The sequence below is a fragment of the Alicyclobacillus herbarius DSM 13609 genome (genome assembly GCF_000430585.1).
Lineage (GTDB): Bacteria > Bacillota > Bacilli > Alicyclobacillales > Alicyclobacillaceae > Alicyclobacillus_G > Alicyclobacillus_G herbarius.
The window spans coordinates 57,672-115,342 of the sequence record NZ_AUMH01000012.1 but is presented as its reverse complement, the minus strand read 5'-3'; the positions used below and the strand labels follow the sequence as shown (position 1 = coordinate 115,342).

Genomic DNA, 57,671 nt, shown 5'->3' with positions numbered 1-57,671 from the left:
CCTAGGCCGTGAATCGTCTCACCCGGCTTTGGGTGCCGCTCGACCTTGTTCACCACATCCATGTTGATACTGCCGATGACGGCCAATGTGCGCACAGGATCCCGCCCCTCCATCCGTTTCCCCTTTCGACGTTTTCCGATTTCCGAATACGCACTTGTAGTATACCAAATCTTCACATTCAGGGCGGCCACACTAACTGGCGTGATCGACCGCGAATGACCGAGATGCGGCAGCGGCTCTCCGCCTGCGCCAGGAGTCCCGGGTTACCGGCTGTGCTGTGTCACGTGAGGATACGGCCGCTTGCCCATCGTCGCCTCCCACAGGATGTGATTCAATTGTTGTTCCGGAGCCTCGTCCTCGTGCGACCAATCCATCCTCGCGGATTCGGCAGCGCCGGGGGAATGAGCCGAATTGGTTTTATCGATAGGGTATTGAGGTTCCTTCACATTGTAGGGTTGGAAGTTCGGTTTGTTCGTGAACGCGCCGACCATCGGCATTGCCGCCGCGTCATACTGAGTCAGTGGCTTCATGCCGAGAATCAGCTCCATCGTGCGGAGCATGGACGCGGTGTCGTAAAACGTACTGTCTACGCGACCGGTCTGCGTATACGGACTGATGACCAACGCCTCGGTGCGGTGTGCGTCGACATGGTCAAGACCGTTTTGGGCATCGTCCTCAACCACAAAAATGGCGGTGTCCTTCCAATAACGGGAGTGACTTACCGCATCCACCAGCTTACCCAAGGCATAATCGTTCTGAGCGACGTACGCCTGCGGGGTTAGGGCGCCTGGCGTCGTGCCTTTGGTATGGTCGTTGGGCAGCCGCAAAATCTCAAGCTGAGGCAGGTTCCCGTTCTTGCAGTACTGCTGAAACTCCCGGTTCCACTCGTCAAATCGGGTTAAGTCCGAGATATCGAGGTTCCAACCGGGGTAGTGCGGGTCGTAGTTGTCGCCCACGGACGGATCGTCCGGGGCCCACAGCCCTGTGTTCGGGAGGTACGACTCAAATTCCCCGTAGTCGCGGAAGGACACATGAGCGCGCAAAGCGTCGTCCCACAGAAACCCGTCTTCGGGATACGTGGCGGAATTCGTGCCCTCAAAGTCGTAGCCGCGCCCGCGTCCAGAGTAGTTTGCCATCCAATTTTTCTCCACATAGTCATCCGAGTCGGCCGCTGTCGACCAGTTATGTCCCTGTGCGCTAACCTCGGCATCCGCATAGAAATTGTCCAGGGTCACAAACTGATTGGCTAAAGCGTGCAGGTTAGGAGTAATCGTGCGCCCAAACATCGTCAGACTGGGGTCACCGTTGCCTTTCCCCAAGTCGCCGAAAACCTGGTCATACGTACGATTCTCTTTAATCACGTAGATCACGTGTTTGATAGGGGAGTGTTGGTTTTGGTAGCGCGGCACCGGCACCTCGGAGTTGTCCTGGAAGGGGAGGTGCCACCAGGGGCTAGACTCGGGCCCGCGGTTGTTTTGACGCACCTCTGCGGTGTAGTGTTTCAGCTGTCCCGCATCCGGAACATCCACAAACTGCAAGGTGCCCATCATCATATTGCCAATGTATTGTCCGTCCTTGTTTGGACCGGCACCGAGACCCTTGGCGTTCATCACAAAGAGATGCCTGTTATCCGAACTGACGAACACTCCGGTCGGATACCAAGCGGTGGGTATCAGCCCTTGTACGGCATTCGCTTCTGGGTAGCCGCGTTGGTCGAGCGCCACCACTGCCACGTCGTTATTTCCAGCGTTGGCCACATACAGGGTCCGACCGTCCGCAGACACCGCGAGGCTGTCCGGCTCGCTCCCAGGCAACGCGCCTCGATAGGGAGCCAGGGATAAGGTTTTTGTCACGCTTTGCGTTGCTGAGTCGATGATGGAAATTTGGTCGCTGTCCCCGTCTGCCACATAAACGCAGCCCGTCTTCGCATTGACCGCCAACGCGTTCGGATGAAGTCCAACCTTGAGCGTCTTCACGGTCTGCATGGTCTCTGCATTCAGCACACTAACCGTGTCCTCGCCCCAATTGCTGGCATACAGGGTGCGACCATCCGCGCTCAGTGCAACTGTATAAGGGTTTTTTCCGACCTGTGTCACCTTATCCACCGTGCGCTGGGCCAGATTGATGCGCGCCACCGAGTTGTTTAGGTTATTGGCAACGTACAGGTAGCGCCCGTCCAGGGAAACACACAGTCCCCCCGGATACATGGGGGCGTCCGTCGTCCCTTGGACGGCAATCGGGTTTTGCTCGGTCAATTGCCCGGCGCCCAAGCTATAGACGCGAATCTTATCGTTCCCACCCGCCGAAACGTACAGATGCTGACCGTCTGGGCTAAACGCGACACCCAGATACAACGCCTCCGGTGCATTGTAAGGAATGGTTTGCACCACTTGCTGCGAGCGCGTGTCCACGACTTGCAGCGACTGGACGCCATCTCCGTCGTTGCTCACCACCAAGTAGCGTCCATCTGGGCTTAGGGCGCCACCCATCGGAAAGTTCCCCAAGGTTACCGATTGCCCTGCGGGAGTCAATTTCCAATCGTACGGCGTCACCCCGGTGCCGTCCCCTTGTGGACCGGGAAACCAACGAATCGCCGCGTAGGCCGACGAACCTGTCAGGACCAAAGCGGCTGCAGCCGCCCCCGCAATCCACCTGCGTCGCATGTTCTGGCCGGATGTTTTGCCCATCTTGGGAATCCCCTTTCGTGAAAATTCCCCTTTCCCCTAACCAGAACCATGCCAGGTGGATGTAAATTCCACGTGAAGCACACGTCAAACTTGTTTGCCGGTTTCGTAAAGTTAATTCGATCCGGCCCGCCAACGACGCACCAGCGTGCGCACTGCGATATGAATAAAGAGGATCACCACCATCAGGATGAACGCCGCACTATAGGCCAGGGCGTGCGCTTGCGGATAGGGCTGTTCGATATACGTCCAGACCACATAGGTCAAATACCCAACTTGACTGTGCGTGAGGTGAAAATCTGGATTGTAGGACGACCACCCAGCCGTATAGAGCAGGGGCGCCGTTTCCCCTAACGCAACGGCGATGGAAGTCAACAGCCCGGTCGCGATGCCACCTGCGGCGGGACGCCAAATCACCCGCGACACAGCCTGAAACCGTGTCATGCCGAGTGCCCATGCGCCTTCCCGTAATGCCCAAGGAACCTGGCGCAAGGTCGATTCGGTCGTGTTGACGATGTACGGGAGCATAATCATGAACAGGGCGATGCCCGCCGCCAGCGCCGAAAAGCCAAACCCACAACGCAGGACGAGCAGCAAATAGACAAAATAGCCGACGACGATGGACGGAACCCCCGACAGCACCTCGGTCCAAAAGCGCACCACCCGTGCCCAGCGAGCCGGGGCAAACTCGGACAGGTAGACTCCGCCCAGCACCCCAATGGGGGCCGCGATAACCACCGCAATCAACACCAGCCAAAGTGTTCCCAGCAGAGCGTTCTGCAAACCTCCAGCAATCCCGTGCGTGACGGTGGTCAGCATGTCCCAACGGAACGATGTGATGCCCTTGACGAGCACCGTGGCCACCAAATCGAGTAGAGCGAAAACAACCAGCCCCGCGCAGGCCCAGGCCAGGCCCCAGCCCAACCATGAACCGGCGCGACGGCGCAGGCGCCGCCGCACCTGCGCTTGTCTTCGTTCCTCCGATTGGGTCGAGCTTGTCATCAATACGCTGGTCTCTGGTGACTTCACCGACATCACACCCTCACCCCCTGCACTTGCGATGCACGACCAACCCGCCTGACCAACATCCGCGCCCCCAAATTCGTCGCCACCGTCAGCAGCAAGAGCACAAGCGCCAGTTCGGCCAATGCGTGCACCGCCATGTGTGAGGCGTCGGTCAACGCGCTGTCGAGCTGGTTGGCGATGACAGCGGCCATCGTAGAAATTGGACTGTATAGGTTTTGCGGCAACTGATTCAAGGCACTCCCGCCCACCATCAAAACCGCCATCGTTTCGCCCATAGCTCGTCCCCAACCGAGGGCAACTGCACCAATTAGCCCTTCCCGGATGAACGGGAGACAGATGTACCAGAGCACCTCCCAACTTGTGAGCCCCAATCCAATACCGCCCTCACGGTAAAGAACCGGAACCTGCTGCAGCAGGTCTCGGACGGAAGCCGTGATGATTGGCACGACCATCAGCCCGAGTACGAGGCCACTGCTCAAGAGCCCGAGGCCGGTTCCGGCTGAACCACCAAAGAATGGCACCCATCCGAGTATATGCACCAAGGCCGGACCCAACTGGCGACTCACCCAGGGCGCCAACACCACAATGCCCCAGAGCCCAAAGACAACGGAAGGAATGCCAGCCAACAGTTCCACCAGCAAGGAAAGCAGGGTCCGGAGTGGTCCGCGCACCTGGTAGGCCAACACGGCTGCCGTCATGACGGAAACCGGGACTGCGACCACGAGGGCAATGACAGAGGAAGCCAAGGTGCCGACCACAAAGACCAAGGCTCCGTAACTCGCCCCTGCCGGCGCCTCAACTCCGCCGTGCGTGGTCATCGCGCCGTATAAGTTGCCTAAGTTCCAGGTGATGTTCGTGAGGAAGCGCCAGCCCATAAATCGGATGCTTGGAATCGACTCTACCGCCACCACGGCGAGAATGGCGCCCAGGACGATAAGCGGCATCGTCGAGCATGCCGCGGCCACCGCGCGGAAGCCGGCATCCATCCAACGCAGCCCACGTTTTTGCGACACCACATGAATCTCCCCCTGTCTATCTCTTGGCTGATGGAAGGGTCACGACGACACCCAACTGACCAGCACCACGGCAGGCTGGTGCTGTTATCACCGCCTGCCGTAAAGCTCCGTAATCAGCCCTGAATCTTTGCAATCTGTGCTTTCGTCTTGTTCTCCAAATTCTGCGGCAGCGGTTGGAAATGTACCGGCGAAAGGTACTTCGCGTCGTTTCCACCTGCCGGATCAATGGCCCACTGCAAGAAGTTTTTCAACGCCTTTGCAGTGGTGGGATCCGCCTGCTTGCTGTTGACAATCGCATACTCGAAATTGATGATGGGATACGAGTTGGGTCCAGGCGCGTCAATCAAGGAGATGCGTTCATCCGCCGGAACCTTGCTGACCATCGCGGACGCGGCGTTTTCAATCGTCGCGGCGGAGGGGAGCACGAACTGGCCATCGTGGTTTTTCAGCGCCGCGTATCCCAATCCGCCAGACGTCGCCTGGTCTAACCAGCTGATACCAACGTAACCAATGCTGTACTTGTTCTTCTCCAGCGCCGTCACGACACCATCGTTCCCTTTGGCACCAATCTCGCCGTTGACCGCCGGCCAGGAAACATCGGTGCCAAATCCATACTTGGATTTCCACTGTGCGTTGTTGTCAGACAAGTACTGCGTAAACAGGAACGTATCGCCGCTGGCGTCCGAACGACGAACCACCACAATCTTTTGGTGCGGCAGCTGTACGCCCGGATTGAGGCTCTTGATGGCCGCGTCATCCCAATACGTGATTTGGCCCGTGTAAATTTTGGCCAGGACATTACCATCCAAGCGCAGGTGTTTCTTCCCCGCTTCCGGAACGTTGTACATGATCTGCTGCGCCGATATCGCCAACGGAATGTTGAGCATCGACGAATTCTGCTGCATCTGCGCATCGGCCAGATAAGCATCCGAACCGCCAATCTGAACCAACCCTTGCATGGCGTCCGAAATTCCTTTGCCGCTGCCGGTCGACGCCGCAGACAGCTGCACATTCGGGTGCGCGGACTGATAGGCAGGAATCCACTGCCCATTGAACAACGGATAGAGCAAGGAGGACCCGGTTTCGTTCAGTTTTACCGTCTTTGCCGATCCGCTCTGCGCCCCGGATTGGTTGCTCGTATTCGCGGAATTGGTCGATCCGCTCGTGCTCGGGTTGGCCCCGTTATTTGTGTTGCCCGAATTGGCTCCGCATCCCGCGACCGTCAACAGAGCGGCAGCCGCCGCCGCGCCTCCCATCCAAGTCCGCATGCGTGCATTCATCCGCATCACTTTGTCCCTCCATACCTGTAATTCATTGTCATAGCTTTCGATAGTCATCATAGAGGACATCTGTAAATCGTCCGCGAAGTCTGTTTTAACGCTTTGTAAAGAGGCGACGAAGATTTGGTTGAATCCTAAAGACTTAGTTGAGCGATGACGGCCGAGCGATAGAGCCTAGTTGAGATCGGTTCGGTCTCCGGACAACACGTACACCGCGTGTTCGGCCACGTTCGTCGCGTGGTCTCCGACACGCTCCAGATAACGACCGACAAAAGCGAGTGTCACCGCGTCCGTCACGGCCTCGGAACTGGACGCCTCGACGGCGAACAGCGACTCGACCCATTCACGGTAACGCCTATCCACCTCATCGTCCTGCCTGGCCAAACTCCGCGCGAGTTCCGGCCGACCCTCCACGTACGCCGCCAAAGCGTCTACAAGCATCTGGGTCACCAGACTCGTCATTTCCAGCAAAGGCTTGGGCGACACGGACACCTGCCGCCCGCGCGCACGCACCCCCGCCCTTGCGACGTCCACGGCCAGGTCGCCAACCCGTTCGAGGTCCCCGGCCACGCGCAGCGCGCTGACAATCTGCCGCAGGTCGCCGGCAACCGGCTGCTGACGGGCAATCAACCCGATAGCCATGTCCTCAATCTGCTGCTCCAGTCGATTGACCAACTGGTCCTTTTCCACGACCACCTCCGCCCGCCGCACATCGCCATCCGCAAACGCAGCCATGGCCTCGGACAGGGCGTGTTGTACCATACTCCCCATGGTCAATAGCTGAGCCTTGAGTTCACGCAACGACGCTTCAAACCCGACACGCCGGTGTTCCATGCACACCCTCCTCAGCCAAACCGGCCGGTGATGTAGTCTTCCGTCCGCTTGTCGCGCGGATTCGTGAATACCTGGTCGGTTTCGCCGTACTCTATCAACTGTCCGTTCAGGAAGAACGCCGTCTTATCGGCCACGCGCGCCGCCTGTTGCATATTGTGCGTGACAATGACAATCGTGTAGCGACTCTTCAGCTCAGCAATGAGCTCCTCAATACGCAGCGTGGAGACCGGATCGAGCGCAGAGGCCGGTTCATCCATCAGCAGGACGTCCGGTTCCACTGCAAGCGCCCGGGCGATGCAAAGGCGCTGTTGCTGCCCGCCGGAGAGCGCCGTGGCGGGATGCTGCAGCCGGTCCTTCACCTCGTCCCACAGCGCCGCCATCCGCAGGCTCTGCTCGACTCGTTCGGTGATTTCAGCCCGCCGCATACCGGATAAACGGAGCGCCAGCGCGATGTTTTCGAATATAGAAAGGGTCGGAAACGGATTCGGTTTCTGAAACACCATCCCGACAATGCGCCGTACGTCCACCGGATGCATCCGGTATAGGTCTTCCCCTTCGAGTTCCACGCGACCTTCACTGCGGGCACCAGGTATCGTTTCGTGCATCCGATTCAGACAGCGGACAAACGTCGATTTTCCGCATCCGGAAGGCCCGATGATGGCTGTCACCGCATTTGCCCCCAGATTCATATCAATGGCTTGCAGGGTCTGGTGGTCTCCGTACCAAGCCGACAAGCCAGACACAGAGATGGACCTGCCCATAACGCCACCTCGTTTCTAAAAAGCTGTTGTTGATGTTGTAACGAAGGCGCAGAGTCAGGGTAACAAGTGGTTGTGAAGGGGTTGTGGGGATTGTGTAAAGAAGTTGTAAACGGGCGGCACAATCGACATCCGCCCCAAAGGGGTCGTGAACGCGACACAGCGGAGAGCTCGCGCCGCCTTTGTCGCACTCCATTCCGAGGGTGAAAAGTCAGCTGCAAGCATGGATCTCCAGGGAAGCGCGTGGGAACATGCATCTTATGGATTCTTACGTTCCTCGGTCAAGCGAGCGAGGGTAAACCAAAAATCGCTGCCTTGTCCGGGACGGCTGGTCAGACCGAGGTCTCCGCCATGCAAGCCAATGATGTGTTTGACGATGGCGAGTCCTAGACCGGTGCCCCCGGTCGCCCGACTGCGGTCCTTATCGACGCGATAGAAACGCTCGAAGACACGCTGGTGCTGATCCTCCGGGATACCAATGCCCGTATCCTGAACGTGGACACGGACGCGATCGAACGACACCTCGCAAAACACCCGCACCCGTCCGCCCGCAGGCGTATAGTGAATCGCGTTCGTCAACAGGTTGAGTAGGACCTGCAGGATACGGTCCGCGTCGGCCCAGACCAACACATCGCACCCGGACACGCGTTCAAGCTCTATCTGGTGGTGCACGGCCTCGCTTTGCACACGCGTCAGCGCCTTGTCGATCACGTCCGTGATCGCCACCGGCGCCAGTTCCAGGGCAGCATCGGCCGTCTCAAGGCGAGAGAGGGTCAGCAAATCGGCGACGAGGTTCTCCATCCGCTTCGCCTCATCGACAATCACACGCAAAAAGTCGTCTTGGACGTCCGGAGCCACCTCATCGGCGAGCAGCGTCTCGGCAAACCCGCGAATGGACGTGATGGGGGTCTTTAACTCATGCGAGACGTTAGCGACAAAATCGCTCCGCATGCGCTCCAGGCGCTGCCACTGCGAAATATCGTGGAGTAAGATGATGGCCTCAAAAGACTGCTGCTTGGCAAAACGGGGCTTACTCCCAAGGGGGACAGGTACCACGCGAACCTCGACGGTCACCCCTCCCTCGACCGTCAGCGCTTCCTGCCACGCTTCACCGTGAAAAAGAGCGCGCGTCAACGCCGCAGCCACCTCTGGGTGCCAACGGAAGACGGTCCAGTAGTCTAACCCGAGGCACTGTTCGCGCGGCCGCCGCAACAACCGCGCCCCGGCCTCATTGATGCGCTCAATCCGTCCCAGGTGGCTCACAAACAAGACCCCGCTGGTCAAATGTTGGAGGATGTGTTCCAACAAATCCCGTTCAGCGCGCAATCGCTCCTGATGGTCGGACAGTATGTGAATCATGTGATTGATGGCATCGAACACAACCAAATCGACCCAGCCGCGATGACTGGACAACTTGACGTCAAACTGTCCGTGCGCAAGCTGCCGGGCAACCGCCGCGATATGATGAAGGAAACGATTCCGGCGCGCCACGTCAAACCGCCATAAGACCGCCGTGACCAGCCACCCCAAAAGCAGCAAACCGCTCCACCAGTTCACCCGTTCAATCCTCCCTCGGGCTGAACTTGTATCCGACACCGCGCACGGTATGGATGAAACGCGGGTGTTTCGGGTTCTGTTCAATTTTCTCCCGCAGGTGGGACACGTGAACGTCGACAATCCGCGTATCCGCGCTGGTCCAGTACCCCCATACCTGATCCAACAGCTGGTCACGGGTCAGGACGCGGTCTCGGTTTTCCATCAGATAGCGCAACAGGTCAAACTCCTTCGGGGTCAATGTCAGCATCTGGCCGTCCAACGTGGCCTCGTGGCGCACCACGTCAACGACCAGACCATCGGCAGACAAACGCTCCACCTCTTCTGTTCGGTTCGATTCCGCCGCAAGCTCACCGCGACGCAGAATCGCTTTAACGCGAGCGACCAACTCGCGTGGGCTGAACGGCTTCGTCACGTAGTCATCCGCCCCGATTTCCAGGCCGAGCACTCTGTCCAGCTCCTCATCGCGGGCGGTCAACAAGATGATGGGGACCATGACGTGTTCCTGACGCAAGCGCCGACAGACCTCCATCCCGTCCATCCCGGGCAGCATCACGTCCAGAATGACCAGGTCATACCGGTCCGGTTCGGCAACGACGCGCTCATACGCAGCGCGACCGTCGACCAACGTATCGGTGGCAAAGCCTGCTCGCTGACAGTTGAACTCCACCAACTTCACAATTGCCGGTTCATCATCCACAATCAACAGCTTTTGCGTTGCAAAGGGCTGATTGGTCACAGACTCTCCGCCACCTCCTGCATGAAACGCTCTCTGGTACCACGATTGTACTCCGGATCGGCGGAGGTTTTGTAAAGAAGTTGTAAAGGTTATGAGCCACGTGTGCACCGCCATCTCGTCGTCCTATTTCGACGACTCCGTCAAGGATTTATCTTCCTGAAAGAAAGTGTTTCCGATATACTGGAACACAGGACATGAAGGAGAGAGGCAGATGTATGCGCGATTGAGCCAGGCCATCTACCGATTTCGTTGGTGGGTTGTGGCGGCGTGGCTCGCTTTGACCGCAGCTGCGCTGCTGGGTCTGCCGAACCTTAACAAGGTGGTGGCGCACACCCATACCGATTACATTCCAAACAACTCCACGGTTGTTGAGGCCAGCCATCTGGTCAAGCAGATTGATACCAAACATGGGGCCAACAGCACCGCCGTGATCGCGATTCACAACGGACACGGTCTCACCGCTTTTGACCGGAATTATTTTCGCCATCAGTTATCGGAAATTGACGCGCACCGCGGTGAGTACGGTGTGACGTATGTGCAAGGCCCGAACTCAGGCAGCTCGAAGACGAATGCGGTGTTCATCAGCAAGGATAAGACCACTGAGATTGCCACCGTGGGCCTACGTTATAGTGTGGCCAGCGACGCCATGGAAGGAGCGCTGAACCGTCTCCATCAGGTATTTGCCCACGCACCAAGCGACGCCAAGGTCTACTTTACGGGCGATGCACCCTTGCAGCAGGATGAAATTGCCGTCTCCATGGCCGGGGTGGAAAAGACCGCCTATATCACGGTGGCGTTGGTGCTCGTTATCCTGCTCCTCGTCTTCCGCTCCATTGTCGCGCCCTTAGTGACGCTGCTCGCGGTCGGTCTGACGTACCTCATCACCACCGGTCTGGTGGCCTGGCTGGCCGGTTTTGGTCTACCCGTATCCAGCTTCACGCAGACCTTTCTCATCGCCGTGCTGTTTGGCGCTGGCACCGACTACTCCATTATCATTCTCAATCGCTATCGCGAGGAACTGGGGCGACACCCCGATGACCCAGCCGCCGCCTTGACACACGCCGTTTCGGCAATAGGTAAGACGGTGCTGTTCAGCGGGTTAACCGTGTTGACCTCATTCGCCGTCCTCTACCTCGCTCACTTCGGCCTGTACCGCAGTGGTGTCGGCGTCGCGGTGGGTGTGGCTGTACTGATTGTTCTTTGCTTCTCCTTCATCCCGGCGTTGATTGGCATCCTCGGTCCGCGGCTGTTCTGGCCGCGCCGCATCGACGCCACAAACGCGCACCGCCCCTCCCGCGTGTGGGGCTTTACCGGCGGACTGGCGCTACGTCGCCCCTGGTGGACGCTGTTGTGTCTGTTGGCCGTGCTGACACCCCTCGGTCTCTTGTTTACCAACCCGCGTTCGTTCGATCCGCTCGGAGACATTCCCGGCGCAGACTCGGCGGAAGGCTTCCGTACGGTGTCGCAGGCTTTTGGTTCTGGCACCGTCATGCCGGTCGACATCATCCTGCGGACAGATAAAAACCTGCGCAGTTCGCAGGGGTTGGCGACGATTGAAAAGGTATCCGAAAGCATAGCCGCCTTGCCTGGGGTGAGCAAGGTGGACAGTGCCACCCGACCAGAGGGTGAAGTCATCCATCAGTTCCAACTCGCCACCGAGAACAGACAGGCCGCCTCCGGCCTTGCGTCAATCCAGGACGGCCTTGGTCAACTGTCCCGTCAGCTGCATACCGCGGCCCAGGGCATGGCTCAGGGAGCGGCGGGCAGCGCAAAGTTGACTCAAGGGGCGAAGCAGGTCGAAGCCGGCGCCGGTCAGCTCGCGAATGGTCTGACGCAGGCGGCGGACCAAACGCAAAAATTAAGCAGTGGCGCCAAGCAGTTGGCCCATGGGGCCGAGCAGCTGCAGGCGGGAATGAACCGCTGGCAGCAGGGTGCGCGTCAGGTGAATCACGGTGCCCAGAAACTGGCCGGTGGTGCAGACCAACTCGCCGCCGGACTGAACGGCAGCCAAGGCTTGGCCCAAGGTATAGGAGCCCTGGCCGCCGACGAGAAACAACTCGCCGGGGCCAACGCCCAGCTAGTGCAAGCACTGCGCCAGTGGATGCAAACCCATCCTGCGGAAGCGGCTAGTCCGTCCTTCCAAGCGATGCTCAAACTCGCGGAAGAGGCGGCCGGGGGCCAGGCGAAAGCCGCTACGGCAAGCCAGAAACTGGCAACTGGAGCAAAAACCGTGGGGCAGGCGGCTCAACAACTGCAGCAAGGCGCCCATCGGTTTGCAGACGAATTGGACCAGCTGACTAGGGCGGCAGGTCCGCTCGCCAACGCCACCGTCCAATTGCACCAAGGCACGGAACAACTGGCCAGCGGCAGCCAGGCCCTGGCGAGCGGGATCAACCGCTTGAACACCGGCGCCCAGTCCCTGAACACCGGGACGGCGCAAGTGGCAACCGGGCTAGGCGCACTAGCCGGCAATTTGACGAATGCGCCGGACGAACTCACAAAGGCCAGCCAAGGAGCCGCGAAGCTTGCGGGCGGCGTCAAACAGGCCACGAATTTTCTCCATCAGTCTGGCGCAGCCGCCCAGGGTCACGGCAGCCCGGGATTTTACGTGCCAGCAAGCACCATCCGCACCAACGCACAGCTGGCAAAAGCGATGAACGCGTACATTTCTCGAGACGGCCATCTCGCGAAGTTTTCTGTCGTCCTGAAGGCAAACCCGTATTCCAGCACGGCCATTCGAGAACTGCCGGACATCGAACAAGCCGGTCAATCGGCACTGGCAGCCAGTCCCATTCGTAACGGGGACATCCTGGCAGCCGGAACCACCGCCCAGCAGGCGGAACTCAACCGGATCTCGAGCCAAGACTTTATCCACACGGTGGTCTTGATTTTAAGCGTCATCTTCCTGTTGCTGGTCATCATGCTGCGCTCCATCCTGGCGCCGCTATACATCATCGCCTCGCTGGCAGGTACCTATTTTGTCACGATGGCCGGTCTGCAGCTTATCTTTGTGGACATTCTGGGAAAAACGGGGCTGAACTGGGTGGTTCCGTTCTTCGTATTTCTCATTCTCGTGGCACTCGGCGTCGACTACAGCATCTTCTTGATGACCCGCTTTGAGGAAGAACGACAGCGAACCGAGTCCGTCGCAGACGCGATGCATACCGCCATGAAGCAGATGGGGGCCGTCGTCTTCTCCGCCGCTGTCATCATGGGTGGAACCTTCGGGTCCATGATTGCAACCGGGGTCGCCTCCCTGGTCGAAATCGCCAGCGCCGTCATGCTCGGACTCTTTCTGTACGCGCTTGTCATGTTGGCGTTTTTCGTCCCAGCCAGCGCTCGCGTGATTGGGCAGGGACACACCTGGCCGTTTCGTTCCCAACCGGATTCTGGCATGGTGGAAAGGTCGTCCTCTCCTGGATGGACAAACTGACGCCCCGATAGGTCATCCGGGCTCGTATTAAAATCTCCATCGGTACTCCCCGATCTCGACGCAAAAAGGGTGTGCGACGTCCGCCGTTCACACCCTTCATATTTATGCCATTTTCACGCACACAGGTTGCGCGTATAATAAGTCAAGAGATTGATTCGGAAATAAAAATTTTTTGGAATCGAAGTGATGCATATGCCGCTTTGGAAACGAAACCTCTTTGTCGTCTGGTTTGGCTGCTTTGCCACCACAGCTGGCATGAGTTTGGTCGTTCCCTTCTTACCCTTGTATATCGCTGAGCTGGGTGTCAAGAGTACGGCAGCGGTTGAACAGTGGTCGGGTGTCGCGTTTGGCGCGACGTTTTTTCTAGCCGCCATCGTTGCTCCGATTTGGGGCCGCATGGCGGATACCTACGGTCGAAAAGTCATGCTATTGCGTGCAAGCCTGGGCATGGCCATCATCATGACCTTGATGGGGTTCGTCCAGAACGTATGGGAGTTGGTCGGACTTCGCTTGCTCATGGGTGGCGTGTCCGGCTACATCTCGGCCGCCATCACACTGGTGGCGACCCAGGCACCGCAGGAGAAGTCTGGTTGGGCGATGGGGACACTGAACACCGGAACGGTGGGCGGATCGCTCCTGGGACCTTTGTTCGGTGGATTGCTGGCGGATGCTCTCGGCCTTCGGCACGTCTTTTTCGTCACCGGAGCATTTATGTTTATCGCCTTTCTGGTCACCGTTCTATTTGTCAAAGAGACGTTTGTACGCCCCACCGCCGAGGAACGCAGTCACGCCCCGAAGCTGACGCGGCGCGAGGTCTTTGCGCAACTGAGCAACCCGCGGACTGTGTGGGCCATGTTTGTGACCACGTTTATTCTGCAGTTGGCGGTCATGTCTATCAACCCGATTGTCACCGTCTACGTTCAGCAACTGAGCCCGCACAGCCGCCACATTGCCCTTTTGGCCGGCGCGGTTGTGGCGGCAGCCGGTCTGGCCAACGTTATCGCTGCGCCCACGATTGGAAAACTGGCGGACAAATTCGGACAACAACGCGTTTTGTTAATCTGCCTGACGGCGTCCGCGATTGCGTTCATTCCGCAGGCGTTTGTAGGAAACGCCTGGGAATTGCTGGTGCTCCGGTTTATCCTCGGATTATTTATGGCTGGCTTATTGCCATCGGTCAACTCCTTGGTACGCCGGCTTGTCCCGGACGATATTGCCGGGCGTATGTTCGGGTATAACCAATCGGCCCAATACCTGGGCAATTTATGCGGTCCGCTGTTGGGCGGTCAATTGGCCGCCGGATTCGGAATCGCCAACGTCTTTTTCGTTACAGCGGCACTCCTGTTCGTGAACGCCGTTTGGGTGTGGTTCAATTTGGGGAATGCCCACCTGCCCCAACTGCGCTCCCTGCGCCATTCCCAAAAGTAAACCGCGCATACGAATGAGTGCCCGAGACAGGTGAACGCGCCACCGAGCCGGGAGAAATCCTTCCCGGCTCAGCAGGGTCGCAACAAACCTATGACCCCTTGTTTCCAACCACACCCGTTTTACCGCTGCGGCACAACCGCCGAGGTGTGGGGTATACCCTCTCCCCCTACTTCCACGAGTCTCTGTTTCGCCCACTCTTCAGGGGACACTAAATCTGGATAGGCTGATTCGTTATGCAACACAGCGTCCAGCCCCAGCTCCTCCTCTTCCGGTGTAACCCGAAAGCCCATCACCTTGTCAACCACCCAGATGAGAATAAGGGTTCCTAAACCGGAAAAGACCCAGGTTGTGGCGACCCCACAAAGCTGCAACAGCACCTGTTGCGGATGACCATGGAGCAGTCCGTTGGCCCCTGCGGAATTGACCGCGGTCGTGGCAAACAGTCCGGTCGCCAGCGCGCCCCAGGTGCCACCAATACCGTGGCCGCCGAAAGCATCCAGGGCATCGTCGTAGCCGAGTCGGCCCTTCATAAAGGTGCACGCCAGGTAGCAAACGATGCCACCGACAAACCCGATGACCAGCGAGGCCCCCGGGGTGACAAATCCTGCAGCAGGGGTGACCGCCACCAACCCGGCCACCGCTCCAGCACACGCCCCGACCAGTGTGAAGTGGCCCGTCCTAAGCCGCTCCACCACCATCCAACCAAGCGCCGCAGCCGCTGTGGCGGTGTTGGTCGTCATGAATGCTGTGGCGGCCAACCCGTTGGCGGCCAGAGCGCTGCCAGCATTGAAACCAAACCAGCCAAACCACAACAGCGTCGTCCCAAGGAGCACAAACGGAACGTTGTGCGCGCGGATGCTGTTCGATCCGTACCCAACGCGCCGCCCCAGGTAAATGGCGGCCACGAGCCCGGCCACACCGGAGCTGATATGAACCACCGTGCCACCGGCGAAGTCAAGCACCCCAAGATTGCGCAGCCAACCGCCGACGCCCCACACCCAGTGCGCGAGCGGATCGTAGATAAAGGTGGACCAGAGAAGGACAAAGACCAAAAAGGACGAGAACTTTACGCGTTCCGCCAGACCACCGACAATCAAGGCCGGGGTAATGATGGCAAACATGAGCTGAAACATGCTGAAGGCGGCCGCCGGAATCGTTGCTGCGTAGTCGCGGTCTGGAACCGCCCCCACCCCATGCAGAAAGAGCCAACTGAGATTGCCGAAGAGGTGGCCGACGTCGGGACCAAAAGCCAGACTGTACCCGAAGACCACCCATTGCACAGAGACCAGCAGAATCACTGCAAACGCCTGAAAAATGGTAGTGATGACGTTTTTCTTGCGCACCAATCCGCCGTAGAAGAATGCCACACCCGGCGTCATGATGAAAACGAGGGCGGCCGAGGCCAATACCCATGCCGTATCTCCCGGACTTACATTTGGCATATTTCTTTACACCCCTTCCCGGTTTGTGCTCAAACCATACCGTAAATTACGGGCCACCCGCAATACGATTTGTTAGTTTTTCTAACAATCAAGTCAGATAAATTTTCATAACAAACGAAGCTTCTGGGTTCTTCTCACGCCGAAACGTGCTAGAATGGAAGTGGGAGGTTATGCAATGCAAGACTCAACGGTGGAATACCGTGAAGCGTTCCAGTTGGTCCAAGCGGAGCTGCGGAAACACTTTGAGGTGCCAGACATTATTCAACCCAGTTCGCGTTTTATCTTTCTTCTCGAATCCCCGCATGTGCAGGAACTGCGCTACCAGGCACCGGTGTCCGGGTCTTCCGGCGCCACCATGACTCGCCACCTGTTTGGTGAGCGCTACGCCCGTTTTCCACTCGGTCTCTTGGTAAAAAAGAACAGAGACGAAGAAAAGCACCGACCGAGCCTCGACCGCATCGGTCTGATGAACGTATCCAACATCCCGATGCAGGGGAGCGCCTATCGCAGTCACGACGTGCACAGGAACTACGGAGAATGGTTGAAGGCTCTGGAGTGGGTTCGGTCGAACAATCAGAGGGACACCTTCGATTCGCCGCTGGCTCAAGCTGTGCAAGACGTGCTGGTCGCCTCACTGCGCGCGAAACTGCAAAAATTGACGGATCGCGCTTGCGTCATGGTCCCATGTGGACGCTTCGCACAGAAGTTCTTCCGACTCGCTGACGTGCACAGTGAACAGTGGCTTGTGATTCCAGACATCCCACATCCGTCGTACAACTCGTGGGACAGGCCCCGCTATCAACCTGCCATCTCCCGCTTGCTTGAAGCCTGGGAACGGGTGGCGTCTATGGAGAGCGCGGTCATGGTTGAACCTTCATAGACCACAAGTAAATCCCCCCATCGGTAATATTACCCACTTGCCACCGCCACATGCCTTCTCGCTAAGTGCCTTTTACACTAGCGAGAAACATAAAGGACGTCCTTGTCCGAGCCACCCTGGCCCTGCACACGTATGAAAAGAAAGACATCGTCCCATCATAGGCGGGGTCAGGGAGGAATTCGTCTTGCTGCTGTTCGTCATTCTGCTCTATGTCGTGAATACCGTATGTCTTATGGGCATCGCCCTGCGCGACGCAACCCGCCCGCAAAGAGCCCTCAATTGGCTGGCGGTCGGGTTGATTCTGCCTATCCTCGGCCCGCTCCTCTACGTGGCACTCAGCTGGCCGGCCCGAATTCGGCGACGGTCCAAATCCGACGCCTCGCCGGCTGACCCTAAAGCTGACCTGACCGGCGTCGAAGCACCTGCGGAGGAACTTCATGCGGCCCTGTGGCGAATTACGGGAGAACCACCGCGCCACGCACACGTCCGCATTTTGACCAACGGACCGGAGAAGTACGAAGCATTGGTGGACGCCCTACGCGCGGCCCGGCGCCGCATCGACATGGAGTACTACATTTATCGGGCGGATCACGTCGGGCAACTGATAACGGCCATTCTGTGCGATCGCGCCCGCGCCGGCGTGAAGGTGCGGTTTATTCGTGACGGGATTGGCAGCCGTCAGTTGCCCAAAGCTACGTTGGCGGAAATGCTGGCCGCCGGAATCGAGTGCCGTACCGTCTTTCCTCTCCGCTTCCCTTGGTTAAGCCGCCGGCTGAATTACCGCGACCACTGCAAGATTGCCATTGTGGACGACGAAATTGCGTTTGTTGGCGGCATCAATGTGGGAGACGAGTACACGGGATTGAAGCCGGGCGTCGGACACTGGCGAGACACGCACCTGTGCCTGAGCGGAGACGGCGTCTCGGCTCTGGCGAGGGTGTTCAACATGAACTGGGCCATCGCGACACCGGACGAACCCTTCCACCGGAAAGCGCCGCAGACCGAGAGCGCGAACGCCGAGTCCAGTCAAGACCTTGACCCGAACTCCACAAGCGAATCCGGAAAGGTTTTGTCGCGCCTACGTACTCGAAGCATCCGTCGTGCTCGACCGGCATTGGCCGTGGAGTTTGCCCACCTGGACAGCCCCGGTTGGGACGCAGATGCCTCTCGGCAAAGCTCCGACCACAATGAAGAAAAGACACCCGACACCCATGGCAGTAGTCCTGCAGCACGGGCGTTCGCCGGCCAGTCTGTGCCCGCAGCGGTGCAGCTGATTCAAAGCGGCCCGGACAGCCCGGCACAAAGCCAGCGCGAATTGTTTTTCCTCTCCATCACTCTGGCCAAGCGGCAGGTGGAGATTACCACCCCTTACTTCGCGACCGATCCGGACCTGACCATGGCCATGAAAACGGCTGTGGCGCGGGGCGTTACGGTCCGTCTGCTGGTTCCGAAGCACCCGGATCACCGCTTGGTCGACCTGGCCAGCCAGACGTATTATGGGGACTTGTTGAAGGCTGGGGTTCAGGTGTTTCAATACGAACCCGGCGTCCTGCATGCGAAGGTGATGACCGTCGACGACAACGTGGGAATTGTTGGGGCGGCCAATTACGACCCGCGCAGCTTCCGCATGAACTTTGAAGTCTCTGAAGTCATCTACAGCAGAGAGGTAACGGAACAACTGCGCGAGCAGTTTCATCGGGACCTGGAATCCTCCACCCAACTCAGTCTGGACGAATTGGCCGACCGTCCTCTATGGCGGCGGGGCTTGGACCGGGCTGCCCGCCTGTTCGCTCCGCAGCTTTAGAGGTTGTCCGGAAAGGGGTTACCCGGGGCTATCGCCGACTTAACTAGCCGCCACAGGCGGCCAGACCCACCAACCACCAGCCCCTCGACGCATGGTTTCCTTGGTGCCTCTCGCCATATGACCTACGTACTTCATGACAATGAATGCTACTTCTCATTTCCACTTGACAAACGAGTCTCCAATCCGTTATATAAAGATTACAACATGAAAGGATCTTATGCACAATGAAAGCCGATTCAAGGGTGACAAAAAAGCGGATTGCCGAACAGACAGGGCTATCCCTCTCGACGGTCGACCGAGTGCTCAACAATCGCGGCCACGTGAAACCGGAAACATTCCGCCGGGTCATGGAAGCCTGCCGTGAGTTGAACTACGAGGTCAACCGTTCCGCCAGGCTGCTATCGCGCAAGCGCGATGTGAATATCGGCGTAGTCCTCTTTACCTACCCTACGTTTTTCTGGGATCAGGTTGAAAAGGGGGTCTGGCAGGCCTATCAGGAACTGCGCGACTACGGTCTTTGCGTTGAGGTGGTGCGAATTGAAAATAACCCCGGGGAACAAATTGCCAAAATCCGAGATTTAGTGGATAGCGGTCGTTTTGCTGGATTGGCGCTGGTAGCGAGTGACGACCGGTTTATCCAGGTCATTGACCAGTATGTTGATACTGGATTTCCGGTAGTTACACTGAATACCGACGCGCCCGCGAGCAAACGGTTGTTTTATGTCGGCTGCAACTACACTCGGGCGGGCCGTCTGGCAGCAGAACTCGTGTGTAAATTCATTGGCCGTACGGGCCAAGTGACAGTCATCACCGACTCGTGGACATCGTTCCAATCGCATCAAAAGATCCTCGGATTTCGCGAGGCACTTGCAGAGTACCCGGACGTGCGTATGGTGGGTCCACTAAAGTTTGAACTTTCCGATCCAACCGGAACGATTGCCGCGCTGGCGGATGACTTGCGTGACCTCGACGGCATCTATGTGTCCAGTGCCGAGTTGGTGCGGATCGCAGAGCTCAAGCAACAGGTGAACCCGAAGGCGATCCTGATTGGCCATGACCTAAGCCCGGAGATTTACACGCACATGCAGACGGACGCCATTACGGCTGTCATTTGCCAAGACCCGCAGGCACAGGGCTACTTGACGGTGAAAAAGTTGTTCCACCGGATCGCCCTGGACGAAGGTACGGATACACCTGAGTACATCACACGATTGGATGTCGTCGTAAAGGAGAACGCTCGCTTTTTCCTCTAGTTAGAGGACGGTCAACGATGGACAATCCGTCCGTGATACCTGTCGTGGAACAAGCTTTGGGAAACTCCGACGTCCAAAATGACGGAAAATATGATGTCCGTAGGTCAAACTTTGAGGAACATTACTCAAGATGGTTATGAACTCTTCATCATGAAACCTATTATTCAATTCGCTCGTAAATCATCATCCTATCGATTCGACGGAAAGGTGGTGAGGCCGGGGATAACGGGGTAGCGGTGCAATGACGTAACGAAATATCCTGCAACAAAGCCATCTACTCCGTTCCAATTCCATCCGGTTCAGCCTGAATTCGTCATCAAACCAATCATGAAATGTAAGGAGGAACCTCGATGAAAGGGTTTGCAATGGCTGCTTCAAGCGCCCTGGTCCTAACCGCTGCTTTGGCCGGCTGTGGAAGCAGCACGGGAACTAACAACACTTCAGGCGGAAGTTCCAGTAAAACGGTAAACCTCAACTTTCTGCAAAATAAACCGGAAGTCGTCGCTGAGTGGAATAAACTAATTCAGGAATTCGAGAAACAAAATCCAAACATCAAAATTAAGCAGATTAACCCACCAAATACAGACACCACGCTGCAGGCCGATTTGGCCAAAGGACAAATGCCGGATATCGTAGCGATGGGGGCGGATGCGACCTTCATTCAAATGGCGAAAAACAACGTGTTTAAGGATCTCTCCAATGCATCCGAACTGAACAAGGTGTCTCCTGTTTACGTGAAGATGCTGGAAAAGGAAGTCGGCAAAAATACACCGTATGCCCTTCCCTACACAGTCAATGCGGTGCCCATTGTTTACAATGTCGACCTGTTCAATAAGTACCACCTCAAGGTTCCGACGACCTGGACCCAACTGATGGCGGAGGCGAAACAGATTAAGGCCGCAGGCGGTACACCTTTTTACAACGGATTCAAAGACGCCTGGACTACGGCTCCTATCTGGAACGCCCTGGCTGTTAATACGGAAGGAAGCCACTTCCTTCCGGACCTGAAGGCAGGCAAAACCAGTTTCAGCAGGAGTGACGTGACAGCAGCTAAACGGATGCAAGAATTCGTATCATATGGCCAGTCCAACCAGTTCGGAGTCGATTATAACGATGCCAACGTTGCCTTTGCTAAAGGGAAGTCGGTGTTCTACGCCCAGGGCATCTGGACACTCCCGGTCATCCGTCAGGCCAATCCGAATATCAAGCTTAGCACCTTCGTAGTTCCGGCCACGAACGATCCCAGCCAGACCAAGATGGTGTCCGGAGTGGATTCGTTGTTGGCAATTACCAATTCGGGCAACTCGACGAAAGAACAGGCCGCGATGAAGTTTATTGACTTTCTGCTTGAGAAGAAAAACGCCGCCGAGTATGCCAATGTGGCTGGCCTATTCTCGACAGTTGTCGGAGTGAAAAACTCGGACCCAGCCCTCAAACCCCTGCAACCGTACATCGACCAGGGCAAAGTTGTCGACTTTGACGACCACTATTACCCACCGGCCATGGCAGCGGGCAACCAGTACGAATCTGTGTTGCAAGGCGCCTTGTCCAAAAAGCAATCGGTTCAACAGATGCTGCAACAACTGGACAGCCTGTATCAGCAAAGCGCATCTCACCAGTGAAACCCTGCCGTCTGAAGTGAAAGGGTCCCCCTTTCACTTCAGACCCTAGCGAGGAAGTGGTTCAGTTGCTAAACGCCATACGCCGATCATGGACCTATTTGCTGATGACCTTGCCGGCTTTGGTATTGTTTTTTTACTTTCATACTTGGCCAGCTCTGCATGGGATCTTTCTCAGCTTCACCAACTGGAACGGCTTTGGCCCATATCACTTCATTGGCCTGAAAAACTACGTGGACTTGTTCCATGACCACCAGGTACTACACGCGTATGGGTTCACGTTCTTGTTCGCCTTTGTGACCACAATTTTGGTTAACGTGTTGAGCCTGGCGATTGCTCTTGCGCTCAATGCGAGAATTCATCTATCGCGTACGTTTAAGGCCATCTTCTTTATGCCTTACGTCCTGAGCACGCTGATTGTCTCGTTCATCTTCAACTACCTGTTTTCCCACGTCATTCCGAACGTGGCCACCCAGTTGCACCTGACTGCCCTATCGCAAAACCTGTTGGGCACCGGTTGGGCGTGGGTAGGAATCGTGATTGTTTCGGTCTGGCAAGGGGCGGCCTTCAATACCCTGCTCTACCTGGCCGGTCTGCAGACCATCCCCGAGGAGGTATACGAAGCATCGAGCATTGACGGCGCTTCCTCATGGACGACGTTTTGGAGAATTACGCTGCCGCTCATTGCTCCGTTTTTGACCATTAATTTGGTGTTGGCGGCAAAGAACTACCTGCAGGTATTCGACCAGGTTGTCGGTATGACGAACGGCGGCCCTGGCACGGCCACGCAGTCTGTATCGTTTGTCATTTATACCAATGGTCTCGGCGGCGGTGAACTATCGTACCAATCCGCCAACGCAGTGATCTTTCTGATTGTCCTCGTTATCGTCGCCCTCGCGCAAGTCCGTCTGATGCAGGGACGGGAGGTGCAACTATGAGGACGCGCAGCAATTGGCCAGCCATGATCTTTTTGACCATCGGTGCCCTGTTTATCCTTTTTCCGCTTTACATGGCCGTCGTTGTCGCTGTGAAATCGCCACAAGAGCTTGCGAAATCGGTGCTCGGGATTCCGACGCACATCCATTGGGAAAACTTCCGTAACGCCATGGCCATTACGCACTATTGGCATACCTTTGGCAACAGTTTATTAATCACCTTCTTTGCCGTGGTACTGACCGTGTTGAGCAACTCCATGGTGGCTTATGCCATCGCTCGGAACATGAACAACCGCCTGTTCAAAGGCATCTACTATTACTTTTTCGCCGCGATGTTTGTCCCATTTCCCATTCTGATGCTGCCGCTTGTCCATCAGATGAGCCACATTGGCTTGGCAAATCGAGTGGGACTCATTATTCTCTATATCGTCTACGGCATCTCGTTCAACGTCTTTGTCTATATCGGTTACCTGAAATCCATACCGCTCGAACTGGAAGAGGCAGCCTTGGTGGATGGCGCCAGCCGCTGGCGGATTTTTTGGCAAATTGTGTTTCCCTTGCTCGGCCCGATGAACGCCACCGTGGCCATCTTAACCGGACTCTGGGCATGGAATGATTTCATGCTGCCGCTAGTGATGCTGTCCGATCCGAACCAGTACACGCTGCCTTTAGTGCAGTACGCCTTTCAGTCGCAGTACAGCACCAACTATGACCTGGCGTTTGCATCGTACCTGCTGGCGCTGCTACCCATGATCATTATTTACCTGATATTTCAGCGTTGGATTGTCAACAACGTCACCAAAGGTGCCATCAAATAAGAGGGATTGGAAACAGCGGGTAAAAACGCGGTCCAGGAGGGAAACCGGTGACTCATCTGCATGGCATCCCGGTCTATGGATGCGACATGGATGACCAGACCCGATGCGCCCATTACAGAACGCAGCGGGATATCATCGCGATTAAGTTCTTCTGCTGTCAGACCTATTACCCCTGCCATCAGTGCCATGATGCCCTGGCCGACCATCCTGCTCAGGTTTGGCCACGGGACCGATTCGACGAAAAGGCCATCCTCTGCGGGGCTTGCGGCTACGAGCTGACGATTCACGAATACCTCAATAGCTCTAGCCGCTGCCCAAACTGTTCGGCCGAATTTAACCCTGGCTGCGCAAGCCATTACTCCTTATATTTCACAATCTCTGCAGAATCGTGACTGCAGGGTTGTGACTTTCTTCACACCTTCCCCTCAACTATGTGGCGATTTTTCAGCAAAAGTGTGGCATTTCTGTGTCTATAGTCATATACTCAATATAGACGGATGATTCAGACTTTGCGCAACCTGAGTAGACTGCTCCGTTTCCTTTTAAATTCCAAGGAGGAATGATTATGCTGCCCGAGGAGAGTCAAGATACGGTTCGCAAGTCAAGCTTCGCTGAGTCCGAATCCGCGACTCCAGAAGAGTTCGGCCGCGTCGTGCATCTGCCGGCGCACAAATGGAAACGCGGTCCGTATCATAAAGATGAACGCACACCGGAACAAAAGCGGGACTTGGTCTTCATCACGATTTTTCTCGCCCTACTCACGTTGATGACGTTATTGCCAGACCTGCGAGGGTTTGCGTAATTCATAACACATCAGCCTGAGATGGTCGCGTCCATCCGGGAGGCAGAACGGGTCGCCGAGCATAGATTCGGTTCGTAAACGGCCGCCACCAGGGCGGCCGTTCCTTTTCAGTCCATATCCCTTACGCGGATTGGAATTCGGGATCCTCATACGGATGAGCGACCCAGCCCGACGGATCGATAAACAGTCGAATCGCAACAACCCTGCGCTCGTCTGTCAAGGTGAAAAAGTGGGGATTGTTTTCGGGGACGGAAATGACATCTCCGGCCTCAAGCTCCACGTCGAAGTAACCCGTATTCCCTTGACCTTTAATGACGAAGACCCCACTGCCGGCGACGATGGCCCGTACCTCATCTTCAGTATGGGTGTGCACCTGTTCGAATTTTTTCAGCAGCTCCTCCAGGTTCGGGGTCGACTCCGACAGGGAGATGACATCCCATTTCACGTAGCCCCGGGTATTGGCCAAGTGTTCAATATCCGGCTGGAAGGCGGTCAACACCGCTTCCTGCTCAGATGCCGTCAACTGAAACTTCCCCCGCAGTGACGCAGGCAGTTTGTCCGCCTGCCAGTGGTCATAATAGACCTGGTTGGATTCCAGGAACTGGCGCACCTCGGCCTCGCCTGAAATCGTTTCCCCTGTATTGCGCACGCGAATGGTCGCCATTTGCACAAACCTCCCGATGGCCCCGCTATTAAGCCTTTACGTATGCCCCCATCATAGGGCAGACCATGACAAAAGTCCATGCCTAGATTCCTTGAACCGCCGGAAATTGAGTTGACAGGCTTTTCCCCCCTCTATAAAGTGAAACACCAGAAGGGAGATTGAAGATGATGGCGATTGATGCCTCCCGTTACGTTCTGGCCACGTATGAACTCGAAGATAAAGCGAACGCCCTGGAAAAACGGGCAGAAGGCATTGCCGTCGGCTTGACGGTCGGGTCGTGGACCGACGTGCCCGCGGCGAAACAGGTGTCGATGCGGCCCTACTGCGGGGTCGTTCAGGGGATTGAGGTCCTGGAAGAGCTCGCCTCCGACCGAGTGCGGGCACGCATCACCATCGGCTATCCAGTACAAAATCTGACGCCCAGTATTGCCGCCCTGCTGACCACAGTATTTGGGAAGCTGTCCATGGACGGGGTTATCCGCTTGACGGCTCTGCAGCTGCCCGAGACGTACATGCAGCTGTTTCCTGGCCCGAAACTTGGCGTACAGGGCATTCGCGAGCGGCTGGGTGTGAAACACCGTCCGCTCGTCATGAGCATCTTTAAATCCTGTCTTGGCCAGACCCTCGATGAATTGACGGCCCACTTTACGGAACAGGCGGAAGGTGGGGTCGACCTGATTAAGGACGATGAGATTTTCTTCAGCGAATCCCTCGCCACGCCCGAACAGCGCGTGGAGCGCTACCGCGCGGTCGCGGATGCGGTCGCCGACAAACTCGGGCACCCCGTCCTGTATGCGGTCAACTTGACCGGGCCCGTCTTTGATTTGCGCGATCGCGCCCGGCGGCTGGTGGACCTGGGTGCCAGCGCCTTGCTGTTGAACGTGGTCGCGTTCGGATACGATGTCCTGCAGCACCTTGCCGCCGATGCGGAAATTCCCGTGCCCATCCTGGCACACCCGGCCGTCTCAGGCGCGCTGTACGCGGCGCCGCACCACGGCATCGCCGCCGACATCGTGCTCGGACAACTCATGCGCCTAGCGGGAGCGGACATCGCCATTTTCCCGTCGCCGTACGGATCGGTCAAACTGCCCGTCCCTGAGGCCCAGCGTCTGGTGCGCGCGCTGCGCGAGGAGAACGGCTTGCGCCCTGTCTTCCCGGCTCCGTCGGCCGGCGTTCATCCCGGATTGGTACCCGACATTGTCCGAGATTTTGGGCTCGACGTGATTCTCAACGCCGGCGGCGCGATTCACGGTCACCCGCAGGGTGCCACTGGGGGTGGGCGCGCCTTTCTCGCTGCGGCTGAAGCCGTCTCAAACGGCACCCCGCTCACGGAACATGCAAAGACCAGCGAACCGTTGCGACTGGCCCTGGATAAGTGGGGGTCTCGTGCATGAGAGAACCGCTCGCATTCTACTGCGACTTTGACGGCACCATCGCCGAGCGCGACATGATTGGCGCCATCGTCCAGGAATTTCTGCCACAGACCGGACAAGCCATCGTGGACAAAGTGAATGCGGGTGAATGGTCGGTTAGGCGCGGCGTCGAGGCGATGTTTGGCCAGATCCCGTCCAGCCGCATGCCGGAGCTCGAGACGTTTGCCCGCCAAGCGACGCGCGTACGCCCCGGCTTTCCGGCGTTTGTCGAATTTGTCCAACGGCAGGGCTGGCGTCTGACCGTGGTCAGCGGTGGTTTCGACTTTTTTGTGCACCCCGTCGTGGCGCCGTTTCGAGACTCAATCGCGGTGTACTGCAACCGTTTGGACGATTCGGACGAGTTTCTACGCGTCGTTTGGAGCGTGCCGTGCGACGAGGCGTGCACGGGCGGGTGCGGACTGTGCAAGCCTACCGTCATCCGTCGCACCCGCCGTCCCGGTGAACGCATCATCGTCATCGGCGACGGCGTGACCGACCTGAAGCAGGCGCAATTGGCCGATTTTGTATTCGCCCGGGACAAACTGTTAGCTGCCTGTCAGCGCCTAGACCTGAAACATGCCCCGTTTCATACGTTCTTTGATATCCTCGATTTTCTACAGGCCTCGCCCTGCATTGAAGGAGGAAGCCCGCGATGACGCAACCTGCAGATGCCGCATCACCCGCCGTACAGCAAGCCCGTCAAACCGTCTGCCAGCTCGCCGCCGAATTGGCCGGGCGCGGTTGGCTACCGGCCACGAGCGGCAACCTGTCGATAAAAATTGCGGACGATCCGCTCGTTATCGCCATCACGGCGAGTGGCTGGGACAAACAGCACCTGCGCGAAGAGGGCGTGATCTTGGTCGGCGCGGACAACTGCGTGCTCGAACGGACCGAACAAAAACCGTCCGCAGAGACGGCGGTTCACACCCAGCTGTATCGCCGCTTCCGCTGCGGCGCGGTGCTGCACGTGCACACGTTGTACAACAACCTCGCCTCTGACCTGTATTTTTCGACTGGATTCGTGCGGTTGGCCGGATATGAGTTGCTCAAAGCACTTGGCCATTGGGAGGAAGATGCCGCGATTGAAGTCCCGATTGTCGGAAATTACGCCGATCTCGACCGACTGGGCGAAGCTGTTGCGTCAGAGGCTCGACCGGACGTGCCGGGCGTGCTGGTCCGCAACCATGGCATCTATGCCTGGGGGGATACCCCACAGGACGCGAAGCGGCACCTGGAAGCTCTCGAGTGGTTGTTCGAATACCACCTTCTACGGCAGCAATATCGCCAACCATCGACCAAGTGAACCACCTGGCCGCCGAAATTCGCAGCGGAAAGAGCCGGGTGTCCCCGAAGATGCAATGATTTGCGGTGGAACAAGCCACCCCGCGGAGCTTCAACAACGGCCCCGCGGGGTGGCTCGCTGCATGGGCCAGTCTCACGCGATGGCATGATGTTTCAGATGGCACTCGGTTTCAGAGATCGGGACCTTCGCCGAAAGGCCTTCACCGAAAAGTGGCAGCCAATTCCGCGAGCTGTTCCACAGAGAGTGCACAATCCCGCTTCGCGATGGCCTCGTCCGGAAACCCGTGGACTGCGTCTTCATACGCCGGGCGGGACACATCTTCGTAGATTAAGCCGATGACGGCCTGTTCTTTTCCAGCCACGCGCGCAAACGCCTGCTCCCGGTCGTGCGGATCGTATCCTTCCTCTTCATCCAGGTTGATCAAGTGTTGCTTGTAGAAATCGTACGTGTTGACTTTGTTAAAGGTTACGCACGGACTGAACACGTTGACGAACGAGAATCCTTTGTGCCAGATGGCCTTTTCTATCAGTTCGGTCAAGTGTTTGATGTTCCCGGAGAATCCTTGCGCCACAAATCCGCACCCTTGCGCCAGAGCCAGTTGAATCGGATGAATCGGCATCTCGACCGTACCATCGGGTGAGGTCTTCGTCTGAAATCCAGGATCGCTGGTCGGGGATGCCTGACCGGTGGTCAACCCGTAAATGTGATTATCCATCACCACGTAAGTGATATCGATATTCCGCCGCATGGCGTGAATAAAGTGACCCATGCCAATCCCGAATCCGTCACCATCGCCGCCAGCGGCAATCACGGTCAGGTCCTTGTTCGCCAGCTTCACCGCTTGCGCGACGGGCAGAGACCGTCCGTGCAGTGAATGAAACCCGTACCCACCAAAGTGCTGCGAGATTTTGCCGGAACAGCCGATACCAGAGACGACCACGATATCGTCCGGGTGAATCCCCAGGTTGACCGCCGCCTTCTGCAACGCGTTCAACACCCCAAAATCGCCGCACCCCGGGCACCAGGTTGCCTTTTCCGTCTTAAAATCCTTGAGCGTGGTCATCCGTGCAGCACCTCCGTCGCGAACACTTCATTCGCTTGGGCCAAAATTTCCTTTTGTAGAATCGGATCGCCATTGTATTTCAAGCAGGAGGCCAGCTTGTCATGGTAGCCGGCCTGCTGTCGAATCAGCTGCGCCAACTGACCGGTCGAATTCAGTTCCACAACCAAAGCGCGACGAACCCCGCGCATCGCGGTCTGGAACTCTGCCAGCGGGAACGGAGCCACCCGGGAAAAGTGAATGTGCTTCACATCCAGTCCTTCCGCCTGAAGCCGCATCCGTGCCTCCTCGAGCACCCCGTACGTGCTGCCAAAGCCAATCAGTGCTACTGGAGCGGTCGCCGCCCCGTCTACACTGACGCCGCTTTCATGCTGAAAGCCGGTGAGTTTGCGCGCCCGTTTATTCATTTGTGCGACCCGGGTCTCTAGGTCCTCCACCTCGATGCCAATCCCGTTGTGCTCATTGCCTAAAGCGGTGTACCTCCCGTTTCGTGTGCCCGGCAGGGTGCGCGGAGAGATGCCGTCCGGAACCGAGGCGTCATACCGTTGGTATTGATACGGAGTGGAATTGGCGATGTCTTCGACTCGGACCAGTTTCCCGCGGTCGATGTGCACCTTTTCAAGTGGAAATCCGGATATCGATTGGTAGGACATTCCCAGGTACAAGTCGCTGAGAAGAATTACCGGGCATTGATACTTGTCTGCTAGGTTAAACGCGTCGGCGGTGAACCAAAAACACTCCTCCACGGTACGCGGGGTGAGCACAATGCGCGGGATTTCGCCATGCGTGCCAAAGAGGGCCTCATTCAAGTCGCTCTGCTCGGTCTTCGTCGGCAACCCAGTGGAAGGACCACTGCGCTGTACGTCGACGATGACTACCGGCGTCTCCGACATCCCGGACAAGCCCAGGGCTTCCATCATCAGCGAAAATCCGGGACCCGAGGTCGACGTCATCGCACGGGCACCGGCAAAGTTGGCGCCAATGGCCATGTTGATGGCCGCAATCTCGTCCTCCGCCTGCAGGACGACCCCACCGTACTTGGGAAAATACTTCAGCACCCAGTACATAATCTCCGTCGCCGGCGTGATGGGATAGGCAGCCAACAACCGACATCCTCCCGCCAGAGCGCCAAAAGCCGTTGCTTGATTACCAGAAGCATATAAATGATCCGGACCTTGGTGAACCGGCTTGGGCGGCACTGGGAACTGTACCGCAAAATTCTGTTGATAATACGCATGTCCACGCCGCAGAGCCTCCATATTGTTGTTCACGACCGAAGTTCCCTTTTTCCCGAATTTATCCTCGACAATGGGCACAAACTCGTCTGGATGAAGACCATTGATGGCTGCGGTTACACCGATGGCCACCATATTCTTCATAATCGGGCTGCCGGCGTCGCGCGCGATGCCCGTCAACGGCACCCCGCAGAGGTGCACGTTTGCCGACGATGGAGGTTTTGCCTGAAAGGACGATTCGTCGTACACAACAATTGCCCCATCCGCTAATTCGGACCCGTTGTAATCAATCGTGACCTGGTCAAAGGCAATTAAGATGTGGGTCTCGTCCCCATGATGACGCACCTTTTCATCCGCCACACGGATTTTATAGTTGGTATGCCCACCCTTAATGAGCGACATAAAGTGACGATACGTGAACACAAAGTAGCCCAGCCTGTGCATGGCCAGCGCATAGATCTCACCGGTGCTGTCAATGCCCTCCCCTTGCTTTCCTCCAACCTTCCAACCAATTTCGTTCATCCGTCTCCCTCCATCCCAAGCGGTACCTCTTGCAATTCTATTTTATCACTTCGTAATTCATCGAACATTACAATGTTCGTCACGACATTCTTGGCCCACTTTCCAGTTTCAAGTCTTCACTGGGGCATCCAGGAATCCAGGAAACCCGGCCAAGAGTGAAAAACCGATACATTACCTCGGATTTTGTTGTGTATAGGAGGTCTTCCCGATTCATACCCGCTGACTGCAGACCTCGCAGATAGACGAAGGTTTATTCGGGTTGAGCCCTACAGCTGCGTCTTGTAGCATGAAAAGCACACAGAGAAACGGCGTGCCATACACATTAGGTCGGACGCCGCAGACAGGGGGGCGATTTTGGAGGGATATGGTTGAAGCGAATTGCCGTGCTGGACGCGTTGCGTGGGTTGGCTGCCCTCACGGTGGTGTTTGAGCACTGCCTCATCAGCCTTCCGGCTTTTAACCAAGCCAACGGATATCGAGATCCCGGGAAACCATGGGTGGATGCGCTCACCTTTACGCCCTTGCACCTCGCCTGGGCTGGCCATGAAGCGGTCATTTTCTTCTTTGTGCTCAGTGGCTTCGTGTTGGCCCTGCCATTCCTGAACAACAAATCCCTTCCGTACGCTGGCTATCTTATGAAACGCATATGTCGGCTTTACATTCCCTACATGGTGGTGGTTCTCCTTTCGGCGGGACTCCTCACCTGCGTCTTTGCCGACGGCCCGGTGCATGGCCAGGAGGAGCACATGAGCAGCTGGTTTCAGGGGATCTGGAATCATGCAGTCACGCCAAGCGTCGTTGCCCAATACATTCTGATGACCGGTCAGGACACGCATAACCTGGACGTCAGCTCGTGGTCGCTCGTCCACGAACTTCGCATATCCTTGATTTTTCCCGTCCTCGTCGTACTGCTGCGCAGGATTCCGACCCAAGTGTCCGTCCCGTGCGCCGCAGGTTTGGTCCTGTCGATGAGTGCGTGGTACAACGCGTTTCCGTACCGACTCGGAGCCACACTGTACTACGTCGGCTTTTTCGCCTTGGGCGTGTTGCTAGCCAAACACCGTTTGACCATTCGCGCCATCATGGAGCGCTTCTCTCGCAGCACCAAAGTGGTCCTGCTCGTCTTAGCCTTACTCCTTTACAATGCGGACTGGTTCCCGGCCATCCATAGCTTCTTTGACCAACGACGCCCTGGCATCGACATCATCATTGCCGTCGCCGCTGCCCTCATCATCGCGCTCTCCCTTGGCAGCACTCGGATGAAGACGTGGCTGGGTAAGGGACCGTTCCTTTGGCTGGGCCACATCTCCTTCAGCTTATACCTGATTCACCCGGTCGTCTTGGCAGGTCTAGTGTATGGTCTCGACGGATGGCTGCCTAAGCACTGGATTATTCTCTTGGTGCCGCCCGTCTCCATCCTGTCCGCGTACGTCATGTACCGGTTTGTGGAACGTCCCAGCATCCGACTCGGCCGCCAATTGGCACAGACCGCACTGGAAGTGACGAAAGAAGACGGGAAAGCAGCGTAGTCCCAGTCGAACTGTCTCTCGAAGTTGGGCCCACAAACACCGAGGTAGTGTCAGTGGGCCCAACGCTTCAGTTTGCGCACGTGACGGTTCAGGAAATAACCGCCAATCCAGATCAACACGATGACGAGTCCGCCGATGATGAGCCAAACCATGTAGCGGCGCTTGGACACCCCCAAAAACACCAACGCCGCACCGACATAGTATGGTATGCCACCGACCGCCGACGTCCAGAAATAATCCCACGTACGAACCGACTTCATGACGCCGGCTGTGTAGTTGACGACGATAAACGGCAGCGGCACGATGCGGGCCAACAGCAGTCCAAGCGGTCCCCCGCGGCCTATCCATTGATTGACCTGTTGAAACCGCTCCTCCGTGATGAACCTCCGCAGCATCTTCCCCCCGTAGCGCCGAGCCAACCAAAACGTGGTCATCGCACCTAACATCGATCCCGTCCAACTATACAAACTGCCGAGCCAAGGGCCAAAAATCTTCATTAGAATGATAATGAGAAACTCGGACGGGACAGGGATGATGCAAAAAATGGTCATCAGGATGATACCGATGACGCTCGCCAACGGCCCGGCCGCGATAATCAACCGCGACAACCTATCGGATTGGTCGTAATGGAAAAACGCCACGACGCAGGCTATCCCAGCCAGAAAAAGAAAAGCCGTGGCCACAATCTCCCGTACACCTACGATGCGCTGCTTCCCCCGCGCATGGGCACTTGATGCTGCGTTGCGCTGTGGCGGCTGCCCGTTCACCTCACGGTCTATGTGGTTTGTCCACCCTTCCGAGCACCTGGTCCCATCTACACGCGCTTGGGTGTTCCCGCCCTCGTCTGTGGACGCAGCCTTTCCAGTCGTGATGGGACACCTCCCCAGAAACACACGAATCTCACCTACTATATAAGATAGCATAACCGAAACGGCGATATTTCACGAACGAAAACACACTTCACAGACGATGATTTTGTGACCAACTCGATCCGAAAGCGTCAAAGAAGTTTCTATCATATTCCCGCTACTTTCTGAAAAAATATGATATCATGGAGCGGAAATCCAGTGTCCAATGCTGGACACAAGGAGGTTGAGGACTTGCCGTCGGCAGTTGAAATCCAAGGACTAACCAAAACCATCGGCCGAAAAACCGTGGTCGACAATCTTTCCCTGGAAATTCAACCGGGAGAAGTATTCGGCCTGTTAGGCCCCAACGGTGCAGGTAAGACCACGACGATCCGGATGATGGTCGGACTCATCTCCATTACGCGCGGGCATGTGCGTATTCAAGGCCGCGACATCCGCACGGAGTTCGAAGCAGCAATCCGCCACGTCGGCGCCATTGTGGAAAACCCAGAGATGTACAAGTTTCTCTCCGGCTACGACAACCTTCGTTTGTATGCCCGGATGTACCCGGAAGTGGATAAGGCGCGCATTGACGAGGTCGTACGCTTTGTCGGTCTCGAATCTGCGATACACAACAAAGTCAAAACGTATTCGCTCGGCATGCGCCAGCGCCTCGGATTGGCGCAGGCTCTACTGCACAAACCGTCCGTGCTCATCCTTGACGAACCCACCAACGGGCTTGATCCGGCCGGTATCCGCGAGCTGCGTGACCATCTGCGGGAACTGGCGGAAAACCACGGTGTCGCTGTCATCGTCTCCAGCCACCTGCTTACAGAAATGGAATTGATGTGCGACCGGGTCGCCATCATCCAAAACGGACGCCTCGTCCAGGTACAGACCGTACGGGAATCCACGCACCCCGAAGCTCAGGTGGTCGAGTTTGAAGTTGACGCTCCAGATGTGGCGCGACAGGTACTGAAGCAGGCTGGTCATCGCGACGTCGAAACCATCGGTCAGTCCCTGCGCCTGTCCGCCGAGCGCGAAACCATTCCGAAACTCAACCGTCTGCTTGTCGAGCAGGGCGTCTCCGTATATGCCATCCAAACGCGCACAAAGAGCCTGGAGGACCAATTCCTCGAAGTGACAGGAGGTGGGTATCGTGCTGCAGCTGATTCGAAATGAAAACTTCAAGATCTACCGCCGTGCACGCACCTGGATCTTTGCCGCCCTCGTTCTCTTGGCAGTCATTGCCATGGCTTTCTTGACCCACAAGGCGACACATTCCGAAAACACTCACGGTACCCATTGGCGACAGGAGCTTCAGCAGCAAAACCAGGAGATTCAGCAGAGCCTGGACCACTCCGGAGATAAACTGCCAAGCAGCGCCAAGACTCAGTTAACCACGCAATTGAAAGAAAACCAGTACCGATTGGACCATAACATTCCGCCTGCACAAAACTCCGCTTGGAACTTCACCAACAACGCGGCCAGTCTGTTGGTGCTCGTGACCCTGTTTGCGGCCGTCGTCGCTGCGGACATCATCGCCAGCGAATTCTCGTCCGGAACGATTAAACTGCTGTTAATTCGGCCCATGCGGCGGGGCAAAATCCTCATTTCCAAATACGTGGCCAGCCTCCTGTTTGCACTCGCCTTGATTGTCGAACTGGCGTTGGCCGCTTGGATTGTCGGCGGTATCACGTTCGGGTTTGACGGCCTCTCCACACCGTACTTATACGCCAATCACGCCGGGGATATCGAGCAAATGCCCATGTACGCGCACGTCCTTGCGATGTACGGACTCAAATGCATCAATCTATTGATGATTGTAACCATTTCCTTTATGATCTCGGTCTTGCTCCGCAGTAGCGCCCTGGCGATTGCCATCTCTCTGTTGCTGCTGTTTGTCGGCAGCACCCTTGTCCAATTTTTGAGCAGCCACACCTGGGTGAAATTCATCCTGTTCGCGAACACGGATCTCACGCAATATATGGACGGAACCCCCGTGGTCAAAGGCATGACCCTGGGCTTTTCCATCGTCGTGCTGGCCGTCTATTTCATTCTTTTTCACTTGGTCTCGTGGATTGTTTTCACGCGCCGCGACGTGCAAGGCACGAATTAGTCGCGTTGTCGCGCAGTCGCGCGGAGTCCACGGCCGCACGCAAAGATGAAACCCTCCCATGCTGGCACACCCACTTCGGTGTGCCAGCTTTTCACTCGGTGTCCTTAGCCATCTGAAGCCTGACGGAAATAACCGGATGGGATGAAGTCCATGGCTGATAGTACAGTCCATGGCTTATTCGGGGATGTAGGGAAGGTGAAGGTTCTTCGGCACGTTGATGACGTATGTCTTCCACGTTTGACCGATTTATTCCGAATCCACGGGCTTCTTGACCGTCGTCCCGCCAATTATGGCGACAATCAGTCCGACAATCCCCCAGACGACGATCATGGTGATGAGCGAAATGAAGTGGGTCGTCGTGGAGTTGGCCAACGCCACGGCCTTGTCAATCGCATCCTGGGAAAGCTGCCCGTGGGTGCTCTTTTGGAGCTGTTCCGCAGTAACATGCGTGAAAAATCCGCTCAGCCCACGAAACACCCCATACACCGCCCCCGTCAAGGCTCCGGTCCAAACCGGTCGCCAGCCCTGCTGCTTCGCGGTGCGCCCAGCCAGAAACAGCAACACCAACAGCAGAATGTTAATAATCCATGCGACCACAGTCACAACGCTGCTCCCGTTACCCAACCCCACCTGAACCAGCAGTCCGATAATGCCCAACACCGCTGCCATAACCACCAACGAAACTCTAGACTTTATCCGCAATTCACACCCTGCCTTCCATTCCTATTTTTGTGTGCAGTATAACATGAAAATGGCGCCTGTATCGCGGCGCCCAAAACATTTTCTCTATTCATGGTCGCAGCGTGGTTGCTTCTGACGTTATAAAAACTTCCTCTGCACTCGCGATCCGTCACAGCTAAACAGAATGGCCCGCTCATCCACCACCGTCTCTAGATGGCATGTGCGCCCCCACAACTGGTGTACGTACGGGAGTGTCTTTTCGACATGCTTGAGGTCCAGTTCCACGCCTTCATACCCGTGCTTCAGATACAGTTCGCCGTTGTTGTTATAGTCTCCGTCTTCCACCCAAATCACCGGAATCCCGCCGTTGACGCGGGAAGCGCAGATGTGGTCGCGTACCTTTTCCCAATCGATCTCCACAATCTTCCATTCATTGCCGACCTTTTGGTAGAGATATAAGTCGAGCTCCTCAACCAGTTCTTTGGTGAGATAGTTGCGCAGAAAGGAAACGTCTGTCTCCGTCTCTCGCACCTCGAACATCTTTGCCCTGCCTTGGCCGGGCTCGCGCCCAAACCGCTCCCGTTCCTCCTGCGTCGGTTCGTTCCACCGCTTCTCGATGTCCTCCCAAATCGCCAAACCGAGGTGATACGGATTAATCGTGGTCCGCGAGGGTAGCACGACGCCGGCATGCATCTGCGCAAAGTCAACGGCTTCCGCGTCGGTCAGATCCATCTCGCGCATGATGCGCAGGTGCCAATAGGTAGCCCAACCTTCGTTCATGATTTTCGTCTCCAACTGCGGCCAAAAGTAGAGCATTTCCTCCCGAAGCAAGGACAGAATGTCACGCTCCCATTCCTCAAGGACGCGGCTGTACTCGATAAGAAACAACATCAGGTCGCGTTCCGGAACCAGCATCTGACCGGATCTCCACCCTGTCCGCCCCGTTTTGTTGCCGTTGCCTTGTCCCGCTTTGGCATCCGCCCGGCTGACCGGGTCTTCTTCGTCGAGTTGCCACAAGTCGTCATACGGTCCCGTTTGTCGCCGCGCCTTGTGCCGCTTTTCCTCGCGCATCCGCCGCAGGCGTTCGCGCCGCACCTTGTCGGCGTTGTGCGAAGGGTCGATGTGCTGTTGCAGCGCGATGCCGGCGTCCAGCACCTGCTCCACCCGTTGCCGCCCGTACTCCAGCTCGTACTGGCGCACCCGCTCCGCGTTCGCCGCCATTCGCTCCACCATATCGCGCGACGTGTTGGCAAAGGCGATGTTGTTTTTGAAAAAGTCCGAGTGTCCCAATACGTGTGCGCAGACGGTCTTGTTTTGCAACAGGGTGTTCCCGTCCAACAAGAACGCATACGACGGATTGGAGTTGATGACCAGCTCGTAAATGCGACTGAGCCCAAAATCGTACTCTAATTTCATTTTATGGAATGCCTTTCCAAAACTCCAATGGCTGAAGCGAGTGGGCATTCCGTACGCACCGAACGTATAGATAATATCGGACGGGCACACCTCGTAGCGCATCGGAAAATAGTCGAGGCCAAACCCGTCCGCAATCCGCATGATTTTTTCTATCGATTGTTCAAGCTCCTTAAGCTCCGCGTCGTTCATCGTATCCCGCACCCCCTCGCCTTAAGCTGGCTTCACGGTCTCGTCGCGGGAGCTGAAGAAAGCCTTCAAGGCTTGATAGATACCCGCCTTTTCCCGAATCACGACGGTTCGGAAATACGGGTGGCTAACCTTCCCAAAGGCGTTCATCAAGGTCGAGGATCGGCCGTATTGGTTGACTTCTGCGTAACCAAACATTTGGGACAGTTCGCACAATTGGTTGACCAACCGCACACACCGTTCGTTGTCAGACGTCAAGTTATCGCCGTCTGAGAAGTGAATCGGATAGATGTTGTAGCGCTCTGACGGATACTCTTTCTCAATCATCGCCAGGGCGAACTCGTAGGCGGACGAACAGATGGTGCCGCCGCTCTCGCCGCGGGTGAAAAAGTGCTCCTCACTCACCTCGCGCGCCTCGGTGTGATGGGCGATGTAGCGAATCTGCACCGTGTCGTACTTGGTCCGCAAAAACCGTGTCATCCAGAAGAAGAAGGTGCGTGCACAGTACTTTTCAAACAACCCCATGCTTCCCGACGTATCCATCATCGCCAGAACGACCGCCTTCGAATCGGGTTCCTCCACATCCTCCCAGGTCTTGTAGCGTAAATCATCCGGCAGGATGCGCAAGTTCATGCTGCCTTGTTGGGCGGATTCGCGCTGACTGCGGCGGATGGACTCGAGCAGGGTCCGTTTCTTGTCGATGTTGTTTGATAGCCCCGTCTTGCGCACGTCCCGAAAATCGATGTCATGGGTAACCATGTCGTCCGGAGACTTGGGTTTGAGGTTGGGCAGGGTCAACTCGGCAAACAACTCCGCCTCGATGTCTTCAAGCGCCACGTCCGCCTCCACGTAGTCCACTCCAGGTTGGTTGCCGGCCCCTTGTCCCTGACCCGGCTGCGGCGGCCCGTCGGATGCAATCACGTCCCCGACCTGAGAGTCGCCTTTCCCCGTCCCTGCCTGCTTGCTTTTGTTGAAATTGTAGCGGAATCGATATTCCTCCAGGGAACGGATTGGAATCCGGACAATCTGCCGCCCGTCGCTCATAATGATGCCTTCGTCGCTGATTAGGTCCGCCAGATTCTCCCTTATGGCCTGCTTGACCTTTTCCCGATGCCGCTCCTGGTCCTGATGCCCCTTGCGGTGCAGGGACCAGTCCTCTTTGCTGAGTGTAAACTGGGTGGCCGCCATCGCGCTCCCCTCCTCTCTTCGTAGGTCCTTGTTGTGGTCAGCGATTGAGCAGGCTGCCCGTGTAACGAAGCAGTTCGTTCGCGCATACCGCGCAGTAGCCGTGTTCGTCAATAAGCCGAGCAATAACCTCGTTGATCTTCTTCAACTGCGATTCATCCGGCGTCTTGGTCGACGTCGTGATTTTCACAATGTCCTTCAAGTCGGCAAACAACTTCTTTTCAATCGCCTCGCGCAGCCGTTCGTGCGAGCGGTAGTCAAACTTTTTCCCGCGCCGCGCGTACGTCGAGATGCGGATGAGAATCTCCTCGCGGAAGCTGCGCTTGGCGTTCTCTGAGATGCCAATCTGCTCCTCAATCGAACGCATCAGCTTCTCGTCCGGATCCATCTCCTCGCCGGTGAGCGGATCCTTAATCTTTTGCCAGCTGCAATACGCTTCTACGTTGTCCAGGTAGTTTTCCAGCAACGTCTTGGCCGATTCCTCAAAGGAATAGACGAACGCCTTTTGCACCTCGGTCTTCGCCATCTCGTCGTACTCTTTCCGGGCGGTGGCGATAAAGTTGAGCAGACGCTGCTTATCTTCCTTGGAAATCGACGCGTGTTGATCCAGCCCGTCCTTGATGGCGCGGAGTACGTCCAGGGCATTGATACAGGTCGTGTCCTGACGGACCAGGGCCGTTGAGATCCGGTTGATGATATAGCGCGGATCGAGCCCAAACATCCCTTCGTCCGGAAACTCTTCCTTCAACTCTTTGATGTCAGCGTCTTTTAGACCCTCGACCACCTGCCCATTGTAGACGTACATCTTCTTTAACAGGTCGACCCCTTGCTTCTTCGACTCGCGCAGACGCGTCAGAATCGAGAAGATGGCGGCCGTACGCAGCGCGTGTGGAGCGATGTGAATGTCTTTCAAATCGCTTTGCTTGACCAGCTTCTCGTAAATCTTGATCTCATCGTCCACGCGCAGGTTGTAGGGAATCGGCATGACAATCATGCGCGATTGCAAGGCCTCGTTTTTCTTGTTCGCGATGAACGCCTTGTACTCCGCCTCATTGGTATGCGCGACAATCATCTCGTCAGCGGATATGAGCGCAAACCGTCCCGCCTTGAAATTCCCCTCCTGCGTCAAGCTCAAGAGGTGCCAGAGAAACTTTTCGTCGCACTTGAGCATCTCTTGAAATTCCATCAGACCCCGGTTGGCCTTATTCAGTTCCCCGTCAAACCGGTACGCGCGCGGATCGGATTCCGATCCGTACTCCGTAATGGTCGAAAAGTCAATACTCCCGGTTAAATCGGCAATGTCTTGGGACTTCGGATCGGACGGACTGAACGTGCCAATCCCGACGCGTTTCGTTTCTGACAAGATAACCCGTTCCACAGGTACCTTTTCAATATCGCCGCCAAAGTCCAACTCCAGGCGCAGTTGACAAGCCGGACACAGGTTCCCTTCGATGCGAACCCCGTATTCTTGTTCAAACTCGGGACGCAGGGGCTCTGGGATGAGATGCAGAGGCTCCTCGTGCATCGGACAACCTTTAATGCCATATAATGCACCCTGTGGCGTGCGACTGTACCGTTCCAACCCGCGCTTGAGCATCGCTACAATCGTCGACTTTCCACCACTGACCGGTCCCATCAGGAGCAAAATGCGCTTGCGCACCTCGAGCCTGCGCGCCGCGGCGTGAAAGTACTCCTCGACCAACCGCTCAATCGTGGCATCTAGACCGAACAGCTCACGTTCAAAAAACCGGTAGTGCCGGCGTCCGTCTGCATCGGTCTCAATGCCGGCATCCGCAATCATATCGTAAATCCGATTGTGGGCCGTTTTCGCCACGTCGGGGTTTCGGCGGACAATATCCAGGTAGTCGAGAAAGGTTCCTTCCCAGCGCAATGCCTCTTCTTCGGCCCGATACGCATTGAGACGAGAGAGAAAGCTCATGACGTCATCCCCCTTTTGTTCGGGCCCGAGCCCTCGCAGTTCGCCGCTTAGAAGTTTTGAGACCTTCCCGCAACATGTGTCCCACAGCCTGAAGATACGTGCCTTACTTATCAGACTATATTCCCGCCACCCTTGACCACATGCCCGCTGCCTATCCAAGGTAAGAAGATTTTGAATATGATGCTCAGGAACCGGGCACGGCTGGGTTACCTCTACTATATGCGCGGCGCGCGCGAGGTGTCCCAACGGCAATAGCCTATACGGGAGCTGCCCCGTGCAAGCGCTGTTCGAGCCACGCCAAAGCCTCGGGCAGGTGCTTCTGCCAGAACCCCCAGATGTGCGTCCCATCCGCCTCGTGATAATTCATGACAGCGCCTCGCTCGGTCAGGAGCGTGTGCATCTGCCTATTAAACTCGTAGAAATTCAGGGTGCCGTGCTCTTTCGTCTCCACCGCCGTCTCCTGACGTCCGACCAGCATGTACCCGGCCAACTTGGATAAATCATGAGTCTCCGCCACTTTCGCTTGCAGGGGCGGATAAAAAGCGCCCGAGAACAACAACAGCTGCGAAAAGACGTCCGGCCGCTGCAGATGAATCGACAGCGAGGCGGCCGCCCCCAGGGAGATCCCAGCCATAAACCACTTTCCCTTGTCTGGCGCGATGGCGTACTCTTCCTCGATGTACGGAATGCACTCTTCTAGAACAAAACGGCTGTATGCCTCATGCCGGTCGCCTGAAATGTCGTAATCAGCGCTGCGCAGCCGTTTGTTCATCGCCATACAGACAATCACCAATGGCGATAATTCGCCACTGGTCATGCGTTCGCAGGCAATGGTGGCGATGCGGCCGTGGGTTATAAACTCGTTCCCATCGTGGCAGAACAACACCGGATAGGCCTCTTCCCGCGAGTACCCGGGGGGAAGACAGACCTTAATGGTTCGATCTTCGCAAAGATGGGAACTGTAGATCTCGTGACTCTCAATCACACGTTGACTGGATGCGGACTGGCTCATGCTGGCCCCTCCTCCGTTTGGGTGGTGACCCGAATTCGATTCCTGTTATATAAACGACGTGGAATTATTATATAACAGTTGATCCCGTTATTTTTGTCTGGATTCGCACATTGAAAGAATGTGTATTATAATCGATTACGGGTTCTGTATTAATGTCTGGCCTGTTCTTCTGATGGCCTATTGTAAACCACACGAGGAAAATTATAAAACGAGGTGAACGGAATGAGCACGTCGACTGCAGCGGATAAGATTCCGTATTTGCAAGTGCTCGATGAAAACGGCAAAGTGGTCAACCAAGACCTCATGCCGAACTTGCAGGACGACCAGCTGCGGGAATTGATGCGGCGCATGGTCTTTACGCGCATTGTCGATCAGCGCGCAATCCGCTTGACGCGTCAAGGCCGTTTGGGCTTCTACGCCCCGGTGGCCGGCCAGGAAGCATCCATGATTGGCAGCGAGTTCGCCACACAGAAGGAAGACTTTATCCTGCCCGGGTATCGTGATGTGCCCCAGGCCCACTTCCACGGTTGGCCGCTGTACCAGTGGATTCTCTATTCGCGTGGTCACCAGCACGGTGGCGAAGTGCCGCAGGACGTGAATGTCCTGCCACCGCAGATCATTATTGGCGCCCAGTACGTGCAGTGCACAGGCATGGCGCTGGCCTTCAAACTGCGCGGAGAAAAGCGGGTCGCCGTGACCTATACCGGCGACGGAGGCACCTCGCAAGGTGACTTCTACGAAGGCATCAACTTCGCCGGCGCCTTTCATGTCCCGGCTGTCTTTATCGTTCAAAACAACCAATTCGCCATCTCGACACCGGTTCGTTTGCAGAGCGCGGCGGAGACCCTGGCGCAAAAGGCTGTGGCAGCCGGCATCCCCGGCGTACAAGTGGACGGTATGGACGTGTTGGCGGTGTATGCAGCCGCGAAAGACGCGATTGACCGTGCGCGTGAAGGCGATGGACCGACCCTGATTGAAGCGTTGACGTTCCGTTACGGCCCGCACACGATGTCGGGCGACAACCCGACCCGTTATCGCACAAAGGAACTGGAATCGGAATGGGAGCGCAAAGACCCGCTTATCCGTTTCCGCAACTACCTTGAATCGAAGGGCTTGTGGTCTGAGGAAGACGAAAATCGGTCCATTGAGGAAGCCAAGGATGCTCTGAACGATGCCTTGAAGAAGGCGGACTCGTATCCGAAGATGACCATCCCCGGCTTAATCGAAAGCATGTTTGAAACCCTGCCCGAGTCGCTCGTACGGCAGAAGGCTGAGTTCTCTGGGGAGGCGAAGTAATCCATGGCAGAAGTGACGATGATTAAAGCCATCACCAACGCGCTTGACCTGGAACTGGGGCGCGATGAGAAGGTCCTTTTATTTGGCGAAGACGTAGGCCACAACGGCGGCGTCTTCCTCGCCACCGAAGGCCTGCAGGAAAAGTACGGCGACAAACGCGTGTTTGATACCCCGCTGGCTGAGTCGGGAATTATCGGGTTGGCAAACGGGTTGGCGATGCAGGGGTTCCGTCCAGTTGCGGAAATTCAGTTCTTTGGCTTCGTCTTTGAAGCGATGGACCAGATTGTCGGTCAGGCAGCGCGTACCCGCTACCGCACAGGCGGCCGTTTCACCTGCCCGCTGGTCATCCGTTCCCCGTTCGGTGGCGGTGTGAAAACCCCGGAGCTGCACGCCGACAGCCTGGAGGGCCTGTTCGTCCAGTCCCCTGGCATCAAAGTCGTCATTCCTTCCAATCCGTACGACGCCAAGGGACTACTCATCTCCGCCATCCGCGATAACGATCCGGTGCTGTTCCTGGAGCATATGCGCCTGTACCGATCCATCCGTCAGGAGGTGCCGGACGAAGCCTATACCATCCCTCTCGGCAAGGCGAACGTGGTCCGCGAAGGCAAAGACGTGACCGTCATCGCCTACGGCTACATGGTGCATGTGGCTAGGAAGGCGGCAGAACAGTGGTCGAAGGAAAAGGGGATTGAGGCGGAGGTCATCGACCTGCGCACGATTAACCCGATTGACATCGAAACCATTGTCGAGTCCATCAAGAAGACCCATCGCGCCGTAGTCGTGCAAGAGGCCCAGCGCTCGGCCGGTGCAGCAGCGGAAATCATCGCACAAATTAACGAGCACGCCATTTATCATCTGGAAGGCCCCGTACTGCGAATCACGCCTCCGGACACGGTATATCCGTTCGGCTTGATTGAAGACGAATGGCTGCCCGACGAGCAGCAGGTTCTGCGCGGCCTGGACAAGGTCATGAGCATGTAATTGACGTCAACCGTCTGGAGGTGAGCAAAATGGGAGTTTACGCATTCCGTTTGCCAGAGCTTGGCGAAGGACTGCATGAGGGACGCCTGGAAAAATGGTTGGTCAAACCGGGCGACACCGTTCAGGAGGACGACGCTCTGGCGGAAATTGAAAATGACAAAACGATGGTGGAACTACCCAGCCCAGTTGCCGGCAAGGTGCTAGAATTGAAAGTCGAGGAAGGCGCCACTGCGGTGGTTGGCGACATCCTCATCACCTTTGAAGTCGAAGGTGAAGGCAATGAAGCGGAAACCGGCGCGTCAGCCCCGGCCCAGGATGCCAGCGATGCGGGCGTGCATGGAGCAGGCCTTGAGAACGTGACCGCCAATGTGAAAAAGGAGGGTCAATCCCCTGCCGAGGCCCCGTCGCCTGCACCGGCAGCCGCAGAGGCCGACAACCAGGGCACAGACCTGACCAGCCATGCCCACGAAGTGCTGGCCACACCGGGTGTGCGCAAATACGCCCGCGAACACGGCGTGGACATCACGAAGGTCAAAGGCACAGGCAACAACGGCAAGGTCACGAAGGAAGATGTGGACGCCTACTTGAAAGGCGGCGCCCAACCAGCGGCTCCGGCGGCAGCGGCAACTGCGGAGCAAGCGACGGTCCGTGCGCAAGCCCCTGTCGGCGCACCCCCAGTCAGCATCTCCGAAAACACAGCACTGGAAGAACGCCAGCCGTTGCCCAACATCCGCAAAATTATCGCCCAGGCCATGGCCCGCTCGGCATACACAGCGCCGCACGTCACAGTAATGGACGAGGTAAATGTCACCGAGCTAGTACAGCTGCGCAAGGAAATTAAGCCCTTGGCCGAAGAGCGCGGTGTCAAGGTCAGTTATTTGCCATTCATCGTTAAGGCGCTGGTGGCTGCGCTCAAGAAGCACCCGGTGCTCAACTCGTCGCTCGACGAGGAAAAGCAGGAATTGGTGTTGAAAAAGTACTATCATATTGGCATCGCGACCGACACCGAGCGCGGCTTGTTGGTCCCGGTTATCCGCGACGCGGATAGAAAGAGCATGTGGGCCATTGCTGAAGAGATCAACGATTTGGCGGCCCGCGCGCGCGACAATAAACTGGGACCACAAGAGATCAAGGGCAGCACCATGTCCATCACAAACATCGGTTCGGTCGGTGGGATGTTCTTTACGCCCATCATCAACTACCCAGAGGTGGCCATCCTTGGCGTCGGCCGCATCACCGAGCGTCCGATTATGAAAAACGGCGAGGTTGTCGGCGCGCAGATGCTGGCCCTCTCGCTCAGCTTTGACCACCGGGTCGTCGACGGTGCACTGGCGCAGCGGTTTATCAATGACATCAAGGGGCTCTTGGAAAATCCACGGTTGTTGCTCATGGAGGTGTAACAATTGGTCGTCGGTGAATTTACCCAGGAAGTAGACGTCATTGTGATTGGTGCTGGCCCTGGCGGCTACGTCGCCGCCATTCGGGCCGCCCAGCTCGGCAAGAGCGTCACGGTCGTGGACAAGGGTAACCTGGGCGGTGTTTGCCTGAATGTGGGCTGCATCCCGTCGAAAGCCCTCATCAGCGCCGCCGAGTTTTACGAGAAAAGCAAGCAGTCTCCGTTCCCCGGCGTCACGACACAGGCGGAGTTGGATTTCGCCAAAGTCATGGAGTGGAAGCAATCGGTCGTCGACAAGATGACCGGAGGCGTCAAAACCCTCTTCAAAGGCAATAAGATCAACTTTGTGCAAGGCGAAGCGTTCTTCTCCAAGGCGGACGAAGTCCGGATTATGAAGGAACACGAGAGTGAGCGCTACAAATTCCAACACTGCATCATTGCGACTGGATCGCGCCCGATTGAGTTGAAGTCTCTGCCGTATGGAAAACGGGTACTGTCCTCGACAGAAGCCCTCTCCCTCGACCATGTGCCGGAGAGCCTGGTGGTTGTCGGTGGCGGTTACATCGGCATCGAATTGGGACAAACCTATGCGAAGTTTGGCTCCAAGGTCACCATCATTGAGGGGACCAAGTCGATTCTGCCGACGTTCGATCCGCAGGCCGTCCGCTTGGTCCAACGGAACCTGAAGAAGTATGGTGTGGACGTGGTCACCGAAGCGTTCGCGCAAGGTGTGGAAGAACACGAAGACGGCGTCACGCTCACCTACAAAGTCGGTGACGAAGAGAAGTCGGTCAAGGCTGAATATGTCCTGGTTACCGTGGGACGCCGCCCAAACACCGACGAACTGGGGCTCGAATCGATTGGCATCAAGATGACCGACAAGGGTCTGATTGAGGTCGACGAACAGTGTCGCACCAGCGTCCCCAACATCTATGCGATTGGCGACATCGTGCCTGGGCCTGCGCTCGCACACAAAGCCTCGTACGAAGGCAAGGTCGCCGCAGAAGTGATTGCGGGGAAAAAGAGCGCGGTAGATTACCGGTGCATTCCGTCCGTCGTCTTTTCCGACCCTGAAATTGCCAGTGTCGGCCTGAGCGAGGAAGAAGCCAAGGAGCAGTATGGCGAGGTCGCAACCGGGCGCTTCCCGTATGCGGCCAACGGCCGTGCCGTCGCCCTCAACGCCAGCGAAGGCTACATAAAGCTGATTGCGGACAAGAAGAGTGGCTTGCTGGTTGGAGCCCAGGTCATCGGGCACGAGGCGTCCAACTTGATTGCCGAACTCGGGTTGGCGATTGAGATGAGTGCCACCCTCGAAGACATCGCCCTCACCATTCACGCCCATCCGACCTTGGGCGAGATGGTTATGGAGGCTTCTGAGGTGGCCCTGGGTTCGCCTATCCACATCGTCAGCAAGTAACAAAAAGCCACATCAAGCCCAAAAGAAAAACGGTGCCTCGTCATCAGCGGCGAGACGCCGTTTTTTGTTCTGCGGGCGGTATGTGCCGGCTCTGGATATGGCCGATGTCACTTCAACCTGGTCAGTCTTCAGCGTTAGTTCGACGACGCAGGGTGCTCCAGTTTCGGCAAATCGCGGATGAACATCAGTACGTCCGCCAGACTGCCTTGATGGGTAAATTCGAAGTGACCGCGACCGTGGTCGATCAAACAGTCGGTGACGAGATACGTTTCGATGCCCAACTTTCCGGCCACCCCGTCTTCCTGCACGTCGTTGCCAAACATGATGCAGGAAAACGGGCTCACATCCAGTTTGTCTACGATTTCTACAAAATACTTCGGATTCGGTTTACAAAAGTGCATGTCTTCCAGGGTCGTCACCAACTGAAACGGGATGTCCCCCACCCCGGCCCATTCCATCCGATGCCGGATGGCCCGCTCTGGGAAGATGGGATTGGTCGCAATGACCAGTTGATACCCTTTCTCGTGCGCGGTTTGACAGATTTCCCGAGCGAGGGGCGTCGGTGAGGTATAGCTTCGGAGTTCCCGAAAGCCTTCTTCGTAGAATTGGTCAAACAGCGGCCAGATCTGTTCTTCGCAGAGGCCAGTAGCCTGGAGGAAGCGTTCCTTCAGAACGGTCAAATTGGTTTTATTCGGTTCTTCGTTTTCAATCATGGCCGTGGTGGCGTTCCAAATTTCCCGCACTGCGGTCTTTTCATCCAAGACATGGGCAATCCGCGGAACCAAGTGTTCAAAATAGGCCCGCATGAACTCGTCCAAGTCCATCGGCAAGAGTGTCCCGTCAAGGTCAAACAGGAGTGTCGTCAGCATTCACGGTGTCGCCTCCTCGAATGAGTGGATGCCCCAGGCGAATCCAGTGGTCTCTACGTGAGCCCAGGAAAACCGCATTGGCGCAGCGCTTCGTAGACAATAATCGCGACCGAATTCGCCAGGTTCAAAGACCGTGCACCGGCAATCATCGGCATTCGAACGACGGAGTCCAAGTTTTTGTCAATCACCCACTGAGGCAACCCGGCCGTCTCCTTGCCAAAGACCAAAAAATCATCCGGTTGATACTGAATCTCGCTGTACCACTTCCTCCCGCGCGTCGACGTGTATATAAAACGGCCCTCCGGGTGCTTGTCCCATACTTCCTGCAACGAATCATGATAACGAATATCAAGCAGGTGCCAATAATCCAGTCCGGCCCGCTTTAAGTAGCGGTCTTCCGTCGAGAAGCCGAGGGGACGGACCAGGTGCAGGACACTCCCGGTTGCCGCGCAGGTCCGGGCAATGTTCCCCGTGTTGCCCGGAATCTCCGGCTCCACCAGCACAACGTGCATGCCATGTTGCCTCCTTGCTCCATCATCCCATCCAGTGTACCACACCCCCCTTTTCTGGATGTAACCTCAACACACGCGCTGCGGAAGGTGGACAAACGCATACCGAGTTTGCGGGGTCCAGGCACGGCTGTCCAAATATAGATAATGCCGATGATAGCTCGGGTCCGTATGGGCGTTGACGAGCGGATCGCCCTTTTGATCAAAGTCGACGACGATGGTGCAATGCCCGAAACGACCCTGACCCTGCCAATCGTAAAAGACGAGGTCGCCGATTTTCAGTTCCTGCGCGGATGACCGTACAGAGGCCTGCACCTGTCCGGTCAGATACAGGTACAATGCGTGCGCGGTGGACCAGCTAAAGCTCCATGTGTCTTCGCCGCTGTCGTTGAACCGGTACCACCAGCCACTGGCCCGATTGCCCGTATCGTGCATCGGCACACCCGCACTGTAGAGACACTGGGAAACAAAGTTCGTGCAGTCGTCGAGGCGAAAATACACGTACTGGGGATTCGGTCGATTCCACCATAACTCTGCGTAGCGAAGAGCCTGCAGACGGTCGTATGTGTTGCATGCCGGCCGCATAAAGCGACGAACGAGGCTTCGCAACCCGGTTTGCGGCCGCTCGATGCCGGCTGCATCCGCGTCGAGGCCGGCGTCGCTCTCGACACTGACGACAGGGTTTGGCCCCATCCCCGTCTCATCCGATTCCTGGGCGCTCACGATGCGCCATGTTCCGTCCGGGCTTGGCTGCCATCGCTGCAGGTGGCGAATAATTCGCCCCTCCACCGCGTGTTCCATCCCGTCCCGGTACACCCAGTTGACGGATTCCTCCATCTCTACGTCAACGGCGGTTGATTCGCCGTTCCCGCCAAGGTTCCCGTCTGTCGGTTCGGGAGTATTCAGCGGCCGCCAACGGTTCACCCGGACGCGGCTGTGCGCGCGCAGCAATCGGCTGCGCCGAATCTGTGCCGATTGGCGACGACGTTCCCAGCCCAGCTTTATCCACTTCCAGTTTTCCCCCGCTTGCTCGGCCCAGTACCTGGCCAAGGCATCGAGGTCACCCGTCAACCAGTAGCGGTTTCTCTCCTCCATGTAACCTTGAATGGACCCTGTTAAATTCGACACTGCACTCACCCACCCAGGATGACGTACTACAGCCTATGTCAGATGGGCGTACCGTGACAACGGAAGACAATCGCAATGCCCAATGTCTATATCGAAGGGCGTGATATCTTTGGAATGCGCCAGAATGGCTATGCTATACTAGCGAACGGTGCTTTTATCTGGGATACGTAGTACTGCCAAGAGGTGAAGACCAATGCAAGACTTGACCATTGTCGTCATGCAAGGCGACCAGACCGGTCAGGAGCTGCTGGAAGAAGCGCTGCGTGTGCTCTCGCCGGACGTTTTGGGCTTTCCCATCCAATTCGAGACATACGACCTGAGCCTGGAAAACCGACGCAAGACAAATAACCAGGTCGTGTTTGAAGCGGCGCAGGCGATGCGGCGGCACCGTTATGGATTGAAAGCAGCGACCATTACACCGGAAACCAAAGGCGACGTTGGCAGCCCCAATGCCATTCTGCGCAAGGAAATCAATGGCACGGTCATTGTTCGGACAGGCCGGCGCATCCCGGGCATTGCACCCCCGGTTGGCGTGTTTTCCCCCATCTCGGTGGTACGGATGGCGGTCGACGATGCGTATGGGGCCAAGGAGTGGCGGGAGCAAGAGGGCGACGACGAGATTGCCTTCCGCACGGAACGCATTTCCCGCAACGTCTGCCGTGGTGTGGCTGAATACGCGTTCCAGCATGCTCGTCGCCTGGGAGCAACCGTGTTTGGCGGTCCCAAGTTCACCGTCAGCCCGGTCTACGAAGGCATGTTCAAGGAAGAACTCGACAAAGCGGCCGCCAAATACAGCGGCGTCAAGTACGATCCGCAACTAATTGACGCGACGTACGCGCTGCTTCTGGTCAAGGCGGGTGAACCGCTGGTCATCCCCGCCCTCAACCGGGACGGCGACTGCCTGTCCGACCTCGTGCTGCAGATGTTCGGATCGATTGCCGGAGCCGAATCCATCCTGCTGGCGCTCGACGAGAACTGGCAGCCGCAAGTGATTATGGCGGAAGCACCGCACGGCACCGCCCCCAGCCTGTTCGGAAAGAACGTGGCGAACCCGATGGCCATGATTCTTGCCGGCGCATCGCTATTGGCCCACCACGATGACAAAAGTGCCCAGATGGCCTCGCGGGCGATTTACGAGTCGACCCTGGAGGCGATTATGATGGGCGTGCGGACCGCGGATTTGGGCGGCGGGACCAGCACCACCGATTTCACAGACGATGTCATCCATCGCGTCAAGGCGAAGCTGGAAGTCTGGAGCACCCTCGGCGAGAACCACTAATCCAAGAAATTCGCCCACGCATTCGCTCCTCCACCGCATAAGGTAGGGTATAGACGCCCAATCGCGGTGGATGGAGTGATGACCGGTGATGAAGCGCAGACAGAACGTTCCGCCGTGGGCGAAGGTGCTGCTGCAGCACATGCTGCGCCCACCGTACTTTCTAGAACAAATCGCGTCCGCAAACGCGCAGAAATCGTCCGCATCGCAAGAAGCGAAACCAAAGAGCCACAAAGAAACGGAGAATCGGGCCGCCGACGAGGATGTCGGCGGCCATTCGTTTGTCGAAGGACAACCTGTACACCCGCGGCCAGATGGTCGCTCTGAGACCCATTCCAGCCGTCATACGGCCGCCTCTGGGCGCCCCGCACAGCCCTATAGCCACCCACATGCCCGTCACGAGGGGACCATCGATGAGGAGCTTGTCACGACCTCCCTGCCTAACGTGGAACTCACGGGTCCAGCCTGGCGCCGGGTCCTGCGCCGACTCGACATCCCACCCGAATTGCCGAAAGCCTATGGGTGGAGTGTGAAACGGGCAGAAGCCGTCGGTGGTGTGGCTCGCGTTATCACCCCGTCGCGCGTCTATGCGGTGAAGCGAACCCACCTGTCCCCGGAAGGCATTCGTTGTATCTACGAACTGGCCAACTATGTGCGCATCCACGGTTTTCCCTTGACGCCTCGGTTTGCCTTAACGAAAAAGCCGCGCCGACCCTTTTTCAGCCGAGATGGGCAACCGTATTACGCGACCCGTTGGGTAGTCGGCAACCCCGCCAACTTCAGCCGGATTGAGCAAGTGGCCGCGGTCTCCCGCGCCCTGGCCCGGTTTCACAAGGCTTCGCGAGGCTTTGAGCCGCAATCGGGCGGATCGCTACGCAGTGAGTTCAACCTGGAAGGGCTGTGTAAACGCCGGCTGTCTGACCTGCGCGTGCTTTTGTTGGAAGCGGAACAGCGCAAGGCCCGGGACCGTTTTGCGCAAAGGCTGTGCGATCTGGGGCCGACGCTACGAAGAGATGCCGAAGCGGCACTCGCTCTCCTGGCGGAAGCGGACGTGCGCGCGCACCTGTACCGGGAAGAGGAAGACCCTTGCGTCTGCCACTTGGACGTGACTCCAGACAACTTCATCTATACGCCCAACCACGATGTGGCTGTGCTCGACCTCGACCTCGCCGCGTACGCCCCCCGCGCGCTTGACGTGGCCCATCTTTTGCGGCGGAGCCTGGAGCGGCAGCGTTGGTCCGGCGACGTGGCCTACCGCTGCTTCCTCGAATTCGACAAGGTGCAGTCCATGACCAAAGCCGAATATACCCTGGTACGGGCTTTGCTCACCTTCCCCTACCGGGCCTGGCGCCTGGCGCACGCTCACTTGCGCCTGCAGCCGCGCCCGGACGATCTCGCCGATTTAGAAGACTTCGCGCAGCAGCAGGAGCAGCGTCAACACTTTCTCGAAGCGTTTGCCGAGCAAATTCAGCAGGTTTAATGTGTGGCCGCCCACGCCATCTCCTCCCGCACCTCCGGGCACATCTCCGTTTCATACGCCGCCGCCACGGCGCGCCTTGCCTCCTCCCCGCCAATTCGCCACAGCGCCCAAGCCGCGCTCGCCCGCAGCTCGGGGCGGTCGTGGCGCAAGAACGGGATGATGTGTGGAATGGCCTCCGGCCTGCGGCAGTTTCCCAAGGCAATGAGGGCGTTTCGCTGCCAAGTGCGCACTCCCCGCCAGGCTACCGCGGTATGGCCGTAACGGCGCAGGAAGGCTCGATTGCTCCAGCCAAGGATTTCAATTAGGTCCGGGAACTCCAGCTCGCCTTGCGGCAGATATTCCGCATGCCAAGACGCCTCTACGTCCCGATTCTCGGGACAGGCCCACTGACACGTATCGCACCCCCAGACGCGTCGGCCCATGGCTGCCCGGTACGCCTTTGGAATGATCCCTTTCATCTGCGTGATATACGAGAGACACCGGGTGGCGTCAATCACCCCCGGCGCGATAAGCGCCCCCGTCGGACAGGCGTCCATACACAGCGTGCAGGACCCGCAGCGGGAAGGCTCCTCCCGTTTCGCCGGCTCAACCTCAATATCCACCGCCAGGGTGCCGAGAAACACGAATGATCCGTGCTCCGGCGTGTAAAAGAGGCAGTTCTTGCCCAGCCAACCAATGCCCGCTCGTTCGGCGACCCGCCGGTCGACAAGGGGCGAGGTGTCAATCCCAATCCGGTGACCCACTTTATGGCCCACTTCTTGCTCAATCAAGTGCAGTAACGTTTCCAGGCGATCCCGCAAGACATGATGATAGTCCTGTCCATACGAGTAGACGGTGACCTGCCCGGTCAACCGTCCTTTCGGGTGCCGCCGTGCGGCTGCCCGACCCGGCTCGGTGAGGTAGGCCATGGCTGCGGCAATCAAGCTCTTCGCCTCTGGGTACCAAAGCCGCGGATTCACTCGCTGCTGTGCATCGCTGCACTCGAATCCGGTCAGTCCGCGCTCGGCGTACGCCGTAAGCTTGGGGAGCAATTCCGGGAACGGATCGGCCGTGGTGGCGCCCACCGCGTCCAGACCAGCCTGCTTCCCCAACTCCTGCAGGCGCTTATGTGTAAGTTCCGTCATTTCGGAATGGCCGCTCGCGCCAACTCGTCGCAACGTTCGTTTAAGGTGACGCCGGCGTGGCCTTTCACCTTCCCAAACTCCACTCGGTGCGTCTGCAACAGCCCCAGGAGCCGTTCCCACAAATCCCGGTTTTGCACCGGCTCGCCCTTACTGTTACGCCATCCGTTGCGCCGCCAGTTGACATACCAGCGTTGACGGATGCAGTTGACCACGTAAGCCGAGTCACTGTACAGCATGACTTGACACGGGTAATGGAGACACTCCAAAGCTTCGCAGACCGCCGTCAGCTCCATGCGCTGATTCGTCGTCATCCGCTCGCCGCCCGAAATCTCCTTGCGTTTATCCTGATAAAGGAGGACGGCTGCCCAGCCGCCCGGTCCTGGATTTCCAGAACAAGCCCCGTCCGTATAGATGGTGACTTTCACGGAAGCGGGAGGTGAGTTTGTCATACGAATCTACCCCCGCGCCCATTATAACAGCAAACCCATGGCTATGTCCGATCAGGTCAACATCCGCCAGAGGACGACACTGGTTACGCCGAGGGACAAGAGTGCGAGCACGTACGCGGACGCGCTGCCGATTCTCGACCCTTTGCTTTCGACCCACTTCCCGAAGCGGTACGTATAAAACCCGACTCCGAGCGGTATCAGCATCGAAATCAGAAATTCGAGCATGGTGATGCTAGGCACGTTCTAATCGCTCCTTACTCGTTCCTCTCCGCCGCAGGGCGCCAATAGTGACCAAGAGTACGGGCAGACCAAAGATGATAATTGCCCCGCAGGCAATGAGGTACGTCTCGACCAAGTGAACTGCCTGCCCAACGTCTGCGGGCAAGAGGCTCAAAGCGAAACAGAGTAGGGCGAGCGCGGGAATCGCCGGCCGGGGCGTCGGCCAGTGCAGACCGCGGGCAAACAAGTAGGCGGCCGCCCACAGGCTCATGCCCATGCGGACGATGGCTACTGTCACCCAGAGAAAGATGAAGATGCTCTCCATCCGTTGCACAAATCGCCCAAGATAAATAATCCGTGCCAGCTGGTAAAGCGGAAACGCGGCCAGGCGCGTCTCAATCGCCGGAAAGACCATGTTGTATGTCGCGATGAACCCGGCCATCAAAAGCGCCGGCACCACGATGCTCCATATCCCGACACTCCGCAGGGAACGTGGATTGTGGGCGTGCGGATAGACGACACAGAGCAACAGCACGTTCATGAAAACCGCGGCGTCGCTGGCTGCGGCGAACAGAATGTGACTGACACCCGCGCCAAAGATGGGCAGCAGCATCAAGGGGTGCCACCAGTTGGCCGTCAGCAGGCACAGGCCAATGGCGCCGACGAGCAAAATCGGCATCAACAGATAGGCAATGCGGCAAATCCCTTCCAGACCGTGATACGCAATATAAGCGATGGTGATGGTGTACATTGCGCCGACCACGAGGATGGGTGTGTTCGGCAGCACGGTGGTCGTCACGTGTTCACTAAACTGGCGCATCACGCCGGCAGTCTCACAGACGAAGTACAGTCCCAGGACGATCGCCAGAACGCTTCCCGCTATGGAGCCGAGGGAATCCACGGTCACCTCGACAATATCCATGCCATAAAAGTGCTTGCGCAGCATGTTTTCGACGTACAAGAAAATGGCGAGCGCGATGACAGCAGCCAAGAGCGGCACCATCCAGGCCGCCTCCAGGGTCATCGCGGTGGCATGCTGGGGAAAGCTCAAAAACGTATCGGTGGAGACGAACAGCGTCATCATCGCAATCAGTTCTTTGGTGCCGATGCGCGCCTTGAGGTCCGTCTTGGCCATCTATTGGTCCTCCTTTCTCCGAAACAGGTTGCGACGTGCCGTCTTGCGCGTGAAGGCACTCCATGGCCGGGTCATCGGCTGTTGGCGCCACTGCGTCTGGGTGCGCAGGTAGACGGGCCGTTGGTTCATCGCGTAGACCGGTCCGCGCACAAGCACATCGCGCGAACTGGGCGTGGTCGGCGTAATCGGCGAAAGTATCGGAACCCCAAACGACTTCATCACCGCCAGACGCACCAACAGCATGCACATCAACAAGGCAATCGCGTAAAAGCCGAAAAAGGCGGCGCAAACCAAAAAGATAAAGCGCAGGATACGGACCGCATAGGATAACTCGTAATTCGGAATCGCGAACGAACAGAGTGCAGTCACAGCCACGACGATGACCAACAGCGGACTCACGAGGCCCGCCTGGACAGCAGCCTGGCCGATAATCAACGCCCCGACGATCCCGATGGTGGGGCCAATCGCGCTGGGGATGCGAATGCCCGCCTCGCGAATCAGCTCAATCGCGAATTCCATCATCAGCACTTCAGTGATAACCGCAAACGGTACCCGCTCACGACTCGCTGCAATGGCGAGCATCAAGTCCGTCGGGATCATTTCAGAATGGTAGTTGGTGATGGCGACGTACCCAGCCGGCAACAGAAAAGCGACCAGCAAAGCCACCCAACGGATGATGCGACCGAACGAGCCAAACGGGAAGCGTAAAAACGCGTCCTCCGGGCTCTGCACCATGGTCCAAAGAACCACCGGGACGGCCAGCACAAACGGACTCTGCCCGACAAAGATAGCGACATGGCCTTCGCTCAGCATGTGCGCTATGCGATCCGGCCGTTCCGTGGCCAGCACCTGCGGGATCAGACTGCCCGGGTTGTCTTCGATGAATTGCTCGAGGGTGCCGCTGTCTGCCACATAATCCACATCAATGTTCTTGATGCGGCGCTTGACTTCCTCGACCAGGGACTTGTTGGTCAAGCCTTCAATGTACATGACAGCGACATCCGTCTTACCCAAGCGGCCCACAGACAGCATTTCGGTCACTAAGTGCTCGCTGCGCAGAAACGCCCGCACGAGCCCCGTATTGGCACGAAAGTTCTCGGTAAATGCGTTGTGCGGACCGCGTACCACCTGCTCCGCCGCGGGCTGGCTGACCGAGCGATGCTCCCAACCCTTGGTCTCGACGACCACAGCCTCGGTACAACCCTCGACAAAGACCACGGTCGATCCGGCGATAACCCCAGTAACCACATCGTGCCACGCATTGACGATTTCAATCTGGTTCCCGGGCAAGAGCGCCTCGGTGATAGATTCCATGCGCCGCGACGCATCGTCCTCTGCGACCTCCGACAAAAACATCAGTGGCTGCAGAATGTGCGTATTGATGACCATCTTGTCCGACATGCCGTCGAGAAATACCGCCAGAGCCGGCCAATGCCGATGGCCCACCGCAAACTCCCGCACGATCACGTCCTTGTTTTCGGGCAGGTGGAACAGCGCCGCGAGCTGGCGTTTCACCTCCTGCAGCTGAACCGGGAGTTTCTCGTCTGCGCCCGACGACTGTTTCAGGCCTTCCGTAGACTTTTGTCCTGCCTGCTGTAGATACGCCTCCATCGCAACCGGACGGATGGGGCGCACGCCTCGCCCTTCCTCGCGGCCGGTCGAATCGCCGGTTTGGGTCCTCGAGTTCCCACCTTCCGCGGGGTTCCCATCTTCCGCGCCGGGATGTCCCTGTCCATCGCCGCGCTTTTCTCTGTCCGATTGGCCCGCGGACTCCCCGGCCTCTTTTCCTTTCTCTTCTCCGGCACCGGCGGAGGGATTGGCCTTCGAGGGGTCGTTGGAGTCTTCCGCGACTTCATCCGTCAACACAAACTGCTGGTCTAACAGGGAATCGTCTACGCGAAACAAAGCTTGAAGCCATGCTGGGATTTGCACGCTACCTAGCCCCTCACACTGGTCGAAAATGACAAGTTGCAGGACTAGGATGCGAAAGGGCGGGAGGAAATATGCGAAGGGCGGCCGGTTACGACGTTCCCTGGAGCAAGGTTTTCGGGACAATCGTCACTTGCAAGGTCAGCAAACGGGTCTGTCGTGAATAGCCGAGAATACGTATGCCGTACGGGTGCTGCGGCCGGTCCGTGAAATTCAAATCAATGGCGCGTTGGTCTGGATTCACCGCAATCCAGTCCGGCCACGGCAGGTGACGCAAAATCATGATAAGCGCAGCCGGTGGGACAGGTACCTGTCCTAGGTCCGCACTTTCCATTTGTAATTCCAGATTTCCGTTTCGAATGACAGGGTTGAATTCCACATCAAAAGGAACCACCCGATCCGCCAGCTTCGCGCCAATTTGCACCTCCCAGGTGTCGTCAAATTCAACCCGCGCGTAGGACAGAGTATTCTTGAGGTCTGATTGTTCACTGAGGGCATAATCCAAATACGCATTTACCGCGTCTTGTCCGATGCTAAGCTGCACCGTCGCCGCCTTCCCCGACCTGGCTGGGGCAGGAGCAACGGGCCCGGAATTGGCCTTTGGCAGCGTTCCCCACCAGACGGTGATAGCCACCACGACCAACAGATCCACCGTCAAGAGAATAATAAACGCCCGTTTCCAAAAGCCGTTCATACCCGCCGCCTCCTCCCGGTGCTTGGACTGTCCTGGACACTCTCTGTCAATTCGGATACTATGAATCCAAGATGAATAGGAATCTTCAATCTTCCGCCAGACACCAAGCCTTCCGGGTAGGTGACCTGTATGAATGTCAACAAGTGGCGCAACCTGGCCCTCGTTTGCCTGTTTGCTGGCTTTTTTGTCATGTACCTGGGTGTCTACAACAAAGCCCTGCTTCCCTATCTCACGACAGCGGGCGGGCTGGGTGTTCTCGCGGGTATCCTGTTATACTTCCGGTTTGGCCCCGTCAATCCAAGCATCCAAACCATCCAGTGCCCCCGCTGCGGCAAGCCAACCCGACCGAC

Annotated in this window: 51 protein-coding genes (2 of these 51 cut by a window edge); 23 read left to right on the top strand and 28 right to left on the bottom strand. The window is 57.2% G+C overall.

Annotation, left to right across the window (positions count from 1 at the left end; translation table 11 throughout):
* The 9 genes from rbsK to H522_RS0109910 form a co-directional block, all read right to left on the bottom strand.
* Positions 1–95 carry the 5' portion of a ribokinase gene (gene rbsK / locus H522_RS18740; RefSeq protein WP_051344145.1) on the bottom strand. Its footprint begins 853 nt before the window's first position, so the window shows 95 of its 948 coding nt (coding positions 1–95); the start codon lies at positions 93–95; its stop codon lies beyond the left edge, outside the window.
* A 168-nt stretch (positions 96–263) separates the two neighbouring features.
* On the bottom strand, positions 264–2,687 hold the full coding sequence (locus H522_RS18735) for a bifunctional YncE family protein/alkaline phosphatase family protein (protein ID WP_245578076.1): 2,424 nt from the start codon (positions 2,685–2,687) through the stop codon (positions 264–266).
* Positions 2,688–2,798: 111 nt separating this feature from the next.
* Positions 2,799–3,719, bottom strand: a complete 921-nt coding sequence (gene pstA / locus H522_RS0109940; protein WP_026962199.1) for a phosphate ABC transporter permease PstA — start codon at positions 3,717–3,719, stop codon at positions 2,799–2,801.
* The gene (pstC, locus tag H522_RS0109935) at positions 3,719–4,723 is read right to left on the bottom strand and encodes a phosphate ABC transporter permease subunit PstC (RefSeq protein WP_245578075.1); all 1,005 of its coding nucleotides are present in this window, start codon (positions 4,721–4,723) and stop codon (positions 3,719–3,721) included. Before pstC ends, pstA begins: the two co-directional genes overlap by 1 nt.
* Before the next feature lie 116 nt (positions 4,724–4,839).
* Positions 4,840–6,012, bottom strand: coding sequence for a phosphate ABC transporter substrate-binding protein PstS (gene pstS, locus H522_RS0109930; RefSeq protein ID WP_245578074.1), 1,173 nt, complete (start codon positions 6,010–6,012; stop codon positions 4,840–4,842).
* Between the two features lie 168 nt (positions 6,013–6,180).
* The gene (gene phoU / locus H522_RS0109925; RefSeq protein WP_026962196.1) at positions 6,181–6,840 is read right to left on the bottom strand and encodes a phosphate signaling complex protein PhoU; all 660 of its coding nucleotides are present in this window, start codon (positions 6,838–6,840) and stop codon (positions 6,181–6,183) included.
* Between the two features lie 11 nt (positions 6,841–6,851).
* Positions 6,852–7,601 (bottom strand): phosphate ABC transporter ATP-binding protein PstB, encoded by a 750-nt coding sequence (gene pstB, locus H522_RS0109920; RefSeq protein ID WP_026962195.1) that lies wholly within the window; start codon positions 7,599–7,601, stop codon positions 6,852–6,854.
* Positions 7,602–7,856: 255 nt separating this feature from the next.
* Entirely contained in the window at positions 7,857–9,155 is a 1,299-nt protein-coding gene (locus H522_RS18730; protein WP_051344138.1) for a sensor histidine kinase, read from the bottom strand.
* Positions 9,156–9,159: 4 nt separating this feature from the next.
* Positions 9,160–9,891: a response regulator transcription factor gene (locus H522_RS0109910; RefSeq protein ID WP_035453383.1), complete on the bottom strand. Its 732-nt coding sequence runs from the start codon at positions 9,889–9,891 to the stop codon at positions 9,160–9,162.
* A gap of 211 nt (positions 9,892–10,102) precedes the next feature.
* Here H522_RS0109910 and H522_RS18725 point away from each other — a divergent pair, with 211 nt between their 5' ends.
* Both H522_RS18725 and H522_RS0109900 read left to right on the top strand, forming a co-directional pair.
* A complete protein-coding gene (locus H522_RS18725) occupies positions 10,103–13,324 on the top strand; it encodes an MMPL family transporter (RefSeq protein ID WP_051344137.1) in 3,222 nt (1,073 codons plus the stop codon).
* A 192-nt stretch (positions 13,325–13,516) separates the two neighbouring features.
* On the top strand, positions 13,517–14,752 hold the full coding sequence (locus tag H522_RS0109900; protein ID WP_026962193.1) for a multidrug efflux MFS transporter: 1,236 nt from the start codon (positions 13,517–13,519) through the stop codon (positions 14,750–14,752).
* A gap of 119 nt (positions 14,753–14,871) precedes the next feature.
* On the opposite strand, the gene H522_RS18720 is transcribed toward H522_RS0109900, so the two are convergent.
* Positions 14,872–16,194 (bottom strand): ammonium transporter, encoded by a 1,323-nt coding sequence (locus H522_RS18720; RefSeq protein ID WP_081412033.1) that lies wholly within the window; start codon positions 16,192–16,194, stop codon positions 14,872–14,874.
* Positions 16,195–16,369: 175 nt separating this feature from the next.
* On the opposite strand from H522_RS18720, the gene H522_RS0109890 reads away from it, so the two are divergent.
* The 8 genes from H522_RS0109890 to H522_RS0109855 all read left to right on the top strand — a co-directional run bounded on the left by H522_RS0109890 (position 16,370) and on the right by H522_RS0109855 (position 24,305).
* Positions 16,370–17,074, top strand: coding sequence for a hypothetical protein (locus H522_RS0109890; protein ID WP_051344136.1), 705 nt, complete (start codon positions 16,370–16,372; stop codon positions 17,072–17,074).
* Positions 17,075–17,258: 184 nt separating this feature from the next.
* The gene (locus H522_RS0109885) at positions 17,259–18,878 is read left to right on the top strand and encodes a phospholipase D-like domain-containing protein (RefSeq protein WP_051344135.1); all 1,620 of its coding nucleotides are present in this window, start codon (positions 17,259–17,261) and stop codon (positions 18,876–18,878) included.
* A 212-nt stretch (positions 18,879–19,090) separates the two neighbouring features.
* On the top strand, positions 19,091–20,131 hold the full coding sequence (locus H522_RS0109880; RefSeq protein WP_273365308.1) for a LacI family DNA-binding transcriptional regulator: 1,041 nt from the start codon (positions 19,091–19,093) through the stop codon (positions 20,129–20,131).
* Between the two features lie 350 nt (positions 20,132–20,481).
* Positions 20,482–21,753 carry an ABC transporter substrate-binding protein gene (locus H522_RS18715; protein WP_051344134.1) on the top strand — a complete coding sequence of 424 codons (1,272 nt, stop codon included), beginning with the start codon at positions 20,482–20,484 and terminating at the stop codon, positions 21,751–21,753.
* Positions 21,754–21,857: 104 nt separating this feature from the next.
* On the top strand, positions 21,858–22,688 hold the full coding sequence (locus H522_RS0109870; protein WP_035453425.1) for a carbohydrate ABC transporter permease: 831 nt from the start codon (positions 21,858–21,860) through the stop codon (positions 22,686–22,688).
* Entirely contained in the window at positions 22,685–23,503 is an 819-nt protein-coding gene (locus tag H522_RS0109865) for a carbohydrate ABC transporter permease (RefSeq protein WP_026962188.1), read from the top strand. The genes H522_RS0109870 and H522_RS0109865 overlap by 4 nt, the downstream gene beginning before the upstream one ends.
* An 86-nt stretch (positions 23,504–23,589) precedes the next feature.
* Complete coding sequence (locus H522_RS0109860) at positions 23,590–23,895, top strand: CHY zinc finger protein (protein WP_051344143.1); 306 nt, start codon at positions 23,590–23,592, stop codon at positions 23,893–23,895.
* 173 nt (positions 23,896–24,068) lie between these two features.
* The gene (locus H522_RS0109855; protein WP_026962186.1) at positions 24,069–24,305 is read left to right on the top strand and encodes a hypothetical protein; all 237 of its coding nucleotides are present in this window, start codon (positions 24,069–24,071) and stop codon (positions 24,303–24,305) included.
* A 121-nt stretch (positions 24,306–24,426) separates the two neighbouring features.
* On the opposite strand, the gene H522_RS0109850 is transcribed toward H522_RS0109855, so the two are convergent.
* Positions 24,427–24,969 carry a 1,2-dihydroxy-3-keto-5-methylthiopentene dioxygenase gene (locus tag H522_RS0109850; protein ID WP_026962185.1) on the bottom strand — a complete coding sequence of 181 codons (543 nt, stop codon included), beginning with the start codon at positions 24,967–24,969 and terminating at the stop codon, positions 24,427–24,429.
* Positions 24,970–25,136: 167 nt separating this feature from the next.
* On the opposite strand from H522_RS0109850, the gene H522_RS0109845 reads away from it, so the two are divergent.
* From H522_RS0109845 to mtnB, 3 genes are read left to right on the top strand one after another with little or no spacing between them, the layout of a single operon-like run.
* Positions 25,137–26,363: a 2,3-diketo-5-methylthiopentyl-1-phosphate enolase gene (locus H522_RS0109845; RefSeq protein ID WP_026962184.1), complete on the top strand. Its 1,227-nt coding sequence runs from the start codon at positions 25,137–25,139 to the stop codon at positions 26,361–26,363.
* Positions 26,360–27,037 (top strand): MtnX-like HAD-IB family phosphatase, encoded by a 678-nt coding sequence (locus H522_RS0109840; RefSeq protein WP_026962183.1) that lies wholly within the window; start codon positions 26,360–26,362, stop codon positions 27,035–27,037. Before H522_RS0109845 ends, H522_RS0109840 begins: the two co-directional genes overlap by 4 nt.
* Positions 27,034–27,684, top strand: coding sequence for a methylthioribulose 1-phosphate dehydratase (gene mtnB / locus H522_RS18710; RefSeq protein WP_051344133.1), 651 nt, complete (start codon positions 27,034–27,036; stop codon positions 27,682–27,684). Before H522_RS0109840 ends, mtnB begins: the two co-directional genes overlap by 4 nt.
* A 199-nt stretch (positions 27,685–27,883) precedes the next feature.
* Here mtnB and H522_RS0109830 read toward each other — a convergent pair whose 3' ends face one another.
* Both H522_RS0109830 and H522_RS0109825 read right to left on the bottom strand, forming a co-directional pair.
* The gene (locus H522_RS0109830; protein WP_026962182.1) at positions 27,884–28,747 is read right to left on the bottom strand and encodes a 2-oxoacid:ferredoxin oxidoreductase subunit beta; all 864 of its coding nucleotides are present in this window, start codon (positions 28,745–28,747) and stop codon (positions 27,884–27,886) included.
* Complete coding sequence (locus tag H522_RS0109825) at positions 28,744–30,501, bottom strand: 2-oxoacid:acceptor oxidoreductase subunit alpha (protein ID WP_026962181.1); 1,758 nt, start codon at positions 30,499–30,501, stop codon at positions 28,744–28,746. Before H522_RS0109825 ends, H522_RS0109830 begins: the two co-directional genes overlap by 4 nt.
* 368 nt (positions 30,502–30,869) lie before the next feature.
* On the opposite strand from H522_RS0109825, the gene H522_RS0109820 reads away from it, so the two are divergent.
* On the top strand, positions 30,870–32,030 hold the full coding sequence (locus H522_RS0109820) for an acyltransferase family protein (protein WP_026962180.1): 1,161 nt from the start codon (positions 30,870–30,872) through the stop codon (positions 32,028–32,030).
* Positions 32,031–32,080: 50 nt separating this feature from the next.
* On the opposite strand, the gene H522_RS18705 is transcribed toward H522_RS0109820, so the two are convergent.
* Entirely contained in the window at positions 32,081–32,923 is an 843-nt protein-coding gene (locus H522_RS18705) for a TVP38/TMEM64 family protein (protein WP_051344132.1), read from the bottom strand.
* Between the two features lie 207 nt (positions 32,924–33,130).
* On the opposite strand from H522_RS18705, the gene H522_RS0109810 reads away from it, so the two are divergent.
* Both H522_RS0109810 and H522_RS0109805 read left to right on the top strand, forming a co-directional pair.
* Entirely contained in the window at positions 33,131–34,060 is a 930-nt protein-coding gene (locus H522_RS0109810) for an ABC transporter ATP-binding protein (RefSeq protein ID WP_026962179.1), read from the top strand.
* Positions 34,038–34,997: an ABC transporter permease gene (locus tag H522_RS0109805; RefSeq protein ID WP_051344131.1), complete on the top strand. Its 960-nt coding sequence runs from the start codon at positions 34,038–34,040 to the stop codon at positions 34,995–34,997. The genes H522_RS0109810 and H522_RS0109805 overlap by 23 nt, the downstream gene beginning before the upstream one ends.
* A gap of 246 nt (positions 34,998–35,243) precedes the next feature.
* Here H522_RS0109805 and H522_RS0109800 read toward each other — a convergent pair whose 3' ends face one another.
* The 5 genes from H522_RS0109800 to H522_RS18700 all read right to left on the bottom strand — a co-directional run bounded on the left by H522_RS0109800 (position 35,244) and on the right by H522_RS18700 (position 41,416).
* Positions 35,244–35,666 (bottom strand): hypothetical protein, encoded by a 423-nt coding sequence (locus H522_RS0109800; protein WP_026962177.1) that lies wholly within the window; start codon positions 35,664–35,666, stop codon positions 35,244–35,246.
* Between the two features lie 150 nt (positions 35,667–35,816).
* Positions 35,817–37,283, bottom strand: a complete 1,467-nt coding sequence (locus tag H522_RS0109795; RefSeq protein ID WP_026962176.1) for a SpoVR family protein — start codon at positions 37,281–37,283, stop codon at positions 35,817–35,819.
* 21 nt (positions 37,284–37,304) lie between these two features.
* Positions 37,305–38,468, bottom strand: coding sequence for a sporulation protein YhbH (gene yhbH / locus H522_RS0109790; RefSeq protein ID WP_026962175.1), 1,164 nt, complete (start codon positions 38,466–38,468; stop codon positions 37,305–37,307).
* 37 nt (positions 38,469–38,505) lie between these two features.
* Positions 38,506–40,404, bottom strand: a complete 1,899-nt coding sequence (locus H522_RS0109785; RefSeq protein WP_026962174.1) for a PrkA family serine protein kinase — start codon at positions 40,402–40,404, stop codon at positions 38,506–38,508.
* Between the two features lie 256 nt (positions 40,405–40,660).
* Positions 40,661–41,416 carry an alpha/beta hydrolase gene (locus tag H522_RS18700; protein ID WP_035453369.1) on the bottom strand — a complete coding sequence of 252 codons (756 nt, stop codon included), beginning with the start codon at positions 41,414–41,416 and terminating at the stop codon, positions 40,661–40,663.
* Positions 41,417–41,638: 222 nt separating this feature from the next.
* Between H522_RS18700 and pdhA the strand changes: the two genes are divergently transcribed.
* The 4 genes from pdhA to lpdA are packed head-to-tail and all read left to right on the top strand — an operon-like array spanning position 41,639 to position 46,509.
* Positions 41,639–42,712: a pyruvate dehydrogenase (acetyl-transferring) E1 component subunit alpha gene (pdhA, locus tag H522_RS0109775; RefSeq protein WP_035453366.1), complete on the top strand. Its 1,074-nt coding sequence runs from the start codon at positions 41,639–41,641 to the stop codon at positions 42,710–42,712.
* Between the two features lie 3 nt (positions 42,713–42,715).
* Positions 42,716–43,696: an alpha-ketoacid dehydrogenase subunit beta gene (locus H522_RS0109770; RefSeq protein ID WP_026962172.1), complete on the top strand. Its 981-nt coding sequence runs from the start codon at positions 42,716–42,718 to the stop codon at positions 43,694–43,696.
* 29 nt (positions 43,697–43,725) lie between these two features.
* Complete coding sequence (locus H522_RS0109765) at positions 43,726–45,096, top strand: dihydrolipoamide acetyltransferase family protein (protein WP_026962171.1); 1,371 nt, start codon at positions 43,726–43,728, stop codon at positions 45,094–45,096.
* A gap of 3 nt (positions 45,097–45,099) precedes the next feature.
* Positions 45,100–46,509, top strand: coding sequence for a dihydrolipoyl dehydrogenase (lpdA, locus tag H522_RS0109760; protein ID WP_026962170.1), 1,410 nt, complete (start codon positions 45,100–45,102; stop codon positions 46,507–46,509).
* Between the two features lie 134 nt (positions 46,510–46,643).
* Here the strand turns inward: lpdA and H522_RS0109755 are convergent, their stop codons facing one another.
* The 3 genes from H522_RS0109755 to H522_RS0109745 all read right to left on the bottom strand — a co-directional run bounded on the left by H522_RS0109755 (position 46,644) and on the right by H522_RS0109745 (position 49,015).
* Positions 46,644–47,378: an HAD family hydrolase gene (locus tag H522_RS0109755; RefSeq protein WP_026962169.1), complete on the bottom strand. Its 735-nt coding sequence runs from the start codon at positions 47,376–47,378 to the stop codon at positions 46,644–46,646.
* 53 nt (positions 47,379–47,431) lie between these two features.
* Positions 47,432–47,890: a tRNA (uridine(34)/cytosine(34)/5-carboxymethylaminomethyluridine(34)-2'-O)-methyltransferase TrmL gene (gene trmL / locus H522_RS0109750; RefSeq protein WP_026962168.1), complete on the bottom strand. Its 459-nt coding sequence runs from the start codon at positions 47,888–47,890 to the stop codon at positions 47,432–47,434.
* A gap of 66 nt (positions 47,891–47,956) precedes the next feature.
* Entirely contained in the window at positions 47,957–49,015 is a 1,059-nt protein-coding gene (locus H522_RS0109745; protein ID WP_026962167.1) for an amidase domain-containing protein, read from the bottom strand.
* 193 nt (positions 49,016–49,208) lie between these two features.
* Here H522_RS0109745 and H522_RS0109740 point away from each other — a divergent pair, with 193 nt between their 5' ends.
* Both H522_RS0109740 and H522_RS18695 read left to right on the top strand, forming a co-directional pair.
* Positions 49,209–50,294 (top strand): isocitrate/isopropylmalate family dehydrogenase, encoded by a 1,086-nt coding sequence (locus H522_RS0109740; RefSeq protein ID WP_026962166.1) that lies wholly within the window; start codon positions 49,209–49,211, stop codon positions 50,292–50,294.
* Between the two features lie 88 nt (positions 50,295–50,382).
* Positions 50,383–51,771 (top strand): phosphotransferase, encoded by a 1,389-nt coding sequence (locus tag H522_RS18695; RefSeq protein WP_155836325.1) that lies wholly within the window; start codon positions 50,383–50,385, stop codon positions 51,769–51,771.
* On the opposite strand, the gene queG is transcribed toward H522_RS18695, so the two are convergent.
* The 6 genes from queG to H522_RS0109705 form a co-directional block, all read right to left on the bottom strand.
* On the bottom strand, positions 51,768–52,895 hold the full coding sequence (queG, locus tag H522_RS0109730; RefSeq protein WP_026962165.1) for a tRNA epoxyqueuosine(34) reductase QueG: 1,128 nt from the start codon (positions 52,893–52,895) through the stop codon (positions 51,768–51,770). The genes H522_RS18695 and queG overlap by 4 nt on opposite strands.
* The gene (gene rnhA / locus H522_RS0109725; protein ID WP_035453362.1) at positions 52,892–53,344 is read right to left on the bottom strand and encodes a ribonuclease HI; all 453 of its coding nucleotides are present in this window, start codon (positions 53,342–53,344) and stop codon (positions 52,892–52,894) included. The genes queG and rnhA overlap by 4 nt, the downstream gene beginning before the upstream one ends.
* A 51-nt stretch (positions 53,345–53,395) precedes the next feature.
* Positions 53,396–53,584, bottom strand: a complete 189-nt coding sequence (locus H522_RS0109720; RefSeq protein WP_026962163.1) for a hypothetical protein — start codon at positions 53,582–53,584, stop codon at positions 53,396–53,398.
* Complete coding sequence (locus tag H522_RS0109715) at positions 53,577–54,698, bottom strand: GerAB/ArcD/ProY family transporter (RefSeq protein WP_026962162.1); 1,122 nt, start codon at positions 54,696–54,698, stop codon at positions 53,577–53,579. The genes H522_RS0109720 and H522_RS0109715 overlap by 8 nt, the downstream gene beginning before the upstream one ends.
* Positions 54,699–56,630 (bottom strand): spore germination protein, encoded by a 1,932-nt coding sequence (locus H522_RS18690; RefSeq protein ID WP_051344129.1) that lies wholly within the window; start codon positions 56,628–56,630, stop codon positions 54,699–54,701.
* Between the two features lie 88 nt (positions 56,631–56,718).
* Positions 56,719–57,321, bottom strand: a complete 603-nt coding sequence (locus H522_RS0109705; RefSeq protein ID WP_026962161.1) for a DUF2140 family protein — start codon at positions 57,319–57,321, stop codon at positions 56,719–56,721.
* Between the two features lie 129 nt (positions 57,322–57,450).
* On the opposite strand from H522_RS0109705, the gene H522_RS0109700 reads away from it, so the two are divergent.
* Positions 57,451–57,671: the 5' portion of a DUF2614 family zinc ribbon-containing protein gene (locus H522_RS0109700; RefSeq protein ID WP_026962160.1), read on the top strand. Its footprint extends 82 nt past the window's final position; the window shows 221 of its 303 coding nt (coding positions 1–221); its start codon is at positions 57,451–57,453; its stop codon lies off the right edge, out of view.

Excerpts from the sequence above, each read along its gene's own strand:
- pdhA (WP_035453366.1), top strand. The coding sequence starts at position 41,639 with ATGAGCACGTCGACTGCAGCGGATAAGATTCCGTATTTGCAAGTGCTC.
- H522_RS0109705 (WP_026962161.1), bottom strand. The coding sequence starts at position 57,321 with ATGAACGGCTTTTGGAAACGGGCGTTTATTATTCTCTTGACGGTGGAT.
- H522_RS18695 (WP_155836325.1), top strand. The coding sequence starts at position 50,383 with ATGAAGCGCAGACAGAACGTTCCGCCGTGGGCGAAGGTGCTGCTGCAG.
- H522_RS0109785 (WP_026962174.1), bottom strand. The coding sequence starts at position 40,404 with ATGAGCTTTCTCTCTCGTCTCAATGCGTATCGGGCCGAAGAAGAGGCA.
- H522_RS0109825 (WP_026962181.1), bottom strand. The coding sequence starts at position 30,501 with ATGAACGAAATTGGTTGGAAGGTTGGAGGAAAGCAAGGGGAGGGCATT.
- H522_RS0109865 (WP_026962188.1), top strand. The coding sequence starts at position 22,685 with ATGAGGACGCGCAGCAATTGGCCAGCCATGATCTTTTTGACCATCGGT.
- H522_RS18725 (WP_051344137.1), top strand. The coding sequence starts at position 10,103 with ATGTATGCGCGATTGAGCCAGGCCATCTACCGATTTCGTTGGTGGGTT.
- H522_RS0109715 (WP_026962162.1), bottom strand. The coding sequence starts at position 54,698 with ATGGCCAAGACGGACCTCAAGGCGCGCATCGGCACCAAAGAACTGATT.
- phoU (WP_026962196.1), bottom strand. The coding sequence starts at position 6,840 with ATGGAACACCGGCGTGTCGGGTTTGAAGCGTCGTTGCGTGAACTCAAG.
- H522_RS18735 (WP_245578076.1), bottom strand. The coding sequence starts at position 2,687 with ATGGGCAAAACATCCGGCCAGAACATGCGACGCAGGTGGATTGCGGGG.
- pstS (WP_245578074.1), bottom strand. The coding sequence starts at position 6,012 with ATGCGGATGAATGCACGCATGCGGACTTGGATGGGAGGCGCGGCGGCG.
- H522_RS0109890 (WP_051344136.1), top strand. The coding sequence starts at position 16,370 with ATGCAAGACTCAACGGTGGAATACCGTGAAGCGTTCCAGTTGGTCCAA.
- H522_RS0109830 (WP_026962182.1), bottom strand. The coding sequence starts at position 28,747 with ATGACCACGCTCAAGGATTTTAAGACGGAAAAGGCAACCTGGTGCCCG.
- H522_RS0109900 (WP_026962193.1), top strand. The coding sequence starts at position 13,517 with ATGCCGCTTTGGAAACGAAACCTCTTTGTCGTCTGGTTTGGCTGCTTT.
- H522_RS0109800 (WP_026962177.1), bottom strand. The coding sequence starts at position 35,666 with ATGGCAGCGGTGTTGGGCATTATCGGACTGCTGGTTCAGGTGGGGTTG.
- H522_RS0109770 (WP_026962172.1), top strand. The coding sequence starts at position 42,716 with ATGGCAGAAGTGACGATGATTAAAGCCATCACCAACGCGCTTGACCTG.
- H522_RS0109795 (WP_026962176.1), bottom strand. The coding sequence starts at position 37,283 with ATGAACGACGCGGAGCTTAAGGAGCTTGAACAATCGATAGAAAAAATC.
- H522_RS0109860 (WP_051344143.1), top strand. The coding sequence starts at position 23,590 with ATGGATGACCAGACCCGATGCGCCCATTACAGAACGCAGCGGGATATC.
- H522_RS0109765 (WP_026962171.1), top strand. The coding sequence starts at position 43,726 with ATGGGAGTTTACGCATTCCGTTTGCCAGAGCTTGGCGAAGGACTGCAT.
- mtnB (WP_051344133.1), top strand. The coding sequence starts at position 27,034 with ATGACGCAACCTGCAGATGCCGCATCACCCGCCGTACAGCAAGCCCGT.
- H522_RS0109740 (WP_026962166.1), top strand. The coding sequence starts at position 49,209 with ATGCAAGACTTGACCATTGTCGTCATGCAAGGCGACCAGACCGGTCAG.
- H522_RS0109850 (WP_026962185.1), bottom strand. The coding sequence starts at position 24,969 with ATGGCGACCATTCGCGTGCGCAATACAGGGGAAACGATTTCAGGCGAG.
- yhbH (WP_026962175.1), bottom strand. The coding sequence starts at position 38,468 with ATGGCGGCCACCCAGTTTACACTCAGCAAAGAGGACTGGTCCCTGCAC.
- H522_RS0109845 (WP_026962184.1), top strand. The coding sequence starts at position 25,137 with ATGGCGATTGATGCCTCCCGTTACGTTCTGGCCACGTATGAACTCGAA.
- rnhA (WP_035453362.1), bottom strand. The coding sequence starts at position 53,344 with ATGACAAACTCACCTCCCGCTTCCGTGAAAGTCACCATCTATACGGAC.
- H522_RS0109855 (WP_026962186.1), top strand. The coding sequence starts at position 24,069 with ATGCTGCCCGAGGAGAGTCAAGATACGGTTCGCAAGTCAAGCTTCGCT.
- H522_RS0109755 (WP_026962169.1), bottom strand. The coding sequence starts at position 47,378 with ATGCTGACGACACTCCTGTTTGACCTTGACGGGACACTCTTGCCGATG.
- H522_RS0109870 (WP_035453425.1), top strand. The coding sequence starts at position 21,858 with ATGACCTTGCCGGCTTTGGTATTGTTTTTTTACTTTCATACTTGGCCA.
- H522_RS18715 (WP_051344134.1), top strand. The coding sequence starts at position 20,482 with ATGAAAGGGTTTGCAATGGCTGCTTCAAGCGCCCTGGTCCTAACCGCT.
- trmL (WP_026962168.1), bottom strand. The coding sequence starts at position 47,890 with ATGCACGTTGTGCTGGTGGAGCCGGAGATTCCGGGCAACACGGGGAAC.
- H522_RS18720 (WP_081412033.1), bottom strand. The coding sequence starts at position 16,194 with ATGCCAAATGTAAGTCCGGGAGATACGGCATGGGTATTGGCCTCGGCC.
- queG (WP_026962165.1), bottom strand. The coding sequence starts at position 52,895 with ATGACGGAACTTACACATAAGCGCCTGCAGGAGTTGGGGAAGCAGGCT.
- pstA (WP_026962199.1), bottom strand. The coding sequence starts at position 3,719 with ATGTCGGTGAAGTCACCAGAGACCAGCGTATTGATGACAAGCTCGACC.
- H522_RS0109840 (WP_026962183.1), top strand. The coding sequence starts at position 26,360 with ATGAGAGAACCGCTCGCATTCTACTGCGACTTTGACGGCACCATCGCC.
- pstB (WP_026962195.1), bottom strand. The coding sequence starts at position 7,601 with ATGGGCAGGTCCATCTCTGTGTCTGGCTTGTCGGCTTGGTACGGAGAC.
- H522_RS18700 (WP_035453369.1), bottom strand. The coding sequence starts at position 41,416 with ATGAGCCAGTCCGCATCCAGTCAACGTGTGATTGAGAGTCACGAGATC.